At 59.2% G+C, this 48,041-nt stretch carries 51 protein-coding genes and 2 tRNA genes (1 of these 53 cut by a window edge); 14 read left to right on the top strand and 39 right to left on the bottom strand.

Going from position 1 to position 48,041, the window contains the following annotated elements:
* Both ACRCJM_RS09010 and ACRCJM_RS09005 read left to right on the top strand, forming a co-directional pair.
* Positions 1-393 (top strand): helix-turn-helix domain-containing protein (locus tag ACRCJM_RS09010; RefSeq protein ID WP_431464653.1); only part of this gene is annotated, 393 nt, incomplete at its 5' end.
* 8 nt (positions 394-401) lie between these two features.
* Positions 402-638, top strand: a complete 237-nt coding sequence (locus tag ACRCJM_RS09005; RefSeq protein WP_431464652.1) for a transposase family protein — start codon at positions 402-404, stop codon at positions 636-638.
* A 1,294-nt stretch (positions 639-1,932) separates the two neighbouring features.
* Here ACRCJM_RS09005 and ACRCJM_RS09000 read toward each other — a convergent pair.
* The 5 genes from ACRCJM_RS09000 to ACRCJM_RS08980 form a co-directional block, all read right to left on the bottom strand.
* On the bottom strand, positions 1,933-2,658 hold the full coding sequence (locus ACRCJM_RS09000) for a hypothetical protein (RefSeq protein WP_431464651.1): 726 nt from the start codon (positions 2,656-2,658) through the stop codon (positions 1,933-1,935).
* A complete protein-coding gene (gene thrS / locus ACRCJM_RS08995) occupies positions 2,648-4,651 on the bottom strand; it encodes a threonine--tRNA ligase (RefSeq protein WP_431464650.1) in 2,004 nt (667 codons plus the stop codon). The genes ACRCJM_RS09000 and thrS overlap by 11 nt, the downstream gene beginning before the upstream one ends.
* A gap of 102 nt (positions 4,652-4,753) precedes the next feature.
* Positions 4,754-5,362, bottom strand: coding sequence for a DUF1648 domain-containing protein (locus ACRCJM_RS08990; protein WP_431464649.1), 609 nt, complete (start codon positions 5,360-5,362; stop codon positions 4,754-4,756).
* Between the two features lie 43 nt (positions 5,363-5,405).
* Positions 5,406-6,305, bottom strand: a complete 900-nt coding sequence (locus ACRCJM_RS08985) for a DNA-methyltransferase (RefSeq protein ID WP_431464655.1) — start codon at positions 6,303-6,305, stop codon at positions 5,406-5,408.
* Between the two features lie 282 nt (positions 6,306-6,587).
* Positions 6,588-7,412, bottom strand: a complete 825-nt coding sequence (locus tag ACRCJM_RS08980) for a fumarylacetoacetate hydrolase family protein (RefSeq protein ID WP_431464648.1) — start codon at positions 7,410-7,412, stop codon at positions 6,588-6,590.
* Positions 7,413-7,595: 183 nt separating this feature from the next.
* Here ACRCJM_RS08980 and ACRCJM_RS08975 point away from each other — a divergent pair, with 183 nt between their 5' ends.
* Positions 7,596-8,102: a GNAT family N-acetyltransferase gene (locus tag ACRCJM_RS08975; protein WP_431464647.1), complete on the top strand. Its 507-nt coding sequence runs from the start codon at positions 7,596-7,598 to the stop codon at positions 8,100-8,102.
* A gap of 212 nt (positions 8,103-8,314) precedes the next feature.
* Here ACRCJM_RS08975 and ACRCJM_RS08970 read toward each other — a convergent pair whose 3' ends face one another.
* From ACRCJM_RS08970 to ACRCJM_RS08960, 3 genes are read right to left on the bottom strand one after another with little or no spacing between them, the layout of a single operon-like run.
* Complete coding sequence (locus tag ACRCJM_RS08970) at positions 8,315-9,298, bottom strand: SOS response-associated peptidase (protein WP_431464646.1); 984 nt, start codon at positions 9,296-9,298, stop codon at positions 8,315-8,317.
* Positions 9,298-9,987, bottom strand: coding sequence for a lipoate--protein ligase family protein (locus ACRCJM_RS08965; RefSeq protein WP_431464645.1), 690 nt, complete (start codon positions 9,985-9,987; stop codon positions 9,298-9,300). Before ACRCJM_RS08965 ends, ACRCJM_RS08970 begins: the two co-directional genes overlap by 1 nt.
* Positions 9,987-10,817, bottom strand: coding sequence for a GNAT family N-acetyltransferase (locus ACRCJM_RS08960; RefSeq protein ID WP_431464644.1), 831 nt, complete (start codon positions 10,815-10,817; stop codon positions 9,987-9,989). The genes ACRCJM_RS08965 and ACRCJM_RS08960 overlap by 1 nt, the downstream gene beginning before the upstream one ends.
* Positions 10,818-11,012: 195 nt before the next feature.
* Here ACRCJM_RS08960 and ACRCJM_RS08955 point away from each other — a divergent pair, with 195 nt between their 5' ends.
* Positions 11,013-11,492, top strand: a complete 480-nt coding sequence (locus ACRCJM_RS08955; RefSeq protein WP_431464643.1) for a hypothetical protein — start codon at positions 11,013-11,015, stop codon at positions 11,490-11,492.
* Positions 11,493-11,585: 93 nt separating this feature from the next.
* Here ACRCJM_RS08955 and nrdF read toward each other — a convergent pair whose 3' ends face one another.
* The 12 genes from nrdF to ACRCJM_RS08895 form a co-directional block, all read right to left on the bottom strand.
* Positions 11,586-12,560 carry a class 1b ribonucleoside-diphosphate reductase subunit beta gene (nrdF, locus tag ACRCJM_RS08950; RefSeq protein WP_237186196.1) on the bottom strand — a complete coding sequence of 325 codons (975 nt, stop codon included), beginning with the start codon at positions 12,558-12,560 and terminating at the stop codon, positions 11,586-11,588.
* A 109-nt stretch (positions 12,561-12,669) separates the two neighbouring features.
* Positions 12,670-13,044 carry a MarR family winged helix-turn-helix transcriptional regulator gene (locus ACRCJM_RS08945; RefSeq protein ID WP_431464642.1) on the bottom strand — a complete coding sequence of 125 codons (375 nt, stop codon included), beginning with the start codon at positions 13,042-13,044 and terminating at the stop codon, positions 12,670-12,672.
* A 272-nt stretch (positions 13,045-13,316) separates the two neighbouring features.
* A complete protein-coding gene (nrdE, locus tag ACRCJM_RS08940) occupies positions 13,317-15,497 on the bottom strand; it encodes a class 1b ribonucleoside-diphosphate reductase subunit alpha (protein ID WP_377129164.1) in 2,181 nt (726 codons plus the stop codon).
* The gene (nrdI, locus tag ACRCJM_RS08935) at positions 15,461-15,907 is read right to left on the bottom strand and encodes a class Ib ribonucleoside-diphosphate reductase assembly flavoprotein NrdI (protein ID WP_185174643.1); all 447 of its coding nucleotides are present in this window, start codon (positions 15,905-15,907) and stop codon (positions 15,461-15,463) included. The genes nrdE and nrdI overlap by 37 nt, the downstream gene beginning before the upstream one ends.
* Positions 15,908-16,019: 112 nt before the next feature.
* The gene (nrdH, locus tag ACRCJM_RS08930; RefSeq protein WP_135013938.1) at positions 16,020-16,253 is read right to left on the bottom strand and encodes a glutaredoxin-like protein NrdH; all 234 of its coding nucleotides are present in this window, start codon (positions 16,251-16,253) and stop codon (positions 16,020-16,022) included.
* A 495-nt stretch (positions 16,254-16,748) separates the two neighbouring features.
* The gene (locus tag ACRCJM_RS08925) at positions 16,749-17,831 is read right to left on the bottom strand and encodes an App1 family protein (RefSeq protein ID WP_431464641.1); all 1,083 of its coding nucleotides are present in this window, start codon (positions 17,829-17,831) and stop codon (positions 16,749-16,751) included.
* 137 nt (positions 17,832-17,968) lie between these two features.
* Positions 17,969-18,409: a hypothetical protein gene (locus ACRCJM_RS08920; RefSeq protein ID WP_431464640.1), complete on the bottom strand. Its 441-nt coding sequence runs from the start codon at positions 18,407-18,409 to the stop codon at positions 17,969-17,971.
* 169 nt (positions 18,410-18,578) lie between these two features.
* A complete protein-coding gene (locus ACRCJM_RS08915; protein WP_431464639.1) occupies positions 18,579-19,667 on the bottom strand; it encodes a 2,3-butanediol dehydrogenase in 1,089 nt (362 codons plus the stop codon).
* Between the two features lie 269 nt (positions 19,668-19,936).
* Entirely contained in the window at positions 19,937-20,161 is a 225-nt protein-coding gene (locus ACRCJM_RS08910) for a hypothetical protein (protein ID WP_237193927.1), read from the bottom strand.
* A 106-nt stretch (positions 20,162-20,267) separates the two neighbouring features.
* Positions 20,268-21,725: a glycoside hydrolase family 1 protein gene (locus tag ACRCJM_RS08905; protein ID WP_431464638.1), complete on the bottom strand. Its 1,458-nt coding sequence runs from the start codon at positions 21,723-21,725 to the stop codon at positions 20,268-20,270.
* A 10-nt stretch (positions 21,726-21,735) separates the two neighbouring features.
* Complete coding sequence (locus tag ACRCJM_RS08900; RefSeq protein WP_237205304.1) at positions 21,736-22,191, bottom strand: 23S rRNA (pseudouridine(1915)-N(3))-methyltransferase RlmH; 456 nt, start codon at positions 22,189-22,191, stop codon at positions 21,736-21,738.
* Positions 22,188-23,399: a class I SAM-dependent methyltransferase gene (locus ACRCJM_RS08895; protein ID WP_431464637.1), complete on the bottom strand. Its 1,212-nt coding sequence runs from the start codon at positions 23,397-23,399 to the stop codon at positions 22,188-22,190. The genes ACRCJM_RS08900 and ACRCJM_RS08895 overlap by 4 nt, the downstream gene beginning before the upstream one ends.
* Positions 23,400-23,710: 311 nt before the next feature.
* Here ACRCJM_RS08895 and ACRCJM_RS08890 point away from each other — a divergent pair, with 311 nt between their 5' ends.
* Complete coding sequence (locus ACRCJM_RS08890; RefSeq protein ID WP_431464636.1) at positions 23,711-24,289, top strand: DUF4190 domain-containing protein; 579 nt, start codon at positions 23,711-23,713, stop codon at positions 24,287-24,289.
* Between the two features lie 65 nt (positions 24,290-24,354).
* Here the strand turns inward: ACRCJM_RS08890 and ACRCJM_RS08885 are convergent, their stop codons facing one another.
* A complete protein-coding gene (locus ACRCJM_RS08885) occupies positions 24,355-25,350 on the bottom strand; it encodes an acyl-CoA thioesterase (protein WP_431464635.1) in 996 nt (331 codons plus the stop codon).
* Between the two features lie 242 nt (positions 25,351-25,592).
* On the opposite strand from ACRCJM_RS08885, the gene ACRCJM_RS08880 reads away from it, so the two are divergent.
* Positions 25,593-26,339 (top strand): hypothetical protein, encoded by a 747-nt coding sequence (locus ACRCJM_RS08880; protein WP_431464634.1) that lies wholly within the window; start codon positions 25,593-25,595, stop codon positions 26,337-26,339.
* A 96-nt stretch (positions 26,340-26,435) separates the two neighbouring features.
* Positions 26,436-27,524 carry an NAD(P)-binding domain-containing protein gene (locus ACRCJM_RS08875; protein ID WP_431464633.1) on the top strand — a complete coding sequence of 363 codons (1,089 nt, stop codon included), beginning with the start codon at positions 26,436-26,438 and terminating at the stop codon, positions 27,522-27,524.
* Positions 27,525-27,553: 29 nt separating this feature from the next.
* Here ACRCJM_RS08875 and ACRCJM_RS08870 read toward each other — a convergent pair whose 3' ends face one another.
* On the bottom strand, positions 27,554-28,798 hold the full coding sequence (locus tag ACRCJM_RS08870; protein ID WP_431464632.1) for an MFS transporter: 1,245 nt from the start codon (positions 28,796-28,798) through the stop codon (positions 27,554-27,556).
* Positions 28,799-28,907: 109 nt separating this feature from the next.
* Here ACRCJM_RS08870 and ACRCJM_RS08865 point away from each other — a divergent pair, with 109 nt between their 5' ends.
* From ACRCJM_RS08865 to ACRCJM_RS08855, 3 genes are read left to right on the top strand one after another with little or no spacing between them, the layout of a single operon-like run.
* Positions 28,908-29,600, top strand: a complete 693-nt coding sequence (locus ACRCJM_RS08865; protein ID WP_431464631.1) for a LysE family transporter — start codon at positions 28,908-28,910, stop codon at positions 29,598-29,600.
* A gap of 58 nt (positions 29,601-29,658) precedes the next feature.
* Positions 29,659-29,928, top strand: coding sequence for a type II toxin-antitoxin system RelB/DinJ family antitoxin (locus tag ACRCJM_RS08860; RefSeq protein ID WP_237201319.1), 270 nt, complete (start codon positions 29,659-29,661; stop codon positions 29,926-29,928).
* 2 nt (positions 29,929-29,930) lie between these two features.
* Positions 29,931-30,218 (top strand): type II toxin-antitoxin system RelE/ParE family toxin, encoded by a 288-nt coding sequence (locus ACRCJM_RS08855; RefSeq protein ID WP_431464630.1) that lies wholly within the window; start codon positions 29,931-29,933, stop codon positions 30,216-30,218.
* 13 nt (positions 30,219-30,231) lie between these two features.
* Here ACRCJM_RS08855 and ACRCJM_RS08850 read toward each other — a convergent pair whose 3' ends face one another.
* Positions 30,232-31,218 (bottom strand): alpha/beta fold hydrolase, encoded by a 987-nt coding sequence (locus tag ACRCJM_RS08850; RefSeq protein ID WP_431464629.1) that lies wholly within the window; start codon positions 31,216-31,218, stop codon positions 30,232-30,234.
* A gap of 120 nt (positions 31,219-31,338) precedes the next feature.
* Here ACRCJM_RS08850 and ACRCJM_RS08845 point away from each other — a divergent pair, with 120 nt between their 5' ends.
* The gene (locus tag ACRCJM_RS08845) at positions 31,339-31,893 is read left to right on the top strand and encodes an NADPH-dependent FMN reductase (protein WP_431464628.1); all 555 of its coding nucleotides are present in this window, start codon (positions 31,339-31,341) and stop codon (positions 31,891-31,893) included.
* 15 nt (positions 31,894-31,908) lie between these two features.
* Here the strand turns inward: ACRCJM_RS08845 and ACRCJM_RS08840 are convergent, their stop codons facing one another.
* A complete protein-coding gene (locus tag ACRCJM_RS08840) occupies positions 31,909-32,253 on the bottom strand; it encodes a DUF2200 domain-containing protein (protein WP_237201324.1) in 345 nt (114 codons plus the stop codon).
* Positions 32,254-32,356: 103 nt separating this feature from the next.
* On the opposite strand from ACRCJM_RS08840, the gene ACRCJM_RS08835 reads away from it, so the two are divergent.
* Positions 32,357-32,827 carry a DUF3817 domain-containing protein gene (locus tag ACRCJM_RS08835; protein WP_431464627.1) on the top strand — a complete coding sequence of 157 codons (471 nt, stop codon included), beginning with the start codon at positions 32,357-32,359 and terminating at the stop codon, positions 32,825-32,827.
* Positions 32,828-33,100: 273 nt separating this feature from the next.
* Here ACRCJM_RS08835 and ACRCJM_RS08830 read toward each other — a convergent pair whose 3' ends face one another.
* The 3 genes from ACRCJM_RS08830 to ACRCJM_RS08820 form a co-directional block, all read right to left on the bottom strand.
* The gene (locus ACRCJM_RS08830) at positions 33,101-33,433 is read right to left on the bottom strand and encodes a DUF952 domain-containing protein (RefSeq protein WP_431464626.1); all 333 of its coding nucleotides are present in this window, start codon (positions 33,431-33,433) and stop codon (positions 33,101-33,103) included.
* Between the two features lie 68 nt (positions 33,434-33,501).
* Positions 33,502-33,849: a type II toxin-antitoxin system PemK/MazF family toxin gene (locus ACRCJM_RS08825; RefSeq protein ID WP_237206552.1), complete on the bottom strand. Its 348-nt coding sequence runs from the start codon at positions 33,847-33,849 to the stop codon at positions 33,502-33,504.
* Positions 33,846-34,070, bottom strand: a complete 225-nt coding sequence (locus tag ACRCJM_RS08820; RefSeq protein WP_237206551.1) for a ribbon-helix-helix domain-containing protein — start codon at positions 34,068-34,070, stop codon at positions 33,846-33,848. Before ACRCJM_RS08820 ends, ACRCJM_RS08825 begins: the two co-directional genes overlap by 4 nt.
* Positions 34,071-34,192: 122 nt before the next feature.
* Here ACRCJM_RS08820 and ACRCJM_RS08815 point away from each other — a divergent pair, with 122 nt between their 5' ends.
* Together ACRCJM_RS08815 and ACRCJM_RS08810 are read left to right on the top strand one after the other, a co-directional pair.
* A complete protein-coding gene (locus ACRCJM_RS08815; RefSeq protein ID WP_431464625.1) occupies positions 34,193-34,996 on the top strand; it encodes a tRNA threonylcarbamoyladenosine dehydratase in 804 nt (267 codons plus the stop codon).
* 1 nt (position 34,997) lies between these two features.
* Entirely contained in the window at positions 34,998-35,786 is a 789-nt protein-coding gene (locus ACRCJM_RS08810; protein WP_431464624.1) for a TatD family hydrolase, read from the top strand.
* A gap of 75 nt (positions 35,787-35,861) precedes the next feature.
* Here ACRCJM_RS08810 and ACRCJM_RS08805 read toward each other — a convergent pair.
* From ACRCJM_RS08805 to ACRCJM_RS08750, 12 genes are all read right to left on the bottom strand, one after another.
* Positions 35,862-35,937, bottom strand: a tRNA-Ala gene (locus ACRCJM_RS08805).
* A gap of 1 nt (position 35,938) precedes the next feature.
* Positions 35,939-36,011 (bottom strand) — tRNA-Ala (locus ACRCJM_RS08800).
* Positions 36,012-36,398: 387 nt separating this feature from the next.
* Positions 36,399-36,851: a ribosome silencing factor gene (gene rsfS, locus ACRCJM_RS08795; protein WP_135013821.1), complete on the bottom strand. Its 453-nt coding sequence runs from the start codon at positions 36,849-36,851 to the stop codon at positions 36,399-36,401.
* 59 nt (positions 36,852-36,910) lie between these two features.
* Complete coding sequence (locus ACRCJM_RS08790; protein ID WP_431464623.1) at positions 36,911-38,137, bottom strand: hypothetical protein; 1,227 nt, start codon at positions 38,135-38,137, stop codon at positions 36,911-36,913.
* A gap of 91 nt (positions 38,138-38,228) precedes the next feature.
* Positions 38,229-38,924, bottom strand: a complete 696-nt coding sequence (gene nadD / locus ACRCJM_RS08785) for a nicotinate-nucleotide adenylyltransferase (protein WP_431464622.1) — start codon at positions 38,922-38,924, stop codon at positions 38,229-38,231.
* A 102-nt stretch (positions 38,925-39,026) separates the two neighbouring features.
* Positions 39,027-39,275 carry a hypothetical protein gene (locus ACRCJM_RS08780; protein ID WP_185174615.1) on the bottom strand — a complete coding sequence of 83 codons (249 nt, stop codon included), beginning with the start codon at positions 39,273-39,275 and terminating at the stop codon, positions 39,027-39,029.
* A gap of 135 nt (positions 39,276-39,410) precedes the next feature.
* Positions 39,411-40,694, bottom strand: a complete 1,284-nt coding sequence (locus ACRCJM_RS08775) for a glutamate-5-semialdehyde dehydrogenase (protein WP_431464621.1) — start codon at positions 40,692-40,694, stop codon at positions 39,411-39,413.
* 94 nt (positions 40,695-40,788) lie between these two features.
* Positions 40,789-41,898 carry a glutamate 5-kinase gene (gene proB / locus ACRCJM_RS08770; protein ID WP_237205360.1) on the bottom strand — a complete coding sequence of 370 codons (1,110 nt, stop codon included), beginning with the start codon at positions 41,896-41,898 and terminating at the stop codon, positions 40,789-40,791.
* Positions 41,899-42,113: 215 nt separating this feature from the next.
* The gene (obgE, locus tag ACRCJM_RS08765) at positions 42,114-43,721 is read right to left on the bottom strand and encodes a GTPase ObgE (RefSeq protein WP_431464620.1); all 1,608 of its coding nucleotides are present in this window, start codon (positions 43,719-43,721) and stop codon (positions 42,114-42,116) included.
* Positions 43,722-43,893: 172 nt separating this feature from the next.
* Positions 43,894-44,151, bottom strand: a complete 258-nt coding sequence (rpmA, locus tag ACRCJM_RS08760) for a 50S ribosomal protein L27 (RefSeq protein WP_135013898.1) — start codon at positions 44,149-44,151, stop codon at positions 43,894-43,896.
* 53 nt (positions 44,152-44,204) lie between these two features.
* Positions 44,205-44,516: a 50S ribosomal protein L21 gene (gene rplU / locus ACRCJM_RS08755; protein ID WP_135013897.1), complete on the bottom strand. Its 312-nt coding sequence runs from the start codon at positions 44,514-44,516 to the stop codon at positions 44,205-44,207.
* Between the two features lie 480 nt (positions 44,517-44,996).
* Positions 44,997-48,041, bottom strand: the 3' portion of a protein-coding gene (locus ACRCJM_RS08750) for an Rne/Rng family ribonuclease (RefSeq protein ID WP_431464619.1). The gene runs 150 nt beyond the window's last position; 3,045 of the gene's 3,195 nt are visible here — the last part of the coding sequence; its start codon lies off the right edge, out of view; it ends in the stop codon at positions 44,997-44,999.

Genomic DNA, 48,041 nt, shown 5'->3' with positions numbered 1-48,041 from the left:
TCAGCCCTCGCCCTATCCCAAGCGCTCAAACCTCCTTTGCTCTATCACCGACACAACCTCACCGAAGAACTCCTCGCAGCCCTCTACCACGTATCCCAACCGACAGTTTCAAGAACTATCAACCGGATTGAGACGGCACTGGATAAAATCCTCAAACCACTGATCCAACCCTTAGAAAAAGCACTCAAAGCACCAGGATCACTGGCCATCGACGGGACACTAATACCTGTCTGGAGCTGGCGCTCACTAGGTAAAAACAACTTCTCTGGTAAACGCAAGCGGGCCGGGTGCATTCACCAGGTCATCTGCACCATCGACGGCAAGCTCCTGGTCATCACTGACCCGCTACCTGGTGCTCGGAACGATGCTTATGCCTTCAAAAGCATGGTTTAGATAGGTACTTGGATGAGACAACCCTAGCCGATAAAGACTACATAGGTTTGGGGCTATTGACACCAACCGAGCGTAAACACGGGGTGAAGACATCGAAGGCTGTCAAGGACAATAATCGTGTGATTAACAGGGTGCGAGCTGTGGTGGAACGTGTCATCGCGCAGATTAAGACCTGGCGTATTTTTCATACGGGGTTTCCGGCATCCTTTGGGTTCTTATGGGCGGGTGTTTTCGGTGGTGCGTAGGTTGGTGTTTTATGCGGCGGGGAGGACTTTTAAATTACCCTCTAAGTTCACCAATGTCGGGAGTTGTATTCGTAACAGATGGACAAGCAGCTACCCGGCATTTAGTTTCCGAACCAGCTGCAAACAGAAATTACTTGAGAATAGTTCAGAAACCACCATCTAAAGACACATAAGTCAGGACGCCACTCCCCCGAGGCATCCTAACTTTTTGTTTTACTTTAGGCGTGAGGGCTTATACGGCTCGAGATGCTCAAGCCTACGCGCGGCCTCCACATCGTGTGCCGACAGAACAATGACTTCGTTTTCAAGGCAGTATTCCTTGACCTTGCGCAGGGTCTACATCTTCCTGACAAGCTGTCAGGTTTTTTGTTGGACAATAGTGGCATGTATTCACCAGAAACCCGACGGCAGATTCTTAATGCCTTGCTTGAACCCCTGCTTGATTATTTACCTAAGGAGCTGACTGTTATCCGTTTCTTACAGTTGACCAAATTCAATAGGTCTATTTTTACTACTATTTTGAAAATCTGGCGGATACTCAGGGGCAGCTTGAAGCTGAGCTGGTGACGGTGAGCGATATGGCCATACGGTGCGGCCTGTCAGGGGTATGGGTAACGCAGAAGCGCTGACAGAATTTTGCCGTGAAAATATTGATGTTTTACCCTATGGGTCGCGGTAGTTGAGTTCTAGCATTGGGTCTATGGCGGAGCGGTTTTTGGAGGCGACGTGCAGGTGTTGGGCGCAGACGGGTTTCTTGCCGAGTGTCGCATTGACGGAGGCACCGTGGGTGATCTTTAATTTTGCGGCGGGCGGAATCATGCTCAGTGTACAGGAATTGGCAGATTCCCCCCCCCACCGACCTACGTGAGGCACGTTTGAAGGCACTGGGTGAGGTGATAGCGCCAAAGTTGAGAGAACTGGGCATTGCCAAGAAACTCTGGGATGCCGTAACGTAGCTCGCTGCTGCAGGTTCTGAACAGACATTCCCCTAAGCGCTTACGAATAGAGAAGAGGATGTCTGATTTTACGAGAAGACAGACTTTGAATTTACCCAATTTCCCAAAAATTCCCAAGTTTTTAAATATAGTAATTATTTTCTCTGCAAAATTTTTTTATCTATAATCACAACTGGAGTTAAAAATCTTTTGAAAATCTATACTTAATTTTATTTAAATATTATATAATCCAATGGATGAAATTACCAATTTATTTAATTAAAAATTAACCCGAAGAATCAAATCTTTCAAATATTAAAAGGGGTGGTGTTATTGATAAATAACACCACCCCTTATAACTAAAGTTCGTATCGATAATCGGTCAAGTTAATATCAAATATATGTTGTGTTGAGTTCCGCTGACAGACCAAAACGGGCTTTCCACTCTCCTTGAGCGGCTTTGATTTAATCTTCTTCCCTGTCTTCTGATTTCGAATAACCCAATGCTCAGTAGGCATCATATATGCCCTTAAGGAGCCCCTTTTACTACCGCTACAGAGTTTGCACTCACCGGTAATTTTGAATAAACCTATACGGTTTTTACCATTTTTACTAAACCCTGCGAAAAAATATTTAGATTTCCACCAGAAAAGGTGCATGATTCTATTTCTACCAAATTTTCTAAGGGCAAGTAGCAGCATCACTAAACACAGACAAAGAATAAAAATAAAGAAAGGTACTATCAATTCTGGGAAGGAATAATTACCCTCCATTAAAATGCGGCTATCCAAAATATCAGATAAATTACTAAGGATATCTTTGCTTGAATGATACCCTGCAGAAATCAATTTATATATCCAAAGTAAACCACCAGCACCCAACAATGTGGCAAGAGAAGCAGCTATGCTTAGCCATGAATCAGCTAGCGTTAAATATTTGCTCTCCTTTGCTTCGTATGTTTGTTTTTCTCCATCCTTAGTAGTGGAGAAAACCATATTGATAGTGCTGCCATTTACTACGCTACCAACGAAATTTCCGTTACCTTGAGCATTATTGTTATTATTACCAGTCTGATTATTTTGCATTGGGGTCCTCATTATTCCTTGACTCAATATGCTTCACGATTCGCTCCACGGCCTCGTCCACGGGCACGCCGTTTTCCTGGGAGCCGTCACGGAAGCGGAAAGACACAGCGCCGTTCTCGGCGTCCTCGCCTCCGGCAATGAGGATGAAGGGCACCTTCTCCTTAGACGCAGTACGAATCTTCTTGGGGAAGCGGTCGGTGCCGTAATTCACCTCAACTCGCACGCCGCGGGCCTTGAGCTTGGCAGCAACCTCACCCATGTAATCATTGAAAGCCTCAGCAACAGGAACACCAATCACCTGAACGGGAGCCAGCCAGGCAGGGAAAGCACCTGCATAGTGCTCAATCAGCACACCCATGAAACGCTCAAAGGAACCAAACTTGGCCGAGTGAATCATGACCGGCTCCTGGCGGGTTCCGTCAGATGCCTGGTATTCCAGACCGAAACGGGCAGGCTGATTGAAGTCATACTGCACGGTAGACATCTGCCAGGTGCGGCCAATAGCGTCCTTAGCCTGAACAGAAATCTTGGGACCGTAGAAGGCAGCGCCACCCGGGTCAGCTACCAGTTCCAGACCGGTCTCAGCAGCAACCTTCTCCAGAACAGCGGTAGCTTCTTCCCACTGCTCGTCCGTACCGATGAACTTATCCTTCTTATCACCCTCGGTGTCGCGGGTTGACAGTTCCAGGTAGAAGTCCGTCATGCCAAAGTCCTCCAGCAGGGAGAGCATGAACTTGAGCAGGTGGGCAACCTCAGCAGGTGCCTGTTCCTTGGTCACGTAGGAGTGGGAGTCGTCCTGGGTAATCATACGAACGCGGGTCAGACCGGAGAGCACTCCGGACTTCTCATCGCGGTAGACCGAGCCGAACTCAAAGAGGCGCAGGGGCAGTTCGCGGTAGGAGCGACCACGGGAGCGGAAAATCTCGTTGTGCATGGGGCAGTTCATGGCCTTGAGACGGTAGGCCTGGCCCTCGTCCTCCATCGCCGGGAACATGCCGTCCGCATAGTAGGGCAGGTGGCCGGAGGTGTAGAAGAGATCTTCCTTAGAGATGTGGGGGGTCTTCACGTACTCGAAGCCCTCTTCAATGTGGCGGGCGCGCACGTAGTCTTCCATGGCGCGCAGAATCACGCCACCCTTGGGGTGAATCACGGGCAGGCCGGGGCCGACGGTCTTGGGGAAGGAGAAGAGGTCGAGCTCTTCACCCAGGCGGCGGTGGTCGCGGCGCTCAGCTTCAGCAATGCGCTCCTTGTAGGCAACCAGCTCTTCCTTTGAAGGCCAGGCGGTGCCGTAAATACGCTGCAGCATGGGGTTCTTCTCAGAACCACGCCAGTAGGCGCCACCGGAACGCATCAGTGCGTAGCCGTTAGCAATCAGCTTGGTATTGGGTACGTGGGGGCCGCGACAGAGGTCCTTCCAGACGGTCTCCCCCTTCTTGTTCACGTTGTCGTAGATGGTGATTTCACCGTCACCGACCTCAACGGAGGCACCTTCAGCGGCGTCCGCACCGGAGCCAGGGCCCTGGGAGAGGGTCAGCAGTTCCAGCTTGTAGGGCTCGTTTGCCATCTCGGCCTCAGCCTCAGCCTGGGTGACCACGCGGCGGCGGAAGGTCTGACCGCTCTTGATAATCTTCACCATGTCCTTCTCAATCTTTTTGAGATCCTCGGGGGTGAAGGGCTCTTCAACATCGAAGTCGAAGTAGAAACCGTCGGTGATGTATGGGCCGATGCCAAGCTTGGCGTCCTTGCGGTAGTTCTGCACAGCCTGGGCCATGACGTGGGCGGCTGAGTGACGCAGGACGTTCAGGCCGTCTTCTTCGTGGACAGAAACGGGCTCGACAGCGTCGCCGTCAGTCAGTTCGGTGGAGAGGTCAACCAGGGTGCCGTTGATACGGGCAACGACGATCTCGGGGTTCTCTGCGAACAGGTCGGCTGCGGTGGTGCCGGCTTCAACCTGCTGAGCGGCACCTGCGACGGTAATGGAAAGAGCGGACAAATGTGTCTCCTAGGTTTGTGCCCACCCCTACAACGGGTGAGCTGTCGTTACATCTGCACGGTACGAGGGTGCAGAACAAACCTTATTTTACCGCTGGTTAGGCTACTTTGCGCCCTTTGCGAGGGCGCGGGTATCGAAGTTTTTACCAGCGAGGTAGGAGCGGGCGGTCAGGAAGAGGCAGTAGCCCACCGCCAGCACAGGGGCGAAAAGGACGGACGCCTCACCCAGCACCCCGGTCATGGCCAGGTTAATGACTTTGACGTCTAGCACCAGGGCAAGGGCCAGGCCGGAAAAGGAGGGAACCACGGCCTGCGTCTGGGCGTAGAGACGACGGGCAGAGTAAACCCGGGCGTCCAGGCCCAGGGCCTGCGCAGCGGCCAACTGGCGCTGCCCCTGCTTACCTGCGTGAGGTGAAAACGCGTCGTGGGACTGGGTTGAAGCGTCCTTGCTTGCCATGCGCCCCATAGCTACCCCACTCCACCAGATAAGGGCAAGAAGAGGAAGCAATACACCTGTCAGCCCGAAAACCGACCAGACGCTCTTGTCCGCCCAGCCGTCCGCCCGACCCCACAGGTTGTAATGCACCGGTAACTGCTGCGGCAGCGACGGGTAAAGCAGAGCCAGGTATATCACCTCAGCAACTACCAGCCCCAGGGCCACAAGGAACCAGGTGCGGTTGGGTTTAATCGGCGGAAAATCTTGCGTGGACATGTCAGCTCCTTTGCCCTGTCACCTGCACATTGATTGTCTAGACCTATTTGTTCTTCTTGATAGCAGCCGTCTTGGGTGTAACCTTGGCTCCTGCCAGAGAAGCCTTCGCGCGGGACTTCTTGAAAGTCACATCAAGGCCCTCCACGGCTTTCAAGCGCTTACGCATAATTTTAATAGCCTCGGGGTTTTGGTCAATCATCAGGAAGTTGCGGTCAAGCTGGGCGCAGGCGTGGCCGGTGGTGCCGGAACCGCCGAAGAAGTCCAGCACCCAGTCACCGGGTGCACTCGAGGCCTGCACAATGCGGCGCAGAATACCCAGGGGCTTCTGGGTAGCGTAGCCGGTTTTCTCCCTACCACTGGGCGAAACAATGGTATGCCACCAGACGTCCGTCGGCAACTTACCAATCTCAGCCTTCTCGGGGGTAACCAGCCCGGGCGCCATGTAGGGCTCGCGGTCAACCGCCTCAGAATTGAAGTAGTAGTTCTCGGGGTCTTTCACATAGACCAGAATGTTATCGTGCTTAGCCGGCCACTTCTTCTTAGACTTAGCGCCATAATCGTAGGCCCAAATAATCTCGTTCAAGAAGGACTCACGACCAAACAGGGCATCGAGCACCACCTTGGCGTAGTGGACCTCGCGGTAGTCCAGGTGCAGGTAGAGGGTGCCGGTGGGCTTGAGCAGGCGCCAGGCCTGCATGAGACGGGGCTCTAGGAACTCCCAGTAGTTCTCAAAGGAATCTGAATACCCGTAGATATCGCCCTTAATAGTCTCGTAGGTGTGCCCCTTGTAGCCGACCCGGCTACCGCCCTCGGTACGCACGGTCTTAATGCTCTGGCGCTTCTGCACCTTACCCGTATTGAACGGCGGATCGATATAAATGAGCTGGAAGCTCTCTGCGGGCAGGTTTTTGAGCACGGCAAGATTATCGCCGTGAATCACCATGCTGGTGCTATCTGCTGACCACAAAGAACGTTTTGACACAAGGTACAGAATACCCCAAGGTCACCCCCACCTGCCCGCGCGGCGGGTGAGGGTTAAGCCACGCAAGGACGCTGGGGCGGGGCGGAGCGCAGGCATGCGTGGAGCCGACTGGCTGGGGCTGGCATGAATCGCCCGTGAGCGCTAGCGAACCGGCGAGAAGGTTAGTCGGCAAACGCATGCCTGCGCAGAGCCAAAAATACGGTCGGCACGCGGAGGGTAATCACCACTCCCGTTTCGCCACCCTCACACCTGCTCGCACCGGTTGGTCAGTGTGCCGATACCCTCGATTGAGGTCACCACGGCCTGCCCGGCACTCAGCCACTTGCGCGGGCGCAGGGAGAGCCCGACCCCGGCGGGCGTTCCCAGGGCGATGAGATCGCCGGGTTCGAGCGTCATGAAGGTAGAGATGTAGCTGACCACCTGGGCCGGAGTGAAGACCATGTTGGCGGTGGTGCCCTGCTGGCGTACTTCACCGTCGACGGTGCAGGTCATGGCTAGGCCGCCCGCGACGTCGAGTTCGTCGGGGCTGACGATGACCGGGCCGAAGGGCGTCATACGGTCCCAGTTTTTGCCCTGGAACCATTCGGACGTGCGCCCCTGCCAGTCGCGCACCGACACGTCGTTGAGTACGGTGTAGCCCAGCAGGTAGTCGTCAACCCGATCTTCGGCAATGTGGCGGCCGCGGCGTCCTACCACCGCGCAGAGCTCGACTTCCCAGTCAATTTTGGTGCTCTCAGCGGGCAGCTCAATAGGCTCACCCGGCCCGATAAGGGCGTTGCCGAACTTGGTGAAGATGGTGGGATAGGTGGGCAGCTCAGCCCCCACTTCTTCGGCGTGATCCGTGAAGTTCAGCCCCACGCACAGCACTCGTTGCACCTTGTTCAGCGGGGCAATAAACTCCTCTGGGCTCACCTCCACCGGCTTAGCACCCAGATCAGCGGGGCTCACCGACCCTAAATCGCTGGATCCCACGAACTTGTGCAAGGGCCTATTCAGCTCGTACCAGCGTCCGCCGCTTTCAACCACTGCACGAGCCTTACCAGCTCGCCTGACCTGCGCAAACTTCATCCCGGCCGTCCTTTCTGTTAAGCCATCTAGTTTCACCCCGCTGGGCTGGTCAACTAGACTTTCTATGACGCAATATTCCGTTGATAAGGTAAATAATCGGTAAAACCGTAGGCAATCATCAGCCAACAGAGTATTCTATACATCACAGTGTAATTCAATTCCCGACAACCAAGGAGGCCAACCATGAGCGGCTTGATTACTCTGATTTCACAGACTTCAAAGGCACGAAAGCCTGTTACCGTCAGCTCCCGCCCTGCCCAGCTGGACGACGCCGAGGCACTGGCCCGGCTCTACTTTGCCTCCTACGACGGTGAGCGCTTCGCCTCACAGGCAGATGCTACCGCCGAGATGGAACGCATCCTCAAGGGCGAGCACGGCGAGTTCTACACTGAGGCCTCCCCCGTGGTGGTTGATGAGCACGACCGCATCATCGCAGCGTCCCTGTGCCTGAAGCACCGCGTGGTCACCGAACCCAAGGGCATCCCCACCATCTACGAACTCTTCACCGCAGCCTCCCGCCGCCGCGAGGGCCTGGCTGAACAGCTGATTCGACGCAGCATCAACCAGATGTTTGAGGACGGCTACGAGCAGGTTTCAGTGCGCATCAGCGAGAACAACGCTGCCGCCCTCGCCCTCTATCTAACCCTGGACTTCAAACGCTGGTTCCCCGAAGACGACGACATTCTCTAGACAAGCGGTACACTAGAAAACAGTTGAGCCCTACCCCTCACCAGCAGCGGGGGTGGGGCTCGGCTGTTTAATTGTAAATGCTTGAGGTGATGCAGGCTCATGGCGAAGCTGTTGGCTCGGGGCTGGCGTGAATCGCTAGTGAGCGAAGCGAACCGGCGAGAGGGTCGGCAGCGAGCGTGAGCCTGCATCACCTATCTCCCGCATCAAGCTTTCTATAGACCACTCAGCAAATCTTCGACCGGCTCCAGCAGGTAGGGAGCGTTGTTGCGTACGTTGCCAACGTCCTTACTGACCTCGCGTAGAGCCCAGTCTGCGGTCTCGGCGAAAGCCTGTTCGCGAATGAGCTGCAAGGACGCCTGTGCTTGGGCACGGTAAGACCTTTTCTGCTCGGCCATGGGCTTGGGGGCACCAGCTGGACGGCCTGACCGTAACCAGGCCGTCAGTCTATCATCCTCGTTAATGTCGGTATCAGCTGCCACGTGAAGGGGTATCGGCAGACGGTTGTGCAGCTGACCTAGCTGCCGTTCAATCTCGTTTGTGTAGCCAGGGTCGCCACCCAAGTCGGCCATAATTCCGGGGTCGAATTCACCGTTGCCGGGTGAATCCATGGTCACAATGGAGCAAGAGAGCAGCCACTCCCCTTCCTTACCTGCAAATACCCCGCCTGGTTCTGCGAATTCTGCGGGGATTCTCCACCATTCATACAGACCGGCAAAGTAGATAGGTCGCCCGTCGGTGCGGTGCACAAAGTAGGGGGTTTTCACCTGCTTGCCCACTGCGGTGGTTTCAGTTTTCCACTCGTAGTAACCGCTCACGGGTACGGCGCAGTGCCCCGAAACAGCTGCCTCGCGGAAGGTCGGCTTTTCAAAAATAGTCTCGCTCCGGGCGTTGAAGGCACGAGATGAGAAGGCGGGGTCCTTAGCCCAGCCCGGTAGCAGCCCCCAGCGGGCCGAATGCAGTTCGCGGGTGAAGACCAGTGCGCTGCCCTGCCCACCGGTCGGGTTGGCGGACGCACCCGCCCGCGCGGGCGCGTCCGCACCTGTGACCTGCTCGGCGGGGCTCACTAGCCGGTCCACCAGAATGGGAACTGTGCTGGTGGGGGCGACATTGTAGTTGGTGATGGGGTCGGCGATCTCAACCCCTGCCATGTATTGGGGGTGTTCCTGGGCCAGTTCAAGGGCGTAGCGTCCGCACACTAGAACCCCTCACTTTCGTAGGCTTCGATGACGGCATCTTCAATATCATCGACGGTGATGAGGGGCTCGATGTCGGCGGCAGCACCCACTGTCGCGGGATCAAGGGGCAGGTCAAGGGCCCGGTAGACATCTGCTGTTACCTGGCGCAGGCTATCGGCACCCGTCACCACGATGCCAGAAGAAAACCACCAAGCACCGGCAACCACCCGCTGGGCAGTTCCAATGAGTTTGACACGCTGCCCACCGGGTAGCTGCCCCCACACCGAATACTCGCCCGGGCAGTACTCTCCGGGTAACTCCCCTACCCCGGCTGGGATACCCAGGCCTTTGAGGGCCTCTGCAAACATAGCCCCGAAAATACCGTAGCGTTCATGATTGCCGCTGACCGCGTCCGAAGCTTTTTGAAAGTGGTCCACCACCAGGCAACCCGAGTGGTAGGCGGCAGCGTGCCCACCCACAGTGCGAACCAGGGGCTCAAAACCGTGATTCACGGCAGCTGATCGGGCCTGGGCAAAGCGGGGGTTGAGCTCGTCCCTGCGCCCAAAAGCCACCGTTGGTTTGGGACGATAAAGCCGTAAGGTACTGGGGGCCTCTCCCCTGCCGACGGCGCGGACGGTCGCCATAGCTGAATCAACCATCTGAGCCATAGTGCCGCTGTCTTCTAGGTCAATACGGTCAAGGTGCAGCATTAGTCCACCGAAATTTCGTTCAAGCTGGTAGAGACGAACTCCCACCAGGCCGGGCGCAGGCCCGCATTCAGAGCCACCTGCTGACTGATGATATGCGAGGGGCTGGTGCCGTAGAAGGGAACAAACCCTTCTGCGAGAATTGCCTGCGACAGCTCCCTCACCAGGTAGGAGGCAAGCCCCCTGCCCCTGTGACCGGCCAGCACGTCAATGCCGATCTGTCGGCACCAATCGGAGTCTTCACTAGCTCCCGCCAGAGCTACCAGCTCCCCCTCGGCGTAGGCACCTAGCACCTGCACATCGGGGCGTAGCTCCTTGAACCCCAGTGCGTTCTCAAAATCTGGGTTGCCACGATACTGCTCCAGTTCTGAGGGTTCTAGCCACCGCACCGTATAGCCTGCGGGCATCAAGCTGGGGCGGGCGTCCGCACCTGGGGTAAAGAAATCCCTGCCGGGGGTGAAAAAGAGGGAGGTGCCGCTCATCTGCAGGGCGTAGGGGGTTAGGTAGTCGTTGAGTTTGCGCAGCTCAGAGTAGTCCCCCACCCAGTTGCCGTTATCCCCGGCCAGCAGGTTATCGGCGGCCTCGCGGACGCGCGGGTGCTGGGCACAAATGACTGTGAGCCCCCGATAGTTAATCAGACGTAGCTCCCAGTGGTCGCGGTAGCGGCGGCGGGCCGGGTGCATCTCATCGAGGGGAATTCGACGGGCTGAAAGGTGAGTTGAGCCGTGCTGCTGGGCGATATCAATGGCCTGCTCCGGAAGGCACAGGTCAATGGACAGCTGGGCTGCCAGAATCTTCTCAGCCTGCTGATAGCTGGTGATAGGCGCGGGCATAACTCACTTTCTGCTCGATGGGGTCAGTATCTAGGGTACTCGCTTTGGGAAGGGCGCGGACGCCGGCGGCCGCTTTACCTTTCGGGGCAGGCTGGTGGGGTGCGCGAGTTTCGCCCCGCAATTATTCTGTTTCACCCGCAACTAGTTGCAGCTTTTTCAGAATAAATGCGGGGTGCCGGTGTTTATGCTGGAGGTATGAAGATTCTTATTCTGGGTTTGAGTGGTGCCGGTAAGTCTACCTGGGCGCGACGGTTGGCCGCCGGGTACGCGGTGCCGCTGCTGCACCTTGATACCGTTCACTGGTTGCCGGGGTGGGTCGAGCGGGACCTTACGGACGAACGCGCTCTTGTGGGCGAGTTTCTGGATGAGAATGAAGCCTGGGTGATTGAGGGCGGCTATTCCGACGTGCACTTTGAACGGCGGCTGGCTGAGGCTGACCGTATCTATGTGCTGTTAGCACCCCGCCTGGTGCGTCTGTGGAGGGTAGGACGCCGCTGGCTCACCTACCGCGGTACCAACCGGCCTGATATGACCGAGGGCTGCCCCGAGAAGCTCGACCTTGAATTTGTGAAGTGGATTCTGTGGGACGGCCCCAGCCGCGCCCGTATGAAGGCCCTGGCGGACGTCCGCCGCACCTACCCCGAAAAAACGGTGTGGAGAAGGTGGTGGGGCTAAGCCCCCTGCTGCTCGTTTTATGAAAACGGCCCCTCGCCGTTCCCGCAGAAAGGGGTTCAACAAGGGGCCATTTTATAGCTCTGACTAGGGCATTTAGAAGTCCCAGTCCTCATCTTCCGTATTGACAGCCTTGCCAATCACGTAGGAGGAGCCGGAGCCTGAGAAGAAGTCGTGGTTCTCGTCGGCGTTGGGTGAGAGGGCCGAGAGAATCGCGGGCGACACGTTGGTAACCGAGGCGGGGAACATTGCCTCGTAGCCCAGGTTCATGAGTGCTTTGTTGGCGTTGTAGTGCAGGAACTTCTTGACGTCCTCGCTCAGGCCCACGCCGTCGTAGAGGGAGTGGGTGTAGGCCACTTCGTTCTCGTACAGTTCGTAGAGCAGGTCAAAGGTGTAGTCCTTGAGCTCTGCCTGGCGCTCAGCGGTCTCCTTTTCGAGGCCGCGCTGGTACTTGTAGCCGATGTAGTAGCCGTGTACAGCCTCATCGCGAATGATCAGGCGAATTAGGTCTGCGGTGTTGGTGAGTTTGGCGCGGGATGACCAGTACATGGGCAGGTAGAAACCTGAGTAGAAGAGGAAGCTCTCGAGCAGGGTTGAGGCAACCTTCTTCTTGAGGGGGTCATCGCCCTGGTAGTAGTCCATGACGATACGAGCCTTCTTCTGCAGGTGCTCGTTTTCGGTGGACCAGCGGAAGACCTCGTCAATTTCCTTGGTGGAGCAGAGGGTTGAGAAGATCGATGAGTAAGACTTGGCGTGCACCGACTCCATGAAGGCGATGTTGGTGTACACGGCCTCTTCGTGGGCGGTGACGGCGTCAGGCAGCAGGGAGACAGCACCGACGGTGCCCTGGATGGTGTCGAGCAGGGTCAGGCCGGTGAAGACGCGCATGGTCAGCTGCTTTTCTTCTTCGGTCAGGGTCTTCCAGGACTGCACATCGTTTGAGAGCGGCACCTTTTCGGGTAGCCAGAAGTTAGCGGTCAGACGGTCCCAGACCTCAAGGTCTTTTTCGTCTTCGATGCGGTTCCAGTTGATGGCTTCAACGTGGTTGACCAGTTCGACCTTCTCACTCATGGTGATGGGTTCTCCTCATGTCGGGGTGTTGGAGTGCCTGAAATAGGCTTGGTTCTATTCTTTCACCGTTGGGCGGTTTTCGCACCAGCGGCTCGGTTTGCTTAATATCTCAGGGGCGGACGCCGTCGCCCGCTTCTTCTTGTAGGGCGGCTAGGCGTTCGGCTTTGGTTTCCCTATCGACGAGGCGGCGCAGCAGCGGCAGGGCCGCAGCGAGCTGCGCGGCTTCGTCCGCGGTGAGTATTTCGTCGGCTCGTTCCACAATCCAGCGGTCGCGGCGGCTGATGATGGAGTCAATGGTGGCACTCCCCTGTTCAGTCAGGTAGAGCTCCTTGCGGCGCTTGTCGTGCAGGTTTTTACCCGAGGCGATATAGCCGCGGCGCAGGAGCGAGGCCACGATTTTGTTCATGGACTGCGGGGTCATGCGCTGAAAGCGGGCCAGTTCAGCGCCGGTTTGCCGCGGAGCAGCCTGGAGCTGGGCGAGCACGGTTTCTTCTGCAAACGAGAGGGGTGAGTGTGAGTCGGTCTCGTTCCTCAGTCGTCGATGCATTCTAAACACCGAGTAACGTAAGGTACCCGCCTGCTCATATGAAAAATTTTCCAAGGGCGCCAGCCTAAAATAATCAGTTTAACTTATCAGTTATATAGATTATATACCGCGACAAAGAAAGCCCGCCACCCACACAAGATGACGGGCCCCGCCCGGCTGGGGCGGGCGTCCGCGCCCTATCAGCGCAACACCCTACCCCGCCTCAGGCCTTAGAGCATGCAGCTAACGCAGCCCTCAACCTCGGTGCCCTCAAGAGCCATCTGACGGATACGTGAGTAGTAGATGGTCTTGATGCCCTTACGCCAGGCGTAAATCTGAGCCTTGTTGACGTCGCGGGTGGTGGCGGTGTCCTTGAAGAAGAGGGTCAGCGACAGGCCCTGATCGACGTGCTGGGTAGCAACAGCGTAGGTGTCGATAATCTTCTCGTAGCCGATCTCGTACGAGTCCTGGTAGTAGTCCAGGTTCTCGTTGTCCATGTAGGGAGCCGGGTAGTAGACACGACCCAGCTTGCCTTCCTTACGGATCTCAATCTTCGAGGCGATGGGGTGAATCGACGAGGTGGAGCCGTTGATGTAGGAGATAGAACCGGTCGGCGGAACAGCCTGCAGGTTCTGGTTGTACATACCGTGCTCGGCAACCTCAGCGGCCAGCTGCTTCCAGTCCTCAGCGGTGGGCACAAAGTGGCCGGCAAAGAGCTCGCGGGCGCGCTCGGTCTCAAAGTCCCAGGTGCCGTTGATGTACTTCTCGAAGTACTCCCCCGAAGCGTACTTGGACTTCTCAAAGCCTACGAAGGTCTCCTTGCGTTCGCGGGCAATCTCCATGGAGGCACGAATCGCGTGATAGGTGACGGTGTAGAAGTAGATGTTGGTGAAGTCCAGGGCTTCTTCAGAACCATAGTAGACGTGCTCGCGGGCCAGGTAGCCGTGCAGGTTCATCTGACCCAGGCCAACGGCGTGGCTCATGGAGTTACCGCGCTCGATGGAGGGAACAGAGGTGATATCGGACTGATCAGACACAGCGGTCAGGGCGCGAATAGCGGTGCCGACGGTCTGACCCAGGTCGCCGCCGTCCATCGCCAGGGCGATGTTCAGGGAGCCCAGGTTGCAGGAGATGTCCTTACCGATGGTCTCGTAACCCAGGTCAGCGTTGTAGACGGAGGGCTCTGAAACCTGCAGAATTTCGGAGCAGAGGTTAGACATGATGATCTTGCCGTCAATGGGGTTGGCCTTGTTGACGGTGTCTTCAAACATGACGTAGGGGTAGCCCGATTCGAACTGAATCTCAGCCAGGGTCTGGAAGAACTCGCGGGCGTTGATCTTGGTCTTCTTGATGCGGGCATCGTCGACCATCTCGTAGTACTTCTCGGTGACGTTGATATCTGAGAAGGGCACACCGTAGATACGCTCAACGTCGTAGGGCGAGAAGAGGTACATGTCCTCGTTCTTCTTGGCCAGTTCGAAGGTGATATCGGGAATCACAACGCCCAGTGAGAGGGTCTTAATGCGGATCTTCTCGTCGGCGTTCTCGCGCTTGGTGTCGAGGAAGGAGTAGATATCGGGGTGGTGGGCGTGCAGGTAAACTGCGCCTGCACCCTGGCGGGCACCGAGCTGGTTGGCGTAGGAGAAGGAGTCTTCCAGCAGCTTCATCACGGGGATGACGCCTGAGGACTGGTTCTCGATCTTCTTGATGGGGGCGCCGGCTTCGCGCAGGTTGGTCAGGGCGAAGGCTACGCCGCCACCGCGCTTGGACAGCTGTAGGGCTGAGTTGATGGAGCGGCCGATGGACTCCATGTTGTCTTCGATACGCAGCAGGAAGCAGGAGACCAGTTCGCCGCGCTGCTTCTTACCGGCGTTGAGGAAGGTGGGGGTGGCAGGCTGGAAGCGGCCGGAGATGACCTCTTCGACAATCTTGGTTGCCAGGGCCTCATCGCCTTCTGCCAGCAGCAGGGCGACCATGACCACACGGTCCTCAAAGCGTTCCAGGTAGCGCTGGCCGTCGAAGGTCTTCAGCGCGTAGGAGGTGTAGAACTTGAAGGCACCCAGGAAGGTGGGGAAGCGGAACTTCTTGGAGTAGGCCAGCTTGGAGAGGGACTTGACGAAGTCAAAGGAGTACTTCTCGAAAACCTCGGGCTCGTAGTACTGGTGTTTGACCAGGTAGTCGATCTTTTCTTCCAGGTCGTGGAAGAAGACGGTGTTGTTGTTGACGTGCTGCAGGAAGTACTGGCGGGCTGCCTGGCGGTCTGCCTCGAACTGAATCTGGCCGTTCTCATCGTAGAGGTTCAGAAGGGCATTCAGTTCGTGGTACCCCATGCCACGGTATTTCTCGGGGGTGCTCGGATCCTCGTGACCGGGTTCTACGCTGAGGCCGGGTACAGGGAGTTTTGAATCCAAAATTTTTCCAATCCTTCTTGAACGGTTTCTACATCTTCTTCGGTGCCCATGAGCTCAAATTTGTAGAGCACGGGCACATGGCATTTGGCGGCGACTTTGTCTGCTGCTACGCAGAAGAGGTCACCGAAGTTGGTGTTTCCCGCGCCGATGACTCCTTGCAGGAGTTCCCGGTTGTGGGGGTTGTTGAGGAACTTTACGGCCTGGGGCGGTATGGAGCCCGCTCCCCCGGGTCTCCCGTAGCTGGGGACGCACAGTACGTAGGGCCCGGTGACCTGTGGTGGGTCTTCACTGGTCTTTAGCGGTAGCCGTATGTTTTTTATTCCGGTCTTCTGAACGAACTTGTGGGTGTTCTCTGAGACCGATGAAAAGTAGACGATGGTGGGCTGGCCGGTGGTATCTGTGGTGTCCATGGGGGCTGGTGCCTGGATCTGGTCGTGGTGGGTATGCGCGTGGCGCGGGTAAGAAAAGGCCCGGGTGCGGACGCCTGTAGCGGCGGGTGCTCCCCGGGCAGGTGGTCAGCGGTTAGGCTGCGGCGCTGGCCAGGGCGTTGATCTTGTCGGGCTGGAAGCCTGACCAGTGGTCCTCACCGGCGATTACAACGGGGGCCTGCAGGTAGCCCATGCCCTTGATGAGTTCGAGGGCTGCGGGGTCCTCGGTGATGTCAACGGTGTTGTACTGGACGCCGAGCTTGTCGAGAGCGCGGTAGGTCATGTTGCACTGGACGCAGGCAGGCTTGGTGTACACCGTAACGGTCATTGGGGTATCTCCTTGGTGTCCCGCGTGTTGCGGGAGGTTTCTGGCATAGGGGCTCTCGAAAGAGCTGGTATGGGTTCGCGCGGCGCTTTCTCTCTGGTCGCCCGAACCGAGATTTAATACTACATCTAGTGTTTGAAGAGCGCATCTAGCCCTACATAGTGTGGTCTGTTACGAAATTTTTTAAATCGGTGCGCTATCCACAGCCCTTCCGCGCGTTTGCGGGCTTTAAGGGAAAGTTATCCACATGAAGGGTTTTTATGTGAGGTTTGGAGTGATGGTGTGACCTTAAGTTCAGGGGCTGCTGAGCCCCCTGGGGCTTAAGACCGGACGTCCCGCGTGATATCAGGGCGGGGGCTTTCAACCCTAAATTGAGCCTTGAGTCTTGGGGGCTGCGTGGGCCTGTTTTTTAAGGTTTTTTGCCGGGGGCGTGTCGCGCAAAGGGGCACCCTGTCAGGCTTGACAAGGGTGCCCCTTAAGGTGTTTAAGCGCGGTTGTTTAGACGAGCCCGCGGTCTTTGAGCTGCTCGTAGAGGGCGGTGCCGTCGTTGCCTTCTAGCCAGAGGTCGCCCTTGGTGATATCGCGAGCGCGGTTGTCGCCCCAGACGCGGCCTGATGAGAGGACGGATTCGCCGAAGGTGAGGTTGCGGATGAGGATGGCTTCGACGTTGTGGGGGTAGCGGACGGCGAAGCCGTTGTAGATTTCTGGGTCTCGTTGGCCGTCGTCGCCGATGAGGATCCAGCGTATGTGGGGGAATTCGGTGGCGAGGCGTTTGAGGGTGTTGACTTTGTGTTGGGAGCCGGAGCGGAACCAGCGGTCGGGGGTGGGGCCCCAGTCGGTGAGGAGGAAGGTGCCTTTGGGGTAGCCGTTGCGGTGGAGGAAGCGGCGGAGGGTGGGGGTGACGTTCCAGGCGCCGGTGGAGAGGTACATGAAGGGGGCTGTGGGGTGGGCTCGGTGGAGGCGGTCCATCATGACGGCCATGCCGGGGGTGGCGGAGCGGGCGTGTTCGTTGAGGACGAAGCTGTTCCAGGCTGCGACGAAGGGGCGGGGTAGGGCGGTGTTCATGACGGTGTCGTCGACGTCGCAGATGATTCCGATGGTTTGGTCTTCGGGGACGATGTAGACGCTGGTGATGGCGGGTTGGCTGCCGGGGGTGGTGATGGTGACTTGGTGGGTGCCGGGTTCTAGGGTGATGTTGAGTTTGACGTCTACGACTCCTCCGCGGTCGGCGTGGACGCGGTGGTGTTGGCCGTTGATATGGATGTCGATGGGGGCGTGGGAGATGGCGACTGAGGTGAAGGAGCGCCAGCCACGGACGGGTTCGATGGTGGGGTCGCCTTTTTCGACGGAGTCGAAGAATTCTTCGAAGAGGTCGGTTTTGTAGAGGGCGCGGCCGAGGATGCGTACCCAGTTTTTGGCGCCGTAGCCGACGCTGGGTACGATGACGGGTTCTAGGCCGTGTTTTTGTGCTTGGCGTTCGCGGTAGGAGTGGATGCTGTCGCCTATGCGGTAGCCGATGTTGGCGGCTTCGTCGGCTGCTTCTGCGACGATGGTTCGGATTTCGTGTGCCCCTGTGGTCATAGCCCTAGTTTTTCATATTTGGGTGGTTGGTGCATGTTATGGGTGGGGCTTTGGTGTGTTGTGGTTGGGTATGGTGTTAAAGGAAGAGGTGGGCACCGTCTTTGGTGCCCACCTGTGTGTGGTGTGTAGTGGTGTTGTTAGTCGATGTTGAGGACGCAGGTGGCGCTGCCGGTGCCGTCTGCTTCGTTGGCGTGGTTGACGTGGTCGCCTTCTTCGAGGGAGTAGCCGGTGCCCTTGATGGCGCAGAAGACCTCTGCTTCGGGGTCTTCGGCGGTGACGGAGACGCGGATTTGTGAGTCTGAGAGGTCTGCCAGGTTGTCGTAGGTGAGCTTGTAGAAGGCTTCGCCTTCGAATTCAGCCTGGTTGCCGTCGAAGCTCATCTGATCCTGGTAGACGGTGACGGTTGCGGGAACCTCTGCGCCGTTGTGTTCGGCAGTTACCTCGATGGTGATATCGTCGCGGCCGCCCCAGCCGTCAGTTGCTTCGATACCCATGCCGGGTACGATGGTTTGCGCGCAGCCTGCGAGCAGGGCGGTCGCCGCAAGCGCGGATACTACGGTAACTTTTTTCTTTGCCATACATAAAAATATAGCGTCTTCACAGACTCATAGGGTAATGCTACGCGCCGGTGGGCGACAGTTTGTGGCTAAAAGTCTTGATGAGAGGTTGGGGGAACGTAGTGGGAGCGGGCACTCTCTGGTGTGAGGGTGCCCGCCCGGGGTGTGGCGTCCTGGTCGTTGTGGACTGCTATGCGTTGTCTAGGCGCTCGGGGTCGGTGGTGACCAGGATTTTGACGGCGGTTTCGTTGCGGTTGATGAGGGTGTCGAAGCCTTCGTCGATGAGGTTTTCGAGGGCGATTTTGCCGGTGATGAAGGGTTTGAGGTTGATTTTGCCTGATTCGACGAGCTTGATGGTGTCGGGGTGGTTGTTGACGTAGGCGATGGTGCCGCGGAGGTCAACTTCCTTGAGGACGAGTTTTTGCATGTCGAGCTGGGCGGGCTTACCCCAGATGGAGACCACGACGATGACGCCTTGGGGTTTGATGGCGTCGAAGAGGGTATCGAGGACGACGTTGACCGAGGTACATTCGAAGGCGACGTCGGCGCCGCGGCCGTCGGAGAGTTTTTTGACTTCTTCAACGACGTCTACCTCGGCGGGTGAGAGGACGTAGTCGGCTACTCCTGCGTCGAGGGCCTTTTGGCGGCGAAGGCTGGAGAGTTCGCTCATGATGACGGTTGCGCCCTGGGCTTTGAGGACGGCTGCGGTGAGCAGGCCGATGGGTCCTGCGCCGCCGATGAGGGCGACGTCGCCGTCCTTGACTCCCCCGGCTCGTTCAACGGCGTGGTAGCCTACGGTAAGGGGTTCGATGAGGGCTGCTTCGTCGAGGGGGATGTCCTTGGAGATTTTGTGGACCCAGCGGCGCTTGACGGCAATCTTTTCGGCAAGGCCGCCACCACGACCGGCGAGGCCGATGAAGTTCATATCTTTGGAGAGGTGGTAGTCCTTGTTGCCGGGGCCGGTTTCTACGTCGTCGCGTACGATGTAGGGTTCAACGACGACGTGGTCGCCTACCTCTAGGTCGGTGACGCCTTCGCCGAGGGCTTCTACGACACCAGAGAATTCGTGGCCCATGGTGACGGGGGCGGTTTCGCCGGAGATGGGGTGCGGGGTGCTGTGGGTGGGGCAGAAGATGGGGCCGTCGAGGTATTCGTGAAGATCGGTGCCGCAGATACCGCACCAGGCTACCTTTATGAGGACTTCGCCAGCGCCTGCGGTGGGTTCGTCGATATCTTCGATGCGGATGTCTTTGTTGTCGTAAAAGCGGGCTGCCTTCATGGGAGTCATCACCTGTTTCGATAAGGGGTCTCCCCCGCTACCTGGCTGGGCGGGTAGCGAGGTTTGGTCGTCTATGACCTCTTTCATCCTATCCCCACAGCACCTGTTTGTGGTTCCGGTTACGCCATATTTCAGCAGGTTGCAGGCATAGCCGCCCCCTTAGGCCCTTCCCGTCATCAGGCCGCCCTCGACGGTAAGTAGAGGCCGCGGGCGGCGCAGCTGCCCCAGTTGATGTGGAGGGTGGTCATGGTGGGTGGGTCTTTCGTTGGTTAGGAGTGGGCGGTGCAGGTGCCGTGGGTGTGGGCTGTGAATTCGTGGTGGTAGGTGGTGAGGGTGTTGGTGATGCTGGTGGACTCAAAGGTGTTGATAGCTGCGTTTGTCTCTGACAGGAGGCCCCGCACAGCTGCACTCGCTGCAGCCAGGTCTGCCTTACGATTGCTATCAACCAGAAGCTGGGCCGGGGAGGTCCAGACCTGCCAGTTCTCTGCCAGCACGACTAGGAGCCGCTACTGGTGGTGTGGGAGGTGGAACCGGCAAGGGCCTGCCAGGTTTCAGAAGAAAGCTTTGCCTCACCTGCTGGGCAGATGAGGCAAGGCTGTCTTAAGAAATAAGGTGCTCAGATGAGAGCGGGTTATGCAGGGAGCGGCCGTTAGATTCAATGATCTGCCGGTACCAGTCAAAGGACTTCTTGCGGTAGCGTGCCAGGGTGCCTGAGCCGTCGTCATTCCGGTCCACATAAATCACCCCGTAGCGCTTAGACATCTGAGCGGTCGACATCGATACCAGGTCAATGCACCCCCACACGGTGTAGCCCAGCAGGTTGACCCCGTCGGCGATTGCTTCTTCAGCCTGGAGCAGGTGATCGCGCAGGTAGCTGATTCGGTAGTCGTCCTCAACCGTGAGTCCGTCCGGCCCGCCTTCCACCAGCTGGTCCTTGGCGCCCAGGCCATTTTCTACGATGAAGAGGGGCTTGCCCCAGCGGTCCCAGAAGTCGTTAAGCACCAGACGCAGACCCACCGGGTCAATCTGCCAACCCCACTCAGAAGCTTCTAGGGTAGGGTTGGGCACTCCCCCGATGATGTTGCCCTCACCGGTATCTGCGGCCCCCGCAGTTTCGCACACCGACATGTAGTAGGAGAAGGAGACAAAATCGACGGTATTCAGCAAATCCTGGCGGTCCTGCTCGGTAATCTCAAGCTGCACCCCCAGTTCCCGGAGCTTGCGGAGAAAGTAGCCGGGGTAGGTGCCCCGGCAGTGCACGTCGCCAAAAACATAGTCATCGCGCGAGGCCACCTGGGCAGCTAGCACATCTGCCGGGTCGGGGGTCAGGGGGTAGCGGGGAACAGCCAGAATCATGCAGCCCACCCGGTTCTGCCCATCAATCTCGTGGGCCAGGCGGGTGGCACGGGCCGAGGCGACCAGTTCGTGATGTACCGCCTGATAGAGGCGCTGCGGCCCAATCTCATCGGGTGTTCCTTCAAGCCCCGAGAAGAAGGGAAAGTGCAGCACGGAGTTAATCTCGTTGAAGGTAATCCAGTAGCGAACCCTGCCCGCAAAATGGGACATCACAGAGCGGGCGTACCGCTCAAAGAAATCAATCAGCTGCCGGTTAGCCCACCCACCGTATTCACGGGCCAGATACAGAGGGGTCTCATAGTGGCTCAAGGTCACCAGCGGCTCAATCCCGTGGCGCAGCAGCTCGTCGATAACCCGGTCATAGAAGGCCAGACCCTCAGGGTTGGGTTCAGTCTCGTCCCCGCGCGAGAAAATCCGTGACCAGGCAAAGGAAAGGCGGAAGACCTTAAAGCCAAGTTCGGCAAAGAGGGCGATATCGTCTGCGTAGCGGTGGTAGAAGTCGATGCCCTCAAGCTTGAGGTTATCGGGGGTCGGCTGGGCTGTGGGAGCGGACGCCAGCCCCCGCGGCAGCACGTCCTGCACGCTCAGCCCCTTGCCACCCTCAGCATAGGCACCCTCAATCTGGTTGGCGGCAGTTGCGCCACCCCACAAAAATCCTTCAGGAAAACTCACCGGCGGCGTCCTTTCAAACTCTGTCTGCATCTTTTCCACCCTACACGTGATGGTAGGGGCGGCCGGCGGCAATTTCACCGGCTCGATATATTTGCTCCGTGATGATAAGGCGCACCAGCTGGTGGGGGAAGACCAGCTCCGAGAGGCTCCAGACGGTATTGGCGCGGGCTCGCACCGAATCGTCCACCCCGTAGGCCCCGCCAATCACCAGCACTACCTTCTTAAAGCCCAACTGGGCCTCCAGCAGGCGAGCCAGGGCAGGAGAGCTCAGCATCTTACCGCGCTCATCGAGCAGCACCAGGTAGTCATCACGATCAACCTTTTCAAGAATACGGCGGGATTCCTCAGCCCGGGCAGCTTCTTCTGCCAGGGACGAGTGGGGCAGGTACTGCCAAGTAATATCCCAGGGCTTGCGGAGGCGGGTTTCGTAGCGGTCGATGCCGTCCTTGACCCACTTTTCGTGTTTCTTGCCGATAGCAATAATTTTGATGGTCATTGGTTCTCCTCGGTCAGGGGTGCGCGGGCTGTAAGAACGGTGAAGGTGGGGGTGCGCTCAAGCTGCCGTACCCGTTCAAAGCGCTCTTCAACCTGCGGACGGTAGCGAGCGTGCGAGTTATGCACCAGGTAGAGCTGCCCACCGGGAGCTAGTAGGCGCAGGACAGCATCAAGCAGGGGGCCCACCAAGCTCAGGTCGACCGCGGTTCCGGTGTGGAAGGGCGGGTTAAGCATCACGATGTCGGCTGAGCCCTGCGGCAGACGGGAACCGGCGTCGTCCCAGCTCACCTGCACCCGGGCGTCCTGCCCCAGGTTAAGGGCTGCCGACCGGGCGGCGTCCACATCGAGGTCGGTGGCCCAGACCCGGGCAACCTCCACCCCGGCAGGCAGGTGCTCTAGAACATCGAGGGTCACCGACCCGTTGCCGCACCCCAGGTCAACCAGGGTCAGTGGGCGGGCAGGGGCCTGCTTCGCCAGGTCAGTGAGGACGTTTGTGGCCAGCAATTGGCCGCCCCGGTCGGGTTTTCCGCCCGAGAACACGCCACCGACAGCCTGTAGGGGCCCGGCGGGCCGAGGGGCCTCAGGTGCTGGGACCGGCGCTGTAGCGAGCAGGCAGCGGTGCTTGCCCTTACCTCGCAGCCCCCTCACTTGCCCGAAGCTGCGGCCCAGAGTCTGGTTGAAGCTGGTGCTCATGTGCTTGGTATTACCACCCAAAATCAGGGTAGTCTCGCTCCCCTGCTCAGCCTGATACCGCGCTAAATCATGGGCGAGGTCGGCGAGCGCGGCGTGACTCTTGGGTAGGTGGCCCAGAGCGATGGCACCGTTGAAGCGGTGAGTGGCGAGAGCCTCATAGAGACTGAAAGTTGAGGAATCTACTTCCCCGTTTTGATCGAGCCCTGCAAGGATAAGGCGGGCGGCGGCGTCCGGAGCGTTTTCTGTGAGAGTGCGGTGCAGGCTCAGGGCGTCTGTGTAGGAGCGTTGCCGGCTGATCACCCGGTGGTTGCCGGGAGCGGTGTGCGCTAGGGCCCAGAAGGTTAGGGCGCCGGTGGGGTCATCGAGGACGAGCACGTCCCCGGTGGTAGCGCCGTCGGGGCTGGATGCGGAGACGGCGTCTGCGATGATAAGCCGGTCAAGGGCGGTTGCTGCGCCTGCACTCAGTGAATCGAGGGGCACGAGCTGGGTGAGGTGGTGGGTACTAGATGTGGGCACCCCTCTAGTATCTCACGGGCGATAAGGGGCCTAGGTGGGGCGGTGCGTCCACCGAGTGAGATACCGGTCCGACGAGCGGCGACAGGGGGCCTCACTCCCGGCCTCTCTATCAGTCCGCTGATAAAATACTGGAAGTAGGGCGCCCAAGCCCTGCCCACACCACACACCTGAAACGAGTAGATTGACATGAGCGAACAGACGCCTTCCTCCTACCCCGCCCCCAACTACAACACCAACCCCTACCAGCAGCAGGCCCCCAGACCGAGAAGACCAACACCCTAGCGATTCTCAGCCTCGTTTTTGGTTTCCTGGTGAACATCGTCGGTATCGTGCTTGGCTTTGTTGCCCTCAACCAGATTAAGCGAACCGGCGAGAAAGGCCGCGGCCTGGCCATTGCCGGTATCGTCGTGGGCTTCATCAGCCTGATCAGCGGCATCATTTTCGCTATTCTCATGATTGCTGGGCTCAACGAGGTTGCCAAGTCCGCAGCTACCTACGAGTCATCGGCTGCCGCTGCAAGCTCGTCCTCTGCTAGCGCCCTGGCTACCGAAGAGGTGAGTGAAGAGGCATCGGCAGCTGCCGACGAGGCGTCCGCCCTGGCCTCCGATGCAGCGACCACCGCTGCCCTTGACCCCGCCTCCCCCTACTGTGTTGCTCTCGATGAGTTCCTGGTCGCCTCTGATGGCATCCAGCAGGATGCCACCACCTTAGACGGTTACCTGGCCTCGCTGACCAAGCTTCGTGACAACGCTCCTACCGAAGAAATGCGAGCCTCGCTGACCACCGCTATCGATGCTGTCAATGCCTCTGATGCAGCTACCTTTGAGTCTGCCCTGAACGAGGTTGTTTGGGATCTGGGCATGGACGCCGTCAACTGCGGCCTCGAATAAACCCCGCTCAGCCCCCCAACGACAAGGGGCCCCGCACCGGGAAGGTGCGGGGCCCCTTTGTGTTTTTAATCGGTCATCTTAACGGTTGCCTGCCGAGGTGCCACCAGGGGCATGGGCTCATATTCAGCGCGCAGGGCCCGCAGACGGGCCACGTGAGCGTGAAGGGCCCTATCTTCATCGGTAGTGGGCGTAAAGGGGCGGGCCGGTAGGGGCTGGCCGTCAAGATCGGTTGCCATGTAAGTCATGGCGGCGTGGATCGCCAGGGGTAGCTGGTCGTGGCGTTCCCTCGGATTACCGGCGCGCAGGTGCACCATCACACCCATGGACCGCGCATCGGTACGGACCAGGCGGGCGGTCACTTCCACCAGGTCCCCGATGTGCACCGGCTGGTAGAAGCGAATTCCACCGGCGTAAACAGCGACAGTGCGCTCGCCGCTCCAGGCCATAGTGACGCTGGTGGCTGCTTCGTCAATCCATTCCATGGCGGTGCCGCCGTGTACGTTTCCACCCCAGTTCACGTCGGTGGGCTTAGCCAGGAAGCGGTGGGTGACTTCAGGTGCGGTGGACGCGCTCGTGTAGGTCTGAGAAGTCATTTCGGCTTCAATGGCCTTGCGGAGTTCCACGCGAGAGAGCGCCGCCTGCTGCACCCGCTTCTCCTCGTCGGTCACGGGCACGTAAGGAGTAACAGGGGTAGGTTTGCGGTCTTCGCCCATGGCAACGAAGATGACCAGGCAGTCGCAGGCGCGGGTGAAGTTGCCGTCCCTGGGGTCAGCGGAGAGCACTTCGTTAACGATATGCATGGTGGAGCGGCCGGTGTAGACAATGCGGGAGCGCACCTCGACCATGTGCCCCGAGGGGATGGGGCGGGTGAAGTGAATATGCCCCACATAGGCGGTGACGCAGTAGGTGCCCGACCAGCCGGCGGCACAGGCGTAGGCGGCCTTGTCGATCCATTCAAGCACGCGTCCGCCGTGTACGCCGGCTGAGCCTGCGATGATAACGTCGGTGGGTGCTGCGAGAAAACGTAGGGTGATGGAGGGCTGCGGGGCAAGCTGGGCCATAGAGGATTTCTTTCTGGTCCTGCGCGGTAAACGGTGCGGACGCCCCACCCGCTCCCCTGCCCTGGGGCGGGTGGGGCGGTGGTGGCGTCCTTGCCACCGGGCGATGCCGCTACGTGATTGTTATATCGTACGGCATGCGCTGCTATTCACGGAGCTGCGTCTCACCCAATGTCATATTACTTGATATTGAAAGTAATTGAGTTTTAGACTGGGTTTCAGCACGTATCTTCAAAGGAGAAGAGATGAAACCCATCAAACCAGCAATAGCAACCCTGGCTCTACTCACACTAGCGGCCTGCAGTTCACCGCAGGCAGCAGAACCCACCGGTACAGCACAGAGCCAGAGCAGCACTACGTCCACCTCAGCTCGCTCACCAGAGAGTAACGCAGACACCTCAACCAGTTCGGCTGGCACCGAACTAGTTACAGCCACCAGCGATAACCTGGGCGATACATCACCAGAAACACCCAGCAATCTTACCCAGCAGCTTGCCGAAGGAGGGCTCGTGATTGTGCACCGGTACACCGGGGCGATGCGCCCATCCAACCCCTCGCCAGCACCTGAAGGTTTCATCGATGACGGTCAGCGCATTTCCGAGTCCAGCATCGAGAGCATGAACGAGCTTGCGGCAAAATATGAGGAGTTAGGAATCCCGGTTTCTAGCGCTCTCTCCAGCGAATACTATTTTGTCTACCAGCACGCTGATCAAGCCATGGACGTGCCGGTTGAAATCAACCGCGACCTAACCGGCTCCCTCAACTTCACCGATGACCAAGAACTTGAAGCCTCACTCCAGGGCCTGCGCAACCGCACCGTTACTCCCCCACCTGCGGGAACCAACACCGTCCTTTTTACCCACCAGGGTAAATTCGATAAAGCCTACGGTTTCTACCCAGACGCAGGCTGGACCCTCATCTTCGCTCCCGATGGAAGCGGCACCCCTCATTTGATAGCCAGCATGCCCCTGGATGAGTTTTTAGAACTGTAACGCCTTACTTACTTCACGTAGCCCACCACCCTGCGGGTTGAGACAGACTATGCTGACCAGCCCGCACACTATCGCCATTCAAGCGGAAGAGCACCTATGAATCATATGATCCGCCAGGCCACCGTCATCGTCATCGGCGGCGGACAGGCCGGCCTATCGGCCAGCTACCACCTAGCCCAGCGCGGCTACGCCAATGCTCTGACCCACCCCACAGCCCCACTCACCTACATCACCTTCGATGCGGCTGAAGGGCCCGGCGGCGCCTGGCGCCACCGCTGGGACTCCCTGACCATGGCCACCGTCAACAACATCTTTGACCTCCCCGACTTTCCCCGGCCCCATGTAGAGCTGACCGAGCCCAGCAAACGGGCTATCCCCTCCTATTTCGCCGACTTCGAGGCAGCCCAAGAACTGGCTATCGCCCGGCCGGTCGCCGTCCTTGCCGTTACCGCGACCGGCAACCCCGACCTACCCTTCGAACTCGCCACCACCAACGGCACCTGGCAGGCAGCAGCAATCATCAATGCCACCGGCACCTGGAATAACCCCATCTTGCCCGCCTACCCGGGGCAGGCATCCTTTCAGGGGCGGCAACTTCACACCCGCGACTACCTACGACTCGAGGACTTCGCCGACCAGCGGGTCGCGATTGTGGGCGGCGGTATCTCAGCGGTGCAACAGCTTGAGGAAATCTCGCGGGTTGCCACCACCTTCTGGTACACCCGGCGCGAACCGGTCTTCCGCAAAACCGAGTTCAATACCGAATACGGGCGTGACGTGGTAGCCCGCGTCACCGCCGACGCTGAGGCTGGGGTCCCCACCGGGTCGGTCGTCAGCTACACCGGCTTGGGGTGGACGCCCTACGCCAGGGCCGCCAAAGCCCGCGGCGCCCTGAACCGCCGCCCCATGTTCGGCAGCATCGACGCAACCGGCGTGATTGAGGCTGACGGTAGCCACACCAACCTTGACACTATCCTGTGGGCTACCGGGTTTAAACCGGCACTCGCCCACCTTGACCCGCTGCATCTGCGCAACGAGCTGGGCGCCATTCAGATGGACGGTACCCAGGTAGCCGCCCAGCCCCGTCTACACCTCATCGGCTACGGCCCCAGCCAATCGACGGTGGGGGCCAACCGGGCTGGTCGAATCGCGGTGCGCAAGCTCCACAAGCTGCTGACCCGCTAGCGGGCTCATCACCCGTTTCTCGGCCGCTGCTACCGACCCCGCCCAGAGACCGACCGGTTGAGAACGAATGAGGGCAGCAGTGCCAAGGCCGAAATACAGGCCAGGGCCGGGAAGGATGTCGCTGCCATAATAAATCCCGAAGCCAGGGCAGCGGTTGCCGCGCCCAGGTTGGTGAGAGAGTCCAGACCACCGGCTGCCCGGGTGCGGCTTTCAGCCGGCAAGGACGCCGCAAAGAGAGCGGAGGCCGCAACAAAGGTTGCCGACCAGCCCAGCCCCAGCAAGATTAGGCTAACCACCATGGCAGTTTCCCGGTGCGGGGCGATAGCGCCAAGGGCTACCGCTGCTAAGAGCAGGACGGTGCCGATGAGTATCATGGTGCGCTCCCCCAGCCGGTCTGCGCCCAGCCCCATCAGGGGTGAGAGCCCGTACATGCCCAGCACGTGCAGGCTGATGGTCAGGCCGATAATTTCGATACCGGCACCCTGGTGGTTCATATGGACCGGGGTCATGGTCATCACCGACACCATCACCATATGCGCACACAGCAGGCTGATGGCAGCAGTCCGAGCCTGCCGGTTGCCCGCAATTTCGCGGGTAAAGGCCCCGATTTTAGTGCCCAGGGTGGGTTTCTTCGGGGCGGACGCCCGCTCCTCCCGCCCTGCCCCGGGTAGGCCGGGTGCGGCGTCCTTGCCTGTACCGGGTAGGAGGGTGAAGACCAGCAGGGTCGCGGCGGCCATAGCCATAGCCGCCAGGGCAAAAGCTGCGCTATAGAGGTTGGTGCCCAGGGATGGCGCGAGCGCGGCTGCCGGGGTGCCAATGTTAGGGCCGAGGACGGAGCCGATGGTACCTACCCAGACGATGAAGCTGAGGGCTGAGCCGCGGTTGGCGTCGGTGGCGTGGTCGGTCGCTGCGAAGCGGGCTTGGAGGGCGGCGGCGGAGCCTGCTCCCATAAGGAGCAGGCCCAGGGCTACCGGGGTGATGCTGGTGGTGGAGGCTGCGAAGGCCAGCAGGGTGGCGCCGATGCTTGCGGTGGCCCAGCCGGTGGTGAGGGCGGTACGGCGGCTGGTGCGGGCTGCAAGGTTGGCTAGCGGTATGCCGAAGAGGGCAGCCCCGAAGGTGGAGGCGGTGCGGGCAATCCCTGCCAGTGCCTCGTTCTGGGTGACTTCACTAGCTAGGAGCACCCCGATGGAGGGGGCTGCCCCTACCCCGATGGTGCCAAAGACCTGGGTGAGGGCCAGAGCCCAGAGGACGCGGCGCTGCTGGTGGGTGTTCATGAGTTTTAGTTTACTGAGGTGCGGCAGGGTTCAGGGTCCTTGCCCCCCGGAATTCACTGTGTGAAGCAGCCTCCTCTGCGCTGTGGGTTTTTCGCTACTATGAGGAGCTATGACCCTTACCCTTTGGCTTTCCCTTGTCGCTGCTTGCCTGGTGATTTCTTTGACTCCCGGTGCCGGTGCCGTCAACACCATGACGACCTCCCTGCTGCACGGCTGGAAGAAGGCCTTTTTCACGGTCATGGGCCAGCAGCTGGCCCTGGTGGTGCAGATCGCCATTGTGGCCGCTGGCCTGGGCGTAGTGGTCGCTAATTCGCCGGTACTTTTCGATGTAATTCGCTACGGTGGGGCTGCCTACCTGGTTTACCTCGGGTTACGCATGATTCTTGCCCGCCCTGAAACCCCGCAGCAAGCCCGCGACGAGGCAGAAAGTGGGGCGGGTGCGTCCGCCCCGGCGGGGAAAGGACGCCGCACCCGCGTGATCGGGCGCCTGGCCCCGGGTGCTCCCCTGGCTCTTTTTAATCGGGGCTTCTGGGTGAATATGTCCAACCCCAAGGCCATCGTTTTTATTCTGGCCTTCATGCCCCAGTTCGTGCGGCCGGACGCCCCGCAGCTGCCCCAATACCTGGTGCTCGCGGGCACTATGGTTGCCATAGACATAGTGGTCATGTGGGGCGGTTTCGCTGTGGTTGCCAAATCCCTGACTCAGCTATCCCATTCTGAGCGGGGGCAGAGAATCTTGAACCGGGTCTTTGGGTCCCTCTTCATTCTGGTGGCTGCCCTCATGGTTTTTTCAGGGCACTAGGGTTCCCGACTGGGCATGGAGGGCATAGACTGGTTGTACGACAAAGGAGTGTATTTGTATGACAACATCGACTGTAACTGTGCGAGTTGACGAAGCAACCAAGCGCGAAGCAGCCCGTATTGCCGAAGACTTTGGGTTAGACCTATCGTCCATCACCCGCGCCTTCTACCGCCAGGTAGTACGCGAGCAGCGCATACCGCTTACCCTGGAATATCCCCAGCCAAACGCAGAAACCCAAGAATCCATCTCTGATTCACTGACGATGGAAAAGGAGGGCACCAGCAGATTTAAGAATGCCCAGGACATGTTTAATGACCTAGGAATCTAATCGTGCTTCTACCCGAATACACACCAGCTTTCGCACGAGATATTAAAAAGCTTCAGAAAAAACGGGTCAACCTTGAGCATCTGAAATCTGTCACTGAGCTAATTTTGGACAATTCACCGGATTCCATGGAAGAACTGCGGCGTCGCCACCGAATGCACACTTTGAAAGGCAACTGGGCAGGCGCAAAGGAATGCCACGTGGCAAATGCCGGTGACTGGCTATTAATCTGGAGAACAACCAAAACTCACGCATATTTCCTGCGAACAGGAACACACGACGACCTCTTTTGAACCATCATGCCCTTTATGGGGCTACGAGTTTGAGCCACTGGCAGACCACCAGGTCTTTGGGAGTTACGGGCATGCCCTCATCTCCCTGTGACCAAAAAACTCGGTGGGCCTTCCACCACTCATCCCAGCTGTCAAAGCCTTCACCCTCGGCCCGCACAAATTCGTTGGTAACATCGTGAGCTTCCACGAGTTCCAACCGGGTTGTTTCAAGTAGGCACACGGGCTGACCGGCTGAGTCAATCACCAGCTCGGTCTGCCCCACACCTGGCAGATCTTCGCCAGATTCCACGTAGTGCCTGTAAAGAGAAGAGGTTACTGTTTTCTGCCCGTTCAGAAGCGCTTTCACCAGCTTATCCCTGAGAGGCCCAGGCTCCCCGTACTCCCCCACCGTATCTGCATCGGGCAGACTAAAGCCTTCCCGGCTATGCTCAGGCAGGTCAGCTAACCAGGCCAGGGCACGCTCCACCACCAGGCTAGTCAGCCCCAGTGAATAAGTTGGCCAGGTCGAATCGGTGAAGAGGTGCTCAGCTCCCTCGTAGATTTCGCAGCTGGCTGAAGCTGATGAAGCAGTGTAGGCGAGGGCTGCCGGAGCGTCCTCAGCAAACCAGGTATCAGCGCCACCGCCATGAATCGCCACCGGGAAGGAAACCGGCAGGGCACCGGGCAGGTAGGTAGGGTCAACGAAGCCCTCCAGGGCGAGCAGGCCCTGGGCGCGGGCATCCGTCTGGGCCAGGGTCTGGGCGACCATCGCCCCCAGAGACACCCCTGCTACCACAAAGGGGCCGGTGAGTGCCGCTACGGCAGCCTGCGCCCGGGCCAGGAGCTTTTCAGGAGTAAGCTGCTGGTAATGGGTCATACCTTCTTCGATGGTGGTGAAGCGGTGCCCGTCGTACAGGTCAGGGGTAAAAACCAGGTGCCCGGCAGCCTCCAGGCGGTGAGCGAGCGCGCGGACGCCGTCCGTCAGCCCCGCTGCGTGATGGAAAAGGACGATGGTGGTCATAGCCTTCTCTCTTCCCTGACCTGTGTACCTGGGTCAGCTCGTTTGGTTATACGTTACTGTATAGAAGCCCCACCCCTTTACACTGGGATAAACCGCCCTAATCAAGCTAGAGGAGTTATTGTGGCCCGAATCGGTCTTATTCTTGGGTCTACCCGTCCTACCCGCATTAGCCCGGCGGTGGGCGCCTGGGCACAGGAGCGGCTGGATGCCCTGGGTAACCACACCTACGAAATCATTGACCTAGCGGAGCAGAACCTACCTCACTTCGATGAGCCAGCTTCCCCTAAATCGGGGGCTCCTTACCAGCACCAGCACACCCGCGACTGGTCTGAGCTGGTTTCTGGCTTTGACGGTTTTGTGGTGGCCCTGCCCGAGTATAACGGGGGTGTACCTGCCGTACTCAAGAATGCTATGGACTATCTCTTTGCCGAGTGGGAGGGCAAGCCGATTGCGGTGGTGTCCTACGGTTTTGGGGCCGGGTTGAAGTCGGCGGCCCAGTTTGAGCTAGCCTGCCCCAACTACGGCCTGGTGCTGATGCCAGCCGCCGTCAATATCAAGCTGAGCCGGGCCATGTACGATGCCGAGGGTAAGATAGCGGATGCCGCCACCGCCTTTGCCGACTACGAGCAGGGCCTACCCGCCCTGGATACGGCTTTGAGTGAGGCTCTACAGTAAGCCCAGGTGGAGAGGTTAGGACCGCAAGATTTTTTCGAGCGGACGGCCCTTGGCTACCTCGTCAACGAGTTTGTCGAGGTAGCGAATCTGCTGCATGAGGGGGTCTTCAATCTCCTGCACCTTATAGCCGCAGATGGAGCCGGTTATCAGGTGCGCGGCGGGGTTGAGCTGGGCTGAGGCGAAAAAGTCACGGAAGGACGTCCGCTCCTCAAGGTGGCGGGCCAGGTCAGCAGGGCTGTAACCCGTCAGCCAGCAGGTAACGGTCTCTACCAGGGCGGTGTCCTGGCCCTTGCGCTCTACCTTGGCCAGGTAGTGGGGCCATACTTCAGCTAGGGGCATGTCAAAGATTTTGTGGGTCATGATCCCAAGCTTAGTGCCCTGCCCCCACCTGCGGTAAACCTGTACAGTAGGTAGCGGTGATAAACCCTTTGCTGTCTATCTTCCATTCACTCTGAAAGGCCCCATGCGACCAGATTCTAAGCCCACCCCTCGGGCGCTCTTCCGTATTTTTGCTACCGCTGAGATGATTACCTGGGCCCTGTTGATTACGGCCCTGATTCTGCGGGGTACCGGCGTGACCAATATTGTGCCCATTGCCGGTGGTATTCACGGGTTTGTTTTTCTGAGCTACTGCGTGGTGACGGTGTTTACCTGGGTGAAGCAGCAGTGGAAGGCTCCCGTGGGCATCGCCGGTCTGCTTCTGTCGGTGATTCCCTTTGCGACGGTTCCCTTTGAGCTTTTCCTCGATAAGCGGGGTCTACTGCGCGGGGGCTGGCGACTGGCACCTGGCGGGGCGGCGCCGTCCGGCCTGCTGGAGAAAGCTCAGGCCTGGGTGCTGGCCAAGCCTGCCCTGGCCAGCGTCCTGCTACTTGCCTTCGTGGTTCTGCTCTTCGTGGTACTCCTGCTGGCGGGCCCGCCCGTGCCCAAGAACTAACAAATACTAAGGCTATCGACAATCGCTACCAGCGCAGCTAGAATCAGAACTAGGTTCAGAAGTGTCGTTACCACTTCTAAACCTCCTCTATTTGATTTTGAACGTACCGGGCAGATTTGCCCGGTACGTTTTTATCTTAACAGCATCATGCCGTCTCAAATAGACCTAAGTGGTTGATGCTGAATCACCCTTTTACCCTTGGTTCGTCTTAGGCTACGTGGCCTATATGACGCACTTTCGCGTACCACCAATCTTTGGATGTGCTTGTACTACCTACTTGCGATGGAGAACTTTGAACAGGTACAGGGGTAGGTGTCCTCCATAAACATGCGGAAACAACTCGGAACTAGGATTAGAAGGGTCTGCTGGTTCCCATCGAACAGTGAACCCAGCAGGCTCTAATTTACGGGGGTCGATTTCAAGGACGAGAATATCTGGCCTGTCACCATAGATGAAGTCTGAAACTCGCTTTACCTGATCCATATCCGCGCAAGCATGCAAGAATCCCTGCTCGTTGATACTCACTCCACGCGTAGAATGAACCCACACCTTAAGTTTCTGCGCTTGTTCCCATTCTTCGGGCAAAGCTATGTGATAAATCGTCACTAAAGTTCCTCCGAGAAACGTGCACTACCTGTTTTCAAATACCAATACCTCTACCCTGATTTGGCTGCTTACAGATTCAAATGAACTTTCAAAGCCTCATCTAGTTCCCAAACTTTATTTCTCGATAAGGTACCAATATAGTCGCCAATACGATCCACAGATACTGTTCTTATAAGTTCTGTTTGGGCTTTTGAGTCGGTAGATAGGCCGATTTCGTCCTGGGTCAAGAGCACCTGAAACGAAGCAATAAATCTAGTATTAGAGGTCAATGGAACAACCGTCAGCGTCCCTATACCGTGATGGGCTACATAAGTATTCGATTCATCCCTACTTACGATGATGGCTGGCCTTTTCTTGTTGGGTTCATTCCCTCGGGCAGGCTCAAAATCTACCCAGTAAACGTCGCCCCGTCTCATACAAGACCGTCTCCTGAAGTCTGACCCCATACATCTTCTTCACCAGACTCTGCCCATTCCCGATGTGCTCTGGCGTATTCATCAGTGAGGTCTACGGATGTCATCTGATCAATGGCTGCTTTAATGGCAGATGACCGAGAAGCAAATTTCCTTTGTGCGATAAAACGGTCGAGAGCCTCAACCGTTTCGTCCGCTAAGCTGATACTAATTTTGGTGGTCATACCTCAATCCTACCGACTGGGTTAACTGCTGCTCAAGACCTCAACCCATCAGGCACACGCCCTGCTCCCGCCCGTATGGCATAATGACCAGGTTAGACACACTGACTTTTCGAGGAGACCCTGTGGGTGTTGAGAGCGAACGTTTTGCCCGGTTGAAGCTACTGTTTAAGAACGAGGGCCTGCAGAAACTTCAGGATTCCACCGTCATGGTGCTGGGTCTTGGCGGCGTAGGTTCAGCCTGCGCGGAAGCTCTGGCCCGCGGCGGTGTGGGTAACCTGATTGTGCTGGACCGCGACGTCGTGGAAGAAAGCAACATCAACCGGCAGGCCCTGGCCTTTACCTCCACCCTGGGCAAGGTCAAGGCCGAGGTCATGGAGGGCATGATTAAGGAGATCCAGCCCGACTGCGCCGTCACCGCCGAGCGGGTCTTCCTCACCCCCGATAACCTGGCTGAGACCCTGGATAAGTTCCCCCGCCCTGACTACGTCATTGACTGCATCGACACCATCACCCAGAAGCTGGCTGTCTACCAGTGGGCTGCTGAGCGGGGCCTGAACCTAGTGGCCTCCATGGGCGCGGCGAACCGTCTTGACCCGACCATGCTCCAGTTCGCTAATATCCGCCGCACCTACAACTGTTCTATGTCGAAGGTGGTTCGCGCCGAGTGCCGCAAGCGCCAGATTTACGGTCTTGAGGTACTCTTTTCCACCGAGTTGCCTTTCAAGGTGGAGAAGGCCCCCGGGGCAAAGGCTAAGGGTGAGACCCTGGGGTCGATGAGCTACATGCCCCCGATTATGGGGCAGATGTTGGCGGGTAAGGTGATTCGTCAGCTGGCCGGTATGGAAAAGATTCCGGCACCTCCCTACCTGGGTTCCCAGGCGGGAGAGAAGGACGCCGCAGGTCAGCACCTGCCTCAGCCCCGCTAGTATGCTGCTTGATACCCACTTTCACTATGACTTCCTGGCCCCGGCGCTTCGGTCAGCGTTTGACGAAGCGCTGCGGGCCCAGGGCGTCCAGGTGGTTGCCCAGACCCTGAAGCCCTCAGCCTACCGGGAGCTTCGGCAGGTGACTGCCCCGAATGGCCCCCTGCTATCTCTCGGTTTTCACCCCTGGCAGGTGGCCTCGCCTACCCAGGTTGAGGCTGAGCTTGAGATTTTTGAGGCTGAGGTGAGAAGCACCCGGTTTATTGGTGAGATTGGTTTAGATTTTCTGCCCCGCCGCCTTGAGTCCTCCCCTGCCGACCTACAGGTAGAGACCCTGCGCCGCATTGTGAGTGCGGTTCTCCAGGCAGCGGATGGGCAACCAGCTGAGAAGCCCTATGTGCTGTCTTTGCACGCCGTCCGCGCAACAACGGTGATGCTTGATCTTTTTGAGGAGCTTGATGTGCCCAGCTCCCCTCTTGTTCCGGTGGTTCACAGGTTTGGGGGCACGAGTGACGAGCTGACCCGGCTGGTGAGGGCAGGTGGGTGCATTTCGGTTCATCCGCAGATGGTTGAGAGCAAGCGCGGACGGGCGTACGTCCGCCAGGTGCCCGCTGACCGCCTGCTGTTGGAGACAGATTTGCCCGAGCAGCCTACCGATGCGCTTGACGTCCAGCTTTTTGCGCAAGATGTGGGCGGACGCCTGCGCCGCCTTGTCGAGCGCATTTCGGCTGAGCGCGGCGAGGACTTTGCCCCGATTTTGCGAGAGAACCAGAGACGGCTCTACTCTCTTTAGCACCCCAGGCTCACTGGCTGAGCCCATTGAGGGCATAAAAATAGTCTCGGCAATTCTTGATTGCCGAGACCTTAGTGGTGGAGGTAAGGGGATTCGAACCCCTGACCTTCTGCATGCCATGCAGACGCGCTACCAACTGCGCCATACCCCCGTGGAGCTAAGGGGATTCGAACCCCTGACCTTCTGCATGCCATGCAGACGCGCTACCAACTGCGCCATAGCCCCTTATTCATTTATTCCCCGCTCTCGCGGCGACTGTTCTATCTTATGGCACCCACAAGGGCTCATGCAAATCGAGACCCCACCAGCGCCTATGAACTGCATCACATAATATTCATAGGCTGTTCACCCTCTGTCAACGAAAGGACGCCCCACCCTACTCCCCTAACGCAGGGAAGTTGGGTGGAGCAGGCTCGCAGCGAAGCTGCTGGCTCGGATGAAGTGAGCGGGTGCGAGCGCGCGAGCACACAAGAGCGAACGAAATCCGCCGCAAGGCGGGGCGTGAGGGTCAGGCTTGCGCCTATTCCGCCCGCAGATTTGTTTCCTCGCGCGCTCGGAATCTGCTGGGCTCCATCCAGCGCGAGCCTGCGCAACCCCTCTTACGCTAAGCTTCTAGTCTTCGCGCTGGTTCATCAGGTCCGCTTCGGGAGTGATGATTTCGAAGTCAGCTTCGGCGCCTTCGGTGTCAACGGCACCGGCTTCGCTGTCTAGGCCCAGGTCGATGCGGGGGGCGTCGCCCCAGAGGCGGTCGAGGGCGTAGAAGGCGCGGTCTTCTTCGTGCTGTACGTGCACTACAATGTCGCCGAAGTCCAGGAGTACCCAGCGGCCTTCTGCGCGGCCTTCGCGGCGCAGGGGCTTGAGGCCCAGTTCTTCACGGAGCTTATCTTCAACCTCGTCAACAATTGCGTTGACCAGGCGTTCGTTGTGGGCTGAGACGACCAGGAAGCCGTCGATCAAACCCATAATGTCAGAAGCGTCAACGGCCAGCAGGTTGGTACCCTGCATGTCGTCAGCCGCGCGTGCGGCTACCTTCAACGCTTCAATAGACTCTGCAGCTGCAGTCATTTCGCCCTTTCCGAGCAAATCATTCCCCAAACTTTTTGGGGTCTCATTCAACTAAATCTTTACCTGAAGAAAAGGAACCACACGGTAGCCAGCACAAGCACGAGAAGCAGGAGGCCCACGACGGCTACGATTGCGCCGGTAGATCGCCCCTCTGATGTTTCTGGGTTGTAGGTTGCTGCTGCTTCTTGTTCCACTTCGGCAAGGTCGCCGGAGGGGGCTTCGTCCGTCTGTTTGACGGTGCCTGCGAAGTTGAAGCGCTGAGCGTCTTCTTCCTGGTCGGGGCCGGGGGCCGCTGCCGGGGTCTCAGGTGCAGACTCGGTGGTCTCTTCGTCCTCTTCTGCCTGCGGCTCGTAGGTGTACCCTTCGGGGGCCTCGGCAGTTTCTTCAGAACTATCAGAGTCTACCGCACCGGTGCTGTCACTGGCTAGGGTGCTGGCGGCTGGGTCAGTCACATCGGCGCTGTCGATTTCGGTAAGGTCAAGGCCCTGGGCATCAACTGCGCGGACGGGCGCTGGTAGGTCTGGTGTGTGCTGGCCAGCGGTAAAGAGTTCGGTAACAGGCCCGCTTTGAGCTTCTTCTTCTAGATCCGCTTCACTTTCTTCGGGGCTGTTTGCGCGTTGTTCTTCGTCCTTGGTCTTGGCGCGGGCGATGATGGCGGCTATAGCATCGGGGTTAGTGGTGACGGTCGGGTCCCCCTCGGCAACAGATTCCTCTACTACCTCAAGGCCCTCTTGGATCTCGCTAGTGCTGGTTTCTTCAGGGGCCTCACGATCAGCTTCGACTTCTTCCTCCTGAAGCTCATCAACACTGACGAAGTCACTTTCACCGGTGATCTCACCGGTTGCTGAAGCAAAGTCATGAGTTTCAGTGGCGTCAGCTACCTCAGAGTATTCAGTTCCCAAGACCTGCTGGTCAATGTGGGCCAGGGGGTCTTCGACGACGGTCGCGCGGGTGCTGTCGAAGTCAACATCAAGCTTTTCGCCTTCCCCGCTGCTGATGCTACCCATCTGTGAAAGATCAACCAGGGAACGGGCGGGGTCTTGTTCCACCTCGATACCCTCGATAGCGCCCATAAACATGGGAACCTCGGGGAGCTCTTCGTCGCCACGCTGAAGGGCGCGCAGGTATTCGGCAACCTCTTCGTAGTAGCGGCTGAGACGGCGCGGGCCCATGGGTCGGGTGGGGGGTGGAATCTCTAGCCCGTCCTCGGTGACGTAGCTTTCGGTGAGGTAGGCGGGTGTCTCGTCGTTCTGGCCGTCTGCGGCCTGATCGGGTCGTGTGCTCACAGTGTTTCCTTGAGTGGGATGCCTGGTACTTGTGCTTAATGCTACCAAGCCAGACAGGTGGTCACTGCTCTTTGGCCGATAGCGTGCGGTTTTATTTGAGGCGAGGCAGGCCAGCTACATACCCACTGCCCTGGGCGCTGGCCGAGTCGCCGGTGTAGAGATGGTACTTGTGGATGTATTGCACCACCCCGTCCGGTACGAGGTACCAGACGGGCAGCTCGTTGCGGGCTCGGTCACGGATGTCGGTTGATGAGATAGCCATTGCTGGGATTTCGATGACGCGGACGCGCCCCTGCGCCTCTTCAGGCACGGTCAGTTCGTGCCCGGGGCGGGTAACGGCCACGAAGGTGGCAAGATCCCACATCTTGTGGGCGTCCTTCCAGGTGGTAATTTGGCTCATCGCGTCGGCACCGGTGATAAAGAAGAACTCGTCATGGGGCCGCTCGGCTCGCAGGTCGGTGAGGGTGTCGATGGTGAAGGTGGGGCCCTGCCGGTCGATATCAACTCGACTCACGGTGAAGCGCGGGTTTGAGGCAGTGGCGATAACGGTCATCAGGTAGCGGTGTTCCGGTGCGGTGACCTGTTTGTTGGCCTTCTGCCAGGGGTTGCCGGTGGGCACGAAAATTACTTCGTCGAGGCTCAGCACGGCAGCGACTTCGCTGGCTGCAACCAGGTGCCCGTGGTGGATGGGGTCAAAGGTACCGCCCATGACGCCCACGCGGGTGGTTGCGGGGTCGGGTTCGGGGATTCCGAGCTCACGGCGGATCTCATGGGCGGGACGAATCACGGGTCTCCTGCTCGCTGTTGTATGTACGGCTTCGGCGCGGGCCCGCCGCCCCGGTTACCGGGGATGGTGCGGGCACCGCGCCGAAGTATGGTGGAGAAATGTTTAGCGCTTGTGCTTGCTCTGGTAGTCGCGCAGGGCCTCGGTCTCTTCGTGGGAGAGGTGGTCTGCTGCGTGGTCAGGGCGTACAACGCCGCGGCCTGAGAATGAGATGGTAATCAGGAAGAGAATGCCGAAGACAATGAAGCCGATGATGGCGAACCAGTAGGTGGGCATACCGAGCAGTTCGAGCTGGTGGCTACCTTCTTCTGAGGCAAGTACGGTGGCGCCTGATGCAAGTACAGATGAAAACATGTGTGTGTACCTTTCGAGGCTGGGCGGTGTGTGGCCGCGCCAGTGCGGTCAAAGTATGGGTTTATCTACCATGCTACCGGGTTTTGCGCTCTATGAGCGGGACTTTACCCGGTAGCAGGTGCGATTTTTCTGCTTTTAGTCGCGGCTGTGCCAGTCGCCGCGCACAATCCACTTGGTGGTGGTGAGCTGCTCTAGGCCCATCGGGCCGCGGGCGTGCAGTTTCTGGGTCGAGATGCCAACCTCAGCACCCAGGCCGAACTGGCCGCCGTCCGTAAACCGGGTCGAGGCGTTCACGTACACTGCCGCGGAGTCAACGTCGCGAATAAACTTCTCGGCATTAGCGATATCGTTGGTCAGAATCGCCTCGGAGTGGCCGGTGGAGTATTCGCGGATGTGGGCAATAGCGGCGCGCACATCAGGCACGGTCTTAACAGCCAAGTCCAGGGAGCCGTACTCGGTGGCCCAGTCTTCCTCGGTTGCCTCTACCGCATCTACGCCCTCGGGCAGGATAGCGCGGGTGGCGGCGTCCGCATGCAGGGTAACCCCCGCTTTAGCCAGGGCCGCAAGGACGCCCGGGGCGGCTTTCGCGCCCTCGGCCAGGAGCAGGGTTTCTACGGTATTGCAGGTACCCGGCCGCTGGGTCTTAGCGTTGACCAGAATCTCAGCGGACTTTGCCGGATCAGCGGTGACGTCGAGGAAGATGTGGCAGTTGCCCTCACCGGTCTCAATCACCGGCACCTTAGCGTTCTGCACCACCGACTGAATCAGGCTGCGACCACCCCGCGGAATCAGCACATCGATATACCCGCGGGCCAGCATCAGAGCTGCAGCGCCCTCACGACCAAACTCGTCCACCGACTGCACCGAGTCAATCGGCAGGCCGGTAGCGTGCAGGGCATCACGGATAATACGAACAATCACCTGGTTGCTCTTGGCAGCAGCTGAACCGCCGCGCAGCATCACCGCATTACCGGCCTTAATAGCTAAGCCAGCGATATCAACCGTTACGTTGGGGCGGGCCTCATAGATAGCACCCACCACGCCCAGGGGCACCCGCACCTGCTGCATCCGCAGGCCGTTCGGCAGGGTTGAACCTCGTACCAGCTCCCCCACCGGGTCGGGCAGGGCAACCAGCTCGCGCAGGGCGTCCGCAAGCTCAACCACCCGGTGCTCGGTCAAGCGCAGGCGGTCCAGCATGGCCTCGCTCATACCGGCTTCCCGCTCCCGTTCAAGATCCTGGGCGTTCTGCTCGATAATCACCGCCGTATGCTTTTCGAGTGAATCGGCAACAGCCAGCAAAGCCCGGTTCTTCCAGCGGGTATCGGCCTTGGCCAGACGTCGGGAGGCGATACGGGCGTCCACCGCCATATCGGTGACCTGCCGCATCACATCGTCACTCACGTTTACCTGCTCGCCCATGAGCATCTCCTTACGTATAGGGGTTGAACAACCTTGAAACTATCCTACCGGCGCACCCGCACAAGGGCCCAGTATTACTAGGGGCCGGTGATTACTACTGGGAGGGGCCCACCAGCGCAATATTATCGGCGTGCGCCACCGTACCGTCGTAGGTCTCCCCCATGGTGCGCTGAATCTGCTCGGTGTGCAGACCCACCATCTGGGCGGTCTCACCGGCAGTATAAGAACTCAGGGCATGAGCCAGCACCTCGCCGCCCTCATCAACAATCGCCACGGGGCTGCCACCCTCAAACGAGCCCTGAACACCCAGCACACCGGCTGCCAGCAAAGAACGACGGCGGCGCAGGGCGGCAGCAGCGCCCGCATCCACGGTAATTGAGCCCTCAATATCGGCCAGGTGCTCCAGCCAGAGGGTCTGCACCGGGCGGCGCTCGCCGGTGGCGTAGAACCAGGTGCCGACGTCCTCACCGGCAAAAGCGGCGCGGGCGTGAGCCGCGCTGGTCACCAGGGCAGGAATTCCGGACGCCGCCGCCACCTGGGCAGCCTTCACCTTCGTCACCATGCCACCGGATCCCACACCGGCAGACCCCACCGACCCAATCGACAGGCCAGCCAGGTCAGCTTCGTTGCGCACGCTGCTCACACGTTCGCCGCCCTGGTCGGGGTGACGGGTGTAGAGGGCATCCACATCAGAGAGCAGAAGCAGGGCGTCGGCTTTGACGGTGTGGGCCACAAGGGCTGCGATACGGTCGTTATCGCCGAAGCGGATTTCGCGGGTTGCTACCGCATCGTTCTCGTTGATAATGGGCATGACCCCCAAATCGAGCAGGCGCTCTAACTGGCGGTGGGCGTTCTGGTAGCGGTCCCGCGCCATGAGGTCTTCAGCGGTCAGTAGCACCTGGGAGACGGTGACGCCGTAGCGGGTAAAGATATCGGTGTAGCGGCTCATCAGCAGGGACTGGCCGACGGACGCCGCCGCCTGCTGGGTTGCCAAATCTTTAGGACGGCGCGACAGACCCAGCGGAGCCAGGCCGGCAGCGATAGCACCCGAGGACACAAAGACCAGCTCGATAGAGGGGTGCTCTTTTTTCTTCTTAGCCAGCACATCGGAGATAGTGGCGATAGCCAGCTCGTCCAGGGAGTTTTCGATAGAGGTCAGGGACGAAGAGCCAACCTTCACCACAATCCGCTTAGCCCGTGGCATATCGGAGCGTTCGATGATGGGGCTGCGGCGGTGCTTGCCGCGTGACTCGGCGCTGGCCTGGAAGGCGTCCTTCAAATCCAATTGATTAGCTCCCTTAAAGTGTTAACTTTAGCTTCTATGAATATACAGCAGAGTCGCCCCGGGCACACTACCCGGGGCGACTCCTTACACATAGTGAAATAAGAGCGGGGCGAAGAAAACCGCCCTAGCCCCTCTTACTCTTCCTCTGCCGCGCGCTTGGCAGCCCGCTTTTCAGCCTTAGCTGCCTTGGCCTTAGCGGCACGGGCCTCGTCGACAGACTCGGTCCAGATACCCGCCACGCGCTCAGCCTCAAGCTCGGCACGAGCCTCAGCCTTGGCGTCCATACGCTCATGGAACTCAGCCTTGCGCTGGGCACGGGTGGGGCGAATGATTTCCTCAAGACGGGCATCGGTACCGCGCGGGGATGAGAGCAGCTCGGCGCCGCCAACCATGGTGGGCTCCCAGTCAAAGACCACGGCGTCAACTTCTTCACCGATCACCACGGCATCACCGGCAACAGCACCGGCCTTGAAGAGCTCATCTTCAACGCCCAGGCGGTTGAGGCGGTCAGCCAGGTAGCCCACGGCTTCGTCGTTGTTGAAGTCGGTCTGCTTAATCCAGCGCTCCGGCTTCTCACCAATGACTCGGAAGAGGGGCTCAAGGTTGCGCTCTTCCTTACGGATGATGAATTCCTGGCGCTTCTTGGAGCGGAAGCCCTTGGGCTTGACCACAGCAACATCTTCTGCGGGGGCGCTCTTGCTCTTCTTGCGGGCCTTGCGGTCTGCTTCAACCAGCTCTGCCATGGCGAAGGTCAGCTGCTTGAGGCCCTCGTGGGAGGCGGTTGAGATTTCGAAGACCCGGTAGCCGCGCTCTTCAAACATGGGGCGGACGAACTCAGCCAGCTCACGCGCTTCGGGCACGTCAATCTTGTTGAGCACGATAATCTGGGGGCGCTCGTTCAGAGGGACGGTGACGCCGGCAGTGGGGTCAACCTCGTAGTTTTCCAGTTCACCACGGATGACGTCGAAGTCGCTGATGGGGTCGCGGTTGGGTTCTAGGGTGGCGCAGTCAATCACGTGCACCAGGGCGCTGGAGCGCTCAACGTGGCGCAGGAAGCGGTGGCCCAGGCCCTTACCCTCGGAGGCACCCTCAATCAGGCCGGGAACGTCAGCTACGGTGTAGCGGGTGTCGCCGGCTTGGACCACACCCAGGTTGGGAATCAGGGTCGTGAAGGGGTAATCAGCGATTTTGGGGCGGGCTGCTGAAATCGCGGCAATCAGGGAGGACTTACCGGCTGAGGGGTAGCCCACCAGCGCGACATCTGCAATGGATTTGAGTTCCAACACGACATCGCGGGTGGATCCGGGAATACCGAGCAGGGCAAAGCCGGGGGCCTTGCGCTTGGTGGAAGCTAGGGCGGCGTTGCCCTTACCGCCGATGCCGCCTTCTGCTGCGACGAATTCATCGCCGATGCGAACCAGGTCGGCCAGTACGTTTCCGTCACGATCCTTGACGACGGTGCCCTGGGGAACGGGCAGAATGAGGTCCTGGCCGTTGAAGCCGTGGGACATATCGCCGCGGCCGATGTCGCCGTTGGGGGCGCTCTGGTGGGGGCTGTGGTGGTATTCAAGCAGGGTGGTGGTCTGGGCATCGACGCGTAGGATGACGTCGCCGCCCTTGCCGCCGTTACCGCCGTTGGGGCCACCGAGGGGCTTAAACTTCTCACGGCGAACCGAGACACAGCCGTGCCCACCGTGCCCACCGGTTACGTGTAGGACCACGCGATCTACAAATTCTGCCACGAGTGCAAGCTCCTTCAATAAAGTTTGGTTTGGTTATCTAGTTTACAGGGTCGCCCCGGTGCCGGTCTGTGGCCGGACGCTCCTTGGGCGGCTTTGCGGAGGTGAGGTACGCAAAAGGGCGATTACGAGTTGCCCCGTAATCGCCCTTCTACTGAGGTGAGGTGTTTAGACCTTACTCAGCGGCTGCAAGGATGTTGACTACCTTGCGGCCCTTGCGGGTACCGAATTCGACCTTGCCTGCTGCCAGAGCGAACAGGGTGTCGTCGCCACCGCGGCCTACGTTGTTGCCGGGGTGGAAGTGGGTGCCGCGCTGGCGAACGAGGATTTCGCCTGCGTTGACGGTTTCGCCGCCGTAGCGCTTAACACCGAGGTACTGGGGGTTTGAGTCACGGCCGTTGCGGGTGGAGCTTGCGCCCTTCTTATGTGCCATTGATGCCTACCTTAGGTCAAAGAATGTTGGGGTAAAACCAGTCTAAGCTGAACTTATGCGTTGATCGCGGTGATCTTAACGGTGGTCAGTTCGGCGCGGAAGCCCTGACGCTTCTTGTAACCGGTCTTGTTCTTGTACTTCTGAATAACGATCTTAGGACCGCGGAGGTCTTCGATCTTTTCTGCGGTGACCTTGGCTGAAGCCAGGGACTTTGCATCAACGGTGACCTTGTCGCCGTCAACCAGCATCAGCACGGGCAGCTCAATGGTGCTACCGGGCTCGCCAGCGACGCGGTCAAGGGTAACCAGGTCTCCAACTGAGACCTTTTCCTGGCGGCCGCCAGCGCGGACAATTGCGTATGCCACTTGGGAACTCACTTCTTCTTGACGTCATTTTAATGGTTCAAAACGAGTCTTCCTGAAAGGAACTCGGGCTCAACAGCAAGGTGGTGACCCGGTTTGCTCAGTACGTACCGGGCGGTTTCAGGTTCTGTCGTTTTGAGATGGTGTGGCCTTATCCCGGATGGAATATGCCTAGCTGAGTCCACGCTAACGCTTGCTTGTGGAAACAGCACCGACTCACCAGTTTACGTGGTGAGCCGGTGCTGAGCAAGATATGTGGTGAAGCCCTCAGGGCGTAGTAAGGGGTACGGGTGACGGTAAATCAGGCTCGCGCTCGCTGCCGACCCTCTCGCTGGTTCGCTAGCTGGCTCGCAAGCTCGCCAGATTCGCACCGAGATTTATTTTCCTCGCGCGCTCGGAATCTCGGTGCTCATCACCAGCGATTCACGCCAGCCGCCGAGCCAGCAGCTTCGCTGCGAGCCTGATTTACCTTTCATCGCCTTCTTACTTACCTGCCCGCTTGATCTCTGCAGCTGAGACGCCGACGCCGAGCATGACGGGGGCGTCATCGCTGGATGCAGCGGGCTTGGCTGCCTGGTCGATGCTGGCTACCACGGAACTACCGGTTGCGGCCTTGACCTCTTCGGTGCGTACCTCGGTGGAGCCGGCACCTGAGCTGACGGCGCGGCGGGAGCGGCGCTTCTTGCGGGGCGCTTCGCTTGCGGCAGCTGAGGGTGCGGACGCCTCGGCGGGGGTTTCGCTGGGTGCTTCGACCTTCTTACCGGGGGTGGCGACACCGGTGACGGCCGGGTCTGCTGCGACCTCGATGGGGGCGACGTACTTGACGTCGGAGCTTGAGGCGCGGCGGGGCTTGCGGGTGCGGCCCTTACCTGACTCGTCCTGGTTGCGGGTGCCGCGGCGGTCGGTGCGGTCTGCACGGCCGGCTCGGTCGTTACGGCCAGAGCGCTCACCTGAGGTAGTTGATTCTTCGCCGTCGCGGGGTTCGTAGTCGCGTCCGGCCTTCTGGGAGGCGCGGGCGCGGGCTTCTCCTGCGCGGATGGCGTCGAGTCGGGATGAGTTCTGGGTGAAGCGGGAGTCAATTTCGGGGTCTACGTCCATAGACGCGTCGGAGTTGGCTGAGAAGTCATCTGCTGAAATCTCTTCGCGCTTCTTACCGCCCCGGCGCTTGGACTGGCCACGGCCCTTTGAGCGTTCCTCGGAAGACCCTTCGGTCTCGTTCTCAGCGTCGGCGTCAAAGACGGCAGCCAGGGATTCGAGGGTGAAGGAGCCCTGCTCCCCCATGCTCTCTTCGGTGTCGGCGTCCGCCCCGGTGGGCAGCTCAATGACCTCGTCGCCGATGGTGAGCACCTGCTCGCCGCGGGCGTCCTGATTCTGCTGGTTCTCTAGCTCCAGGCCGGCCTCGGCGCGGCGGTTGCGCTTGCGGCGCTTACGCTTGCGGGCTGACTTAGACTCGGTCTCGCCCTGCTCGTCCTCGTGGTGGGCGCTGGCGGCAACGATGTTGGCCAGGGCAGCCTTGCGGGCCTCGGTCTTCTGCTCGGTCTCTTCGTCAATCTCGGTGAAGTCGCGGCGGTTCTGGGTCTTCTGGTTGCGGTAGCGCTTGCGGTCATCGCGTTCGGCGCGGTGGATGAAGTCGCTAGCGCCGCCGGAGCGGCCCTTGAGGGGCTGGTCGTGCACGAGAATGCCGCGGCCGGCGCAGGCTTCGCAGGGTTCTGAGAAGACTTCGAGCAGGCCGGTGCCCATGCGCTTGCGGGTCATCTGTACCAGGCCCAGGGAGGTTACTTCGGCAACCTGGTGCTTGGTGCGGTCACGGCCCAGGCACTCTACCAGGCGGCGGAGTACCAGGTCTCGGTTAGACTCGAGCACCATGTCGATGAAGTCGATGACCACGATGCCGCCGATGTCGCGCAGGCGTAGCTGGCGGACGATTTCTTCGGCCGCTTCCAGGTTGTTCTTGGTGACGGTCTCTTCCAGGTTGCCGCCGGAGCCGGTGAACTTGCCGGTATTGACGTCCACTACGGTCATCGCTTCGGTGCGGTCAATGACCAGGGAGCCGCCGGAGGGCAGGTAGACCTTGCGGTCCAGGGCCTTAGCCAGCTGCTCTTCAATCCGGTAGTGGTCAAAGAGGTCGTCGTCCTCTTCCCACTTCTTCAGGCGATCCAGCAGGTCGGGGGCAACGTAGGTAACGTAGGCTTCGATGGAGTCCCAGGCGTCTGAGCCCTGCACCATCATGGAGGTGAAGTCTTCGTTGAAGACATCGCGTACGGTCTTGATGGTCAGGTCGGGTTCCTGGTAGAGCAGTTCGGGGGCCAGAACCTTGCGGGATTCGCTCTTGGCCTTGATTTCTTCCCACTGCACGCGCAGGCGGTTGATGTCGTTGCTCAGCTCTTCTTCGCTGGCACCTTCTGCGGCGGTGCGGACGATGACGCCGGCGTCCTCGGGCAGACGGTCCTTGAGGATCTTCTTCAGGCGCTGACGCTCAACGTCGGGCAGCTTGCGGGAGATACCGGTCATGGATCCGCCGGGCACGTAGACAAGGTAGCGGCCGGGCAGGGAGACCTGGCTGGTCAGGCGGGCGCCCTTGTGGCCGACGGGGTCTTTGGTGACCTGCACCAGGACCGAGTCGCCTGCTTTGAGGGCGTTTTCGATCTTGCGGGGGGCACCGTCGAGGCCGGTGACGTCCCAGTTCACTTCGCCGGCGTAGAGTACGGCGTTGCGGCCGCGGCCAATATCGACGAAGGCAGCTTCCATGGAGGGCAGAACATTCTGTACCTTGCCCAGGTAGACGTTGCCAATCAGGGAGTCCTGCTGGGTCTTGGACACAAAGTGCTCGGCCAAAACGCCGTCTTCGAGCACGCCAATCTGGATGCGGTCGTCCTTCTGACGGACCAGCATCTGGCGGTCGACGGACTCGCGGCGGGCCAGGAACTCAGCTTCGGTAATGATCTGGCGGCGGCGGCCGGTGGCGCGGGTTTCGCGGCGGCGGATGCGCTTGGCTTCCAGGCGGGTTGAGCCGCGGACGCCGGTAACCCGGTTGGTGCTGTGAGAGTCAGACAGGCGGGGGGCGCGCACCTTAACAATGGTGTCCTCGGGGTCGCCCTCGGTACCGCCTTCAAATTCCAGATCGGCATCCCCACGGCGGCGGCGACGGCGGCGGTGGGAGGTGATTTCGGGGTCAAGGTCAGCCAGGCGGCGCTCACGGCGCTCAGCTTCTTCGGCCTCACGGCGGGCTTCCTTTTCGGCCCGCAGCTGCTCCATGATTTCGTCCATGTTGGGCGAGTAGAAGAGCAGATTGTTTGAGCTCACAGCGGCGTTGACCTGGGCTAGCTCTTCTTCCTTGAGCTCGCGCAGGCTCTTCTGAGGAGCGGCAGGCTCTTTAGCGGTTTCTTCTGTTTCTGCTTCTGCAGACTCTGCCTCAGTTTCTGCTACTTCATCTGTGGTTTCTTCGGCAGGCTCGGTTTCTGCGGCGGGAGCCTCAGCAGCCTGCTTACCCTCTTCTGCCTCGTCGGGCTGAGGCTCGGTGGCCTCTTC

The sequence above is a fragment of the Rothia sp. L_38 genome (assembly GCF_050689125.1).
Classification (GTDB): domain Bacteria; phylum Actinomycetota; class Actinomycetes; order Actinomycetales; family Micrococcaceae; genus Rothia.
Note: the sequence above shows the minus strand (reverse complement) of the source record. Positions and strands in the feature narration are given on the sequence as shown.

Excerpts from the sequence above, each read along its gene's own strand:
- ACRCJM_RS08915 (WP_431464639.1), bottom strand. The coding sequence starts at position 19,667 with ATGAAGGCAGCCCGCTTTTACGACAACAAAGACATCCGCATCGAAGAT.
- ACRCJM_RS09000 (WP_431464651.1), bottom strand. The coding sequence starts at position 2,658 with ATGCAAAATAATCAGACTGGTAATAATAACAATAATGCTCAAGGTAAC.
- ACRCJM_RS08840 (WP_237201324.1), bottom strand. The coding sequence starts at position 32,253 with ATGACCCACAAAATCTTTGACATGCCCCTAGCTGAAGTATGGCCCCAC.
- ACRCJM_RS08780 (WP_185174615.1), bottom strand. The coding sequence starts at position 39,275 with ATGTTTTCATCTGTACTTGCATCAGGCGCCACCGTACTTGCCTCAGAA.
- ACRCJM_RS08920 (WP_431464640.1), bottom strand. The coding sequence starts at position 18,409 with ATGGCAAAGAAAAAAGTTACCGTAGTATCCGCGCTTGCGGCGACCGCC.
- ACRCJM_RS08955 (WP_431464643.1), top strand. The coding sequence starts at position 11,013 with ATGAAGATTCTTATTCTGGGTTTGAGTGGTGCCGGTAAGTCTACCTGG.
- ACRCJM_RS08870 (WP_431464632.1), bottom strand. The coding sequence starts at position 28,798 with ATGAACACCCACCAGCAGCGCCGCGTCCTCTGGGCTCTGGCCCTCACC.
- ACRCJM_RS08960 (WP_431464644.1), bottom strand. The coding sequence starts at position 10,817 with ATGCCCGCGCCTATCACCAGCTATCAGCAGGCTGAGAAGATTCTGGCA.
- ACRCJM_RS08775 (WP_431464621.1), bottom strand. The coding sequence starts at position 40,694 with ATGGGCGAGCAGGTAAACGTGAGTGACGATGTGATGCGGCAGGTCACC.
- ACRCJM_RS08990 (WP_431464649.1), bottom strand. The coding sequence starts at position 5,362 with ATGTCCACGCAAGATTTTCCGCCGATTAAACCCAACCGCACCTGGTTC.
- ACRCJM_RS08820 (WP_237206551.1), bottom strand. The coding sequence starts at position 34,070 with ATGACCACCAAAATTAGTATCAGCTTAGCGGACGAAACGGTTGAGGCT.
- ACRCJM_RS08885 (WP_431464635.1), bottom strand. The coding sequence starts at position 25,350 with ATGGCCCAGCTTGCCCCGCAGCCCTCCATCACCCTACGTTTTCTCGCA.
- ACRCJM_RS08860 (WP_237201319.1), top strand. The coding sequence starts at position 29,659 with ATGACAACATCGACTGTAACTGTGCGAGTTGACGAAGCAACCAAGCGC.
- rpmA (WP_135013898.1), bottom strand. The coding sequence starts at position 44,151 with ATGGCACATAAGAAGGGCGCAAGCTCCACCCGCAACGGCCGTGACTCA.
- ACRCJM_RS08850 (WP_431464629.1), bottom strand. The coding sequence starts at position 31,218 with ATGACCACCATCGTCCTTTTCCATCACGCAGCGGGGCTGACGGACGGC.
- ACRCJM_RS08975 (WP_431464647.1), top strand. The coding sequence starts at position 7,596 with ATGAGCGGCTTGATTACTCTGATTTCACAGACTTCAAAGGCACGAAAG.
- ACRCJM_RS08980 (WP_431464648.1), bottom strand. The coding sequence starts at position 7,412 with ATGAAGTTTGCGCAGGTCAGGCGAGCTGGTAAGGCTCGTGCAGTGGTT.
- ACRCJM_RS08985 (WP_431464655.1), bottom strand. The coding sequence starts at position 6,305 with ATGGTGATTCACGGCGATAATCTTGCCGTGCTCAAAAACCTGCCCGCA.
- ACRCJM_RS08965 (WP_431464645.1), bottom strand. The coding sequence starts at position 9,987 with ATGCTGCACCTTGACCGTATTGACCTAGAAGACAGCGGCACTATGGCT.
- nrdI (WP_185174643.1), bottom strand. The coding sequence starts at position 15,907 with ATGGACACCACAGATACCACCGGCCAGCCCACCATCGTCTACTTTTCA.
- nrdF (WP_237186196.1), bottom strand. The coding sequence starts at position 12,560 with ATGAGTGAGAAGGTCGAACTGGTCAACCACGTTGAAGCCATCAACTGG.
- ACRCJM_RS08880 (WP_431464634.1), top strand. The coding sequence starts at position 25,593 with ATGAAACCCATCAAACCAGCAATAGCAACCCTGGCTCTACTCACACTA.
- ACRCJM_RS08835 (WP_431464627.1), top strand. The coding sequence starts at position 32,357 with ATGCGACCAGATTCTAAGCCCACCCCTCGGGCGCTCTTCCGTATTTTT.
- nrdH (WP_135013938.1), bottom strand. The coding sequence starts at position 16,253 with ATGACCGTTACGGTGTACACCAAGCCTGCCTGCGTCCAGTGCAACATG.
- ACRCJM_RS08905 (WP_431464638.1), bottom strand. The coding sequence starts at position 21,725 with ATGCAGACAGAGTTTGAAAGGACGCCGCCGGTGAGTTTTCCTGAAGGA.
- ACRCJM_RS08925 (WP_431464641.1), bottom strand. The coding sequence starts at position 17,831 with ATGACCACAGGGGCACACGAAATCCGAACCATCGTCGCAGAAGCAGCC.
- rsfS (WP_135013821.1), bottom strand. The coding sequence starts at position 36,851 with ATGACTGCAGCTGCAGAGTCTATTGAAGCGTTGAAGGTAGCCGCACGC.
- ACRCJM_RS08810 (WP_431464624.1), top strand. The coding sequence starts at position 34,998 with ATGCTGCTTGATACCCACTTTCACTATGACTTCCTGGCCCCGGCGCTT.
- proB (WP_237205360.1), bottom strand. The coding sequence starts at position 41,898 with ATGCCACGGGCTAAGCGGATTGTGGTGAAGGTTGGCTCTTCGTCCCTG.
- ACRCJM_RS08875 (WP_431464633.1), top strand. The coding sequence starts at position 26,436 with ATGAATCATATGATCCGCCAGGCCACCGTCATCGTCATCGGCGGCGGA.
- ACRCJM_RS08900 (WP_237205304.1), bottom strand. The coding sequence starts at position 22,191 with ATGACCATCAAAATTATTGCTATCGGCAAGAAACACGAAAAGTGGGTC.
- ACRCJM_RS08825 (WP_237206552.1), bottom strand. The coding sequence starts at position 33,849 with ATGAGACGGGGCGACGTTTACTGGGTAGATTTTGAGCCTGCCCGAGGG.
- ACRCJM_RS08865 (WP_431464631.1), top strand. The coding sequence starts at position 28,908 with ATGACCCTTACCCTTTGGCTTTCCCTTGTCGCTGCTTGCCTGGTGATT.